This is a genomic window from Streptococcus sp. CF8_Ac1-9 (assembly GCF_024295565.1).
Classification (GTDB): domain Bacteria; phylum Bacillota; class Bacilli; order Lactobacillales; family Streptococcaceae; genus Streptococcus; species Streptococcus parasanguinis_X.
The window spans coordinates 461,374-507,525 of the sequence record NZ_JANCOY010000002.1 but is presented as its reverse complement, the minus strand read 5'-3'; the positions used below and the strand labels follow the sequence as shown (position 1 = coordinate 507,525).

At 41.8% G+C, this 46,152-nt stretch carries 43 protein-coding genes and 3 pseudogenes (1 of these 46 only partly in view); 15 read left to right on the top strand and 31 right to left on the bottom strand.

All coding sequences use genetic code 11. From position 1 onward, the window contains the following. On the top strand, positions 1–478 hold a 478-nt coding region (locus NML76_RS05860; protein WP_254732970.1), incomplete at its 5' end, for an LPXTG cell wall anchor domain-containing protein. Between the two features lie 493 nt (positions 479–971). Here NML76_RS05860 and NML76_RS05855 read toward each other — a convergent pair. From NML76_RS05855 to NML76_RS05845, 3 genes are all read right to left on the bottom strand, one after another. Further along, complete coding sequence (locus NML76_RS05855; RefSeq protein ID WP_254732968.1) at positions 972–1,703, bottom strand: cyclase family protein; 732 nt, start codon at positions 1,701–1,703, stop codon at positions 972–974. Positions 1,704–1,715: 12 nt separating this feature from the next. Then, on the bottom strand, positions 1,716–2,858 hold the full coding sequence (locus NML76_RS05850) for a 5-methyltetrahydropteroyltriglutamate--homocysteine S-methyltransferase (RefSeq protein ID WP_254732966.1): 1,143 nt from the start codon (positions 2,856–2,858) through the stop codon (positions 1,716–1,718). Positions 2,859–3,019: 161 nt separating this feature from the next. Further along, the gene (locus NML76_RS05845) at positions 3,020–3,232 is read right to left on the bottom strand and encodes a YdbC family protein (RefSeq protein WP_003002541.1); all 213 of its coding nucleotides are present in this window, start codon (positions 3,230–3,232) and stop codon (positions 3,020–3,022) included. 90 nt (positions 3,233–3,322) lie between these two features. Here NML76_RS05845 and NML76_RS05840 point away from each other — a divergent pair, with 90 nt between their 5' ends. After that, positions 3,323–3,655 carry a hypothetical protein gene (locus NML76_RS05840; RefSeq protein ID WP_003008097.1) on the top strand — a complete coding sequence of 111 codons (333 nt, stop codon included), beginning with the start codon at positions 3,323–3,325 and terminating at the stop codon, positions 3,653–3,655. A 15-nt stretch (positions 3,656–3,670) separates the two neighbouring features. On the opposite strand, the gene NML76_RS05835 is transcribed toward NML76_RS05840, so the two are convergent. Both NML76_RS05835 and NML76_RS05830 read right to left on the bottom strand, forming a co-directional pair. Then, positions 3,671–4,957 (bottom strand): U32 family peptidase, encoded by a 1,287-nt coding sequence (locus NML76_RS05835; RefSeq protein WP_003002878.1) that lies wholly within the window; start codon positions 4,955–4,957, stop codon positions 3,671–3,673. Between the two features lie 96 nt (positions 4,958–5,053). Next, positions 5,054–5,983 (bottom strand): peptidase U32 family protein, encoded by a 930-nt coding sequence (locus NML76_RS05830; RefSeq protein WP_045759685.1) that lies wholly within the window; start codon positions 5,981–5,983, stop codon positions 5,054–5,056. Positions 5,984–6,112: 129 nt separating this feature from the next. Between NML76_RS05830 and NML76_RS05825 the strand changes: the two genes are divergently transcribed. Beyond that, positions 6,113–6,406 (top strand): DUF3270 family protein, encoded by a 294-nt coding sequence (locus NML76_RS05825; RefSeq protein ID WP_201088058.1) that lies wholly within the window; start codon positions 6,113–6,115, stop codon positions 6,404–6,406. 507 nt (positions 6,407–6,913) lie between these two features. On the opposite strand, the gene NML76_RS05820 is transcribed toward NML76_RS05825, so the two are convergent. The 8 genes from NML76_RS05820 to NML76_RS05785 form a co-directional block, all read right to left on the bottom strand. Next, a complete protein-coding gene (locus tag NML76_RS05820; protein WP_254732964.1) occupies positions 6,914–7,372 on the bottom strand; it encodes a YtxH domain-containing protein in 459 nt (152 codons plus the stop codon). A 14-nt stretch (positions 7,373–7,386) separates the two neighbouring features. Further along, positions 7,387–7,770 (bottom strand): DUF948 domain-containing protein, encoded by a 384-nt coding sequence (locus tag NML76_RS05815; RefSeq protein ID WP_031573975.1) that lies wholly within the window; start codon positions 7,768–7,770, stop codon positions 7,387–7,389. Between the two features lie 3 nt (positions 7,771–7,773). After that, positions 7,774–8,556: a prolipoprotein diacylglyceryl transferase gene (gene lgt, locus NML76_RS05810; RefSeq protein ID WP_254727076.1), complete on the bottom strand. Its 783-nt coding sequence runs from the start codon at positions 8,554–8,556 to the stop codon at positions 7,774–7,776. After that, the gene (hprK, locus tag NML76_RS05805) at positions 8,553–9,485 is read right to left on the bottom strand and encodes an HPr(Ser) kinase/phosphatase (protein ID WP_003008114.1); all 933 of its coding nucleotides are present in this window, start codon (positions 9,483–9,485) and stop codon (positions 8,553–8,555) included. The genes lgt and hprK overlap by 4 nt, the downstream gene beginning before the upstream one ends. 172 nt (positions 9,486–9,657) lie before the next feature. Further along, the gene (locus tag NML76_RS05800; protein ID WP_229042337.1) at positions 9,658–9,924 is read right to left on the bottom strand and encodes a hypothetical protein; all 267 of its coding nucleotides are present in this window, start codon (positions 9,922–9,924) and stop codon (positions 9,658–9,660) included. 120 nt (positions 9,925–10,044) lie between these two features. Further along, positions 10,045–10,326 carry a PspC domain-containing protein gene (locus NML76_RS05795; RefSeq protein ID WP_031573964.1) on the bottom strand — a complete coding sequence of 94 codons (282 nt, stop codon included), beginning with the start codon at positions 10,324–10,326 and terminating at the stop codon, positions 10,045–10,047. A gap of 74 nt (positions 10,327–10,400) precedes the next feature. Then, entirely contained in the window at positions 10,401–10,856 is a 456-nt protein-coding gene (locus NML76_RS05790; protein WP_031573961.1) for a SprT family protein, read from the bottom strand. Further along, entirely contained in the window at positions 10,843–12,969 is a 2,127-nt protein-coding gene (locus NML76_RS05785; protein ID WP_254732962.1) for a Tex family protein, read from the bottom strand. Before NML76_RS05785 ends, NML76_RS05790 begins: the two co-directional genes overlap by 14 nt. Positions 12,970–13,148: 179 nt before the next feature. Here NML76_RS05785 and NML76_RS05780 point away from each other — a divergent pair, with 179 nt between their 5' ends. The 4 genes from NML76_RS05780 (at position 13,149) to zwf (ending at position 16,674) form a co-directional block, all read left to right on the top strand. Then, a complete protein-coding gene (locus NML76_RS05780; protein ID WP_173018773.1) occupies positions 13,149–13,298 on the top strand; it encodes an SPJ_0845 family protein in 150 nt (49 codons plus the stop codon). Then, positions 13,298–14,203 carry a permease gene (locus NML76_RS05775; protein ID WP_014713646.1) on the top strand — a complete coding sequence of 302 codons (906 nt, stop codon included), beginning with the start codon at positions 13,298–13,300 and terminating at the stop codon, positions 14,201–14,203. Before NML76_RS05780 ends, NML76_RS05775 begins: the two co-directional genes overlap by 1 nt. Further along, complete coding sequence (locus NML76_RS05770) at positions 14,200–15,015, top strand: TIGR03943 family protein (protein WP_254732960.1); 816 nt, start codon at positions 14,200–14,202, stop codon at positions 15,013–15,015. The genes NML76_RS05775 and NML76_RS05770 overlap by 4 nt, the downstream gene beginning before the upstream one ends. A 192-nt stretch (positions 15,016–15,207) precedes the next feature. Then, positions 15,208–16,674, top strand: a complete 1,467-nt coding sequence (gene zwf / locus NML76_RS05765; RefSeq protein WP_201088060.1) for a glucose-6-phosphate dehydrogenase — start codon at positions 15,208–15,210, stop codon at positions 16,672–16,674. Between the two features lie 89 nt (positions 16,675–16,763). Here the strand turns inward: zwf and ftsY are convergent, their stop codons facing one another. The 5 genes from ftsY to rnc are packed head-to-tail and all read right to left on the bottom strand — an operon-like array spanning position 16,764 to position 24,265. Continuing rightward, positions 16,764–18,422, bottom strand: coding sequence for a signal recognition particle-docking protein FtsY (gene ftsY / locus NML76_RS05760; RefSeq protein ID WP_254732958.1), 1,659 nt, complete (start codon positions 18,420–18,422; stop codon positions 16,764–16,766). Beyond that, on the bottom strand, positions 18,423–19,244 hold the full coding sequence (locus NML76_RS05755) for a Cof-type HAD-IIB family hydrolase (RefSeq protein WP_254732956.1): 822 nt from the start codon (positions 19,242–19,244) through the stop codon (positions 18,423–18,425). Further along, entirely contained in the window at positions 19,241–20,047 is an 807-nt protein-coding gene (locus tag NML76_RS05750; protein WP_024054730.1) for a Cof-type HAD-IIB family hydrolase, read from the bottom strand. The genes NML76_RS05755 and NML76_RS05750 overlap by 4 nt, the downstream gene beginning before the upstream one ends. Further along, a complete protein-coding gene (gene smc, locus NML76_RS05745; protein ID WP_254732955.1) occupies positions 20,037–23,573 on the bottom strand; it encodes a chromosome segregation protein SMC in 3,537 nt (1,178 codons plus the stop codon). The genes NML76_RS05750 and smc overlap by 11 nt, the downstream gene beginning before the upstream one ends. Continuing rightward, positions 23,564–24,265, bottom strand: a complete 702-nt coding sequence (rnc, locus tag NML76_RS05740) for a ribonuclease III (protein WP_254732953.1) — start codon at positions 24,263–24,265, stop codon at positions 23,564–23,566. Before rnc ends, smc begins: the two co-directional genes overlap by 10 nt. A gap of 299 nt (positions 24,266–24,564) precedes the next feature. Here rnc and NML76_RS05735 point away from each other — a divergent pair, with 299 nt between their 5' ends. From NML76_RS05735 to NML76_RS05710, 6 genes and pseudogenes are all read left to right on the top strand, one after another. Further along, positions 24,565–25,032, top strand: a complete 468-nt coding sequence (locus tag NML76_RS05735) for a hypothetical protein (protein WP_254732951.1) — start codon at positions 24,565–24,567, stop codon at positions 25,030–25,032. Between the two features lie 70 nt (positions 25,033–25,102). Next, complete coding sequence (locus NML76_RS05730; RefSeq protein WP_254732949.1) at positions 25,103–26,059, top strand: SAP domain-containing protein; 957 nt, start codon at positions 25,103–25,105, stop codon at positions 26,057–26,059. Between the two features lie 99 nt (positions 26,060–26,158). After that, a pseudogene (locus NML76_RS05725) lies at positions 26,159–26,377 on the top strand (S24 family peptidase); the annotation flags it as partial. A gap of 54 nt (positions 26,378–26,431) precedes the next feature. Further along, entirely contained in the window at positions 26,432–27,547 is a 1,116-nt protein-coding gene (locus NML76_RS05720) for a hypothetical protein (protein ID WP_254732947.1), read from the top strand. A gap of 454 nt (positions 27,548–28,001) precedes the next feature. Continuing rightward, positions 28,002–28,454, top strand: coding sequence for an Arm DNA-binding domain-containing protein (locus NML76_RS05715; RefSeq protein ID WP_254732946.1), 453 nt, complete (start codon positions 28,002–28,004; stop codon positions 28,452–28,454). 18 nt (positions 28,455–28,472) lie between these two features. Then, positions 28,473–29,126 (top strand): site-specific integrase, encoded by a 654-nt coding sequence (locus tag NML76_RS05710; RefSeq protein WP_368077139.1) that lies wholly within the window; start codon positions 28,473–28,475, stop codon positions 29,124–29,126. A 116-nt stretch (positions 29,127–29,242) separates the two neighbouring features. Here the strand turns inward: NML76_RS05710 and NML76_RS05705 are convergent. From NML76_RS05705 to yycF, 5 genes and pseudogenes are all read right to left on the bottom strand, one after another. Then, positions 29,243–29,628 (bottom strand): annotated as a pseudogene (locus NML76_RS05705) (YbaN family protein). Between the two features lie 33 nt (positions 29,629–29,661). Continuing rightward, positions 29,662–30,207, bottom strand: coding sequence for a hypothetical protein (locus NML76_RS05700; RefSeq protein ID WP_254732944.1), 546 nt, complete (start codon positions 30,205–30,207; stop codon positions 29,662–29,664). A 148-nt stretch (positions 30,208–30,355) separates the two neighbouring features. After that, the gene (locus NML76_RS05695; protein ID WP_023918725.1) at positions 30,356–31,165 is read right to left on the bottom strand and encodes an MBL fold metallo-hydrolase; all 810 of its coding nucleotides are present in this window, start codon (positions 31,163–31,165) and stop codon (positions 30,356–30,358) included. 7 nt (positions 31,166–31,172) lie between these two features. Next, positions 31,173–32,525, bottom strand: coding sequence for a cell wall metabolism sensor histidine kinase VicK (gene vicK / locus NML76_RS05690; RefSeq protein ID WP_254732942.1), 1,353 nt, complete (start codon positions 32,523–32,525; stop codon positions 31,173–31,175). Beyond that, on the bottom strand, positions 32,518–33,219 hold the full coding sequence (gene yycF, locus NML76_RS05685) for a response regulator YycF (RefSeq protein ID WP_003008151.1): 702 nt from the start codon (positions 33,217–33,219) through the stop codon (positions 32,518–32,520). Before yycF ends, vicK begins: the two co-directional genes overlap by 8 nt. Positions 33,220–33,720: 501 nt before the next feature. Between yycF and NML76_RS05680 the strand changes: the two genes are divergently transcribed. After that, complete coding sequence (locus NML76_RS05680) at positions 33,721–34,770, top strand: DUF389 domain-containing protein (RefSeq protein WP_254732940.1); 1,050 nt, start codon at positions 33,721–33,723, stop codon at positions 34,768–34,770. A gap of 210 nt (positions 34,771–34,980) precedes the next feature. Here NML76_RS05680 and thrS read toward each other — a convergent pair whose 3' ends face one another. From thrS to ccpA, 5 genes and pseudogenes are all read right to left on the bottom strand, one after another. Further along, positions 34,981–36,924, bottom strand: a complete 1,944-nt coding sequence (gene thrS / locus NML76_RS05675; protein WP_049514695.1) for a threonine--tRNA ligase — start codon at positions 36,922–36,924, stop codon at positions 34,981–34,983. Between the two features lie 10 nt (positions 36,925–36,934). Next, a pseudogene (locus tag NML76_RS05670) lies at positions 36,935–37,137 on the bottom strand (hypothetical protein). A 112-nt stretch (positions 37,138–37,249) separates the two neighbouring features. Continuing rightward, a complete protein-coding gene (locus NML76_RS05665; protein ID WP_254732938.1) occupies positions 37,250–38,572 on the bottom strand; it encodes a glycosyltransferase family 4 protein in 1,323 nt (440 codons plus the stop codon). Position 38,573: 1 nt separating this feature from the next. Then, positions 38,574–39,572: a glycosyltransferase family 4 protein gene (locus NML76_RS05660; RefSeq protein ID WP_041826399.1), complete on the bottom strand. Its 999-nt coding sequence runs from the start codon at positions 39,570–39,572 to the stop codon at positions 38,574–38,576. A gap of 141 nt (positions 39,573–39,713) precedes the next feature. Then, positions 39,714–40,718: a catabolite control protein A gene (ccpA, locus tag NML76_RS05655; RefSeq protein WP_021153619.1), complete on the bottom strand. Its 1,005-nt coding sequence runs from the start codon at positions 40,716–40,718 to the stop codon at positions 39,714–39,716. Between the two features lie 160 nt (positions 40,719–40,878). Between ccpA and NML76_RS05650 the strand changes: the two genes are divergently transcribed. Further along, a complete protein-coding gene (locus tag NML76_RS05650) occupies positions 40,879–41,961 on the top strand; it encodes a Xaa-Pro peptidase family protein (RefSeq protein ID WP_024055142.1) in 1,083 nt (360 codons plus the stop codon). 240 nt (positions 41,962–42,201) lie between these two features. On the opposite strand, the gene NML76_RS05645 is transcribed toward NML76_RS05650, so the two are convergent. From NML76_RS05645 to NML76_RS05635, 3 genes are all read right to left on the bottom strand, one after another. Then, positions 42,202–42,651, bottom strand: coding sequence for an Rrf2 family transcriptional regulator (locus NML76_RS05645; RefSeq protein ID WP_024055257.1), 450 nt, complete (start codon positions 42,649–42,651; stop codon positions 42,202–42,204). A gap of 111 nt (positions 42,652–42,762) precedes the next feature. After that, complete coding sequence (locus tag NML76_RS05640; protein WP_024055256.1) at positions 42,763–43,605, bottom strand: metallophosphoesterase; 843 nt, start codon at positions 43,603–43,605, stop codon at positions 42,763–42,765. A 143-nt stretch (positions 43,606–43,748) separates the two neighbouring features. Then, positions 43,749–46,152, bottom strand: partial view of an FtsX-like permease family protein gene (locus NML76_RS05635; protein WP_254732936.1) — the 3' portion only. Its footprint extends 320 nt past the window's final position; the window shows 2,404 of its 2,724 coding nt (coding positions 321–2,724); the start codon falls outside the window, past its right edge; the stop codon is at positions 43,749–43,751.

Below are 46,152 nucleotides of genomic sequence, written 5' to 3'. Positions count from 1 at the left end.
AGAGCCGACTACCACAACTACTACGACTCAAGAGCCGACTACTACAACCACTACGGTAACAACTACTGATGAACCTAAGACTACTTCAACTACAACTGAGGAGCCTAAGACCACAGTAACGACTACCGATGAGCCTAAGATTACGGTAACAACTACCGATGAACCTAAGAATACTCCAACTACAACACCAGAAGAACCAGAAAACCATAATGGTAGTGAGGAAGACACAACAACCACTACGACTACAACTGTAGAACCTAAGACTTCTTCATCTACAACAGAAAATCCAAATAAACCTGACCATTCTGGTACCACAACGACACCAAGTGCGCCAGGTTCAAATGGTGGAAACAATGGAGGAGGTCGCAAAACACTTCTTCCAAATACAGGTGAAGTTGTGGCATCTGGACTCGTCTTCTCTGGAATTCTTGTCTTAGCAGGTGCTGTTGGAACCAAACGGAAATTGACTCGTCAATAATTTATTCATTAAAAATAGTCAATTTTCTAACGAAATAGATTTTCAATGCATCTTAACAAATAGTTCAACTAACAAAGAGAGAAACTTTTAGCTCTCTCTGATTGATAAAAAGAGGCTGGGACAAAAGTCCTAGCCTCTCAATTATTTTTGGATTGTCGAGCAAGACGCAGTGGTTGAGTGGGCTCTACTACGCTGATTTCATCAGCTTTTACAGCCCTACTCAACTGTGCGGAGGTGGGACGACGAAATCGAATTCTAACGAATTACCGATTTCTGTCCCACTCTCTTTTCTTTGTGTAAGCCCTATAAAGATTTGGCTTACATCGGTTCGTCTACATCTCAAAACATTGGCAAAATAATTAACGAAAATTCCTTTTTATTTTTTCTAGATCAGTTTTTTAGATGGAATATCAGATGATAACGAAAATAGTTTCGAAAATACAAAAAGACAAACGTCCAAATGTGACGTCTGTCTTCAAGCTTATTTCTTTGTTTATGGTAAGATGGCAATGGCACGGACAGGTGAACCAGTTGCCTTGTCCCAGTGAGGGAAAGCAATCGAAATCAAGGCACCTACAGCTGGAACTTGATCCAATTGATTCAAAACCTCAACTTGGTAGATATTTTGTTCCAAGAGGTAGTATTCATTGACCAAGCCATGCTCTGCTGCTGGAATACCTGCATCGGTATCAAAGGTTTCATGACCCACAGCCTTGACATGGCGTTCATGAATCAAGAATTCCAAGGCTTCACGGCTCCATCCTGGACTTTGTTGAACCCCATTTTCATCCAGGTTGCGCATAGCATCTTGATCAGGCCAACGTTTTGACCAATCACTACGGAAGGCAACAAAAGCACCCTCGGCAATTTGTCCATGCTCTGCCTCAAAGTCTAAGATATCTTGTTTGCTCAAGATAAAGTTTGGATTAGCTGCAACTTCTTTAGACTTGTCGATAACATAGAGTGGCAAGAGGAGATCTTTGAGGTCAATCTCATCCAACCAACGGCCACCTTCAACAAAGTGAATCGGTGCATCAATATGCGTTCCGTATTGACCAACCACTGTAAATTTTTGTACATGGAAGCCATCTTTTAATGTGAAAATGTCTTCTTGTTGCAAGGCAGGAAGAGCTGGAAAGTGTGGACTTTCCGCATTGATTTGGTGACTCAAGTCCACCCATTTTTTAGCTTGCAATTCTTTATAAATACTTAGTAAATCTGACATGTTTCTTCCTCCTTATTCGCCCCAAACTTCAGCGACAATTTCCTTAATCAAACCGATTTTTTTCCATTGGTCTTCTTCTGTCAAAATGTTTCCTTCTTCTGTCGAAGCAAAGCCACACTGAGTAGACAGGTAAAGATTTTCCAACGGTACATACTGACTTGCTTCTTTAATACGAGCAATCACTTCGTCCTTATTCTCCAATTGACCACTCTTAGATGTCAAGAGGCCTAATACCACACCTTTTCCAGGAGTTACTTCTGCAAGTGGTTCAAAACCACCAGCCCGATCAGTATCAAACTCTAGGAAGTAAGCATTGACGGCTTCTTCTCCAAGAAGTTCTTTGGCAATCGGCGCATAGCCACCTGATGAAGCCCAAGTAGAATGGAAGTTCCCACGACAAACGTGCGTATTGACGGTCAAACCAGCTGGAACATTTTGGTAGACATCGTTGTTAAAGGTCAAGAAGAGATCAGCGAGTTCTCGGCGAACCTCATCTTTTGACTTGCCTTGAGCTGCTCCCCAAGCCGTCAAGAAATTATCATCTACCAAGACACCCCAAGTACAATCATCTACTTGAAGAGTCCGAAGACCTGCATCATACAAATCTTGAATCACTTGAAGATAGGCTTGCTTGATGTCTTCACGAACAGCCGCAAAATCAGGATAGATGGTATTTAATTGTTCTACATGCTCTGCATCACGGATCAATTCAAAATAGAATTGCGCAGGTGCTGGAATGGTATATTTAGCCTCTACACCATCTACATCTGCTACAAGATCCCGCAAGAACTTGTAATGCTCTACAAATGGATGATTGGCTCCTGTGATTTTTCCAACGACAAGTGCTGAGTCCGCCTTGGTTGTTTCATCATGGAATTGATAGCCTTGAGCAGCTTGGACATGATCAATGCCCCCAAAGCCCCAGAAGAAATCCAAATGCCAATAAGCACGGCGAAATTCTCCATCTGTTACTGACTTCAGACCAGCAGCAATTTCTTTTTCAACGAGGTCACGAATCGCCTGATCTTCTACTTTTGTTAAGTCAGCCTGACTGATTTGTCCAGCTGCGAAATCTTCACGAGCCTGAACCAAAGTAGCTGGACGAAGAAATGAACCAACATGGTCAACGCGATAAGGTGCATGTGCATGTGTCAATATGAATCCCTCTTTCCTATAAGTTTTACATTAATTCATCAATGCAACCATTATAGCAGTCCAATACTTGATAAACAAGGGTTTGGGATAATCTAATATCTTTGATATCTATATAGCCTTAGACTATAACAAAAAAAGAAGTCCTTGAAGGACCCCTTTTCTTAATTTTTAAATGCATCGAGCATGACTTGGAACTCTTCGTTCGTGAGTGTAATGCCTTTTCCCATCTTTGTATGGTCGGGACTCCAGGTCCGGATATCATACTTAGCAGGAGCACCATTAAAACTCACACGGTTCAATTCTTTGGTCCAACCCTTGTCATTTTCTGACAAGACCAGCAAATGTTCTTCGATTTGGAATGAAAATTCTGCCATTTCACGACTCCTTTCTCGCCTTCTCATCTCTAATATTCGTAAATCATTTACAAAATCGTTGAAATTATCTATAATATATTGTATCAAGTTATGGAGAATTTAGCTATGAAAAAATTTCTCGAGATCGTTAAAGACCGAGCAAATGAATTTTTCAATGGAAAAGTCAGTACCCCTGCCCCATTAGAAGATGAGAGAATTATTGACATCATTCAACAAGCATTGCGAAAAAAACAAGGGGTACATGTTATTTTTTCAAACAAGAGTTTTACAGGCGATATTGTCAAGTATGACCAAGAACGCCGACAACTGATCGTGAAAAATTTTAAAAAGAGTATGTCCACGATTATTCGGATTTCTGAGATCCAGAAAATCAGTTTGGTCCCCAATAATATTCGCATCGCCCAACAAAAAGGAGAGGTTTAACCCTCTCTTTTTTTGTTATACTCGAACAGTTTTACTTGCCCCATCTTTTGAGTAGAGATTGATTAAACCTTCCTGGCAAGAACGAATCATATCTCCTGGCTTGACTTCTTGTGGAACGGTGATCGTGAGAAGCTCCATCGGATTTGGTGCGCGATCAATCTTCACTCCATCCTTATCATGCAAGTCTTGGATCTGGCATTCAAAATGACGGAAGCCTGGTCCGTAGAATTCCACTTGGTCGCCTTCATTGATGACATTCCGTTGGCGAATCGTCGCAGTCATGGTAGATGGATCAAAGTCCACCACTTCTCCTACAAATTTGTATTGAGGAATCTTACGACGTGCCCCAAACAATTGTTCATTTTCAGTCGGTGTTTGGTAGTAGAATCCAGTCGCCAATTCACGTTGAGCGACTTTCCACAATTCATTGATCAAATCATCCTTAATGGCATAAAAGGCTTCTGGACTTTCCATATAGGCATCACAAGCTGCCTTGTAACAGTTGGCAACTGTTGATACGTAATGGACAGATTTCATCCGGCCTTCGATCTTCAAACTATCAACCCCATTATCAATCATATCTGGAATATTTTCGATCATACACATGTCCACGGCTGACATAGAGTATTCTTCTGGGACTTGGCCCTTGATACTCTTGCGTTCTTGACCAAATGGCATATCGTAGAGATCGTATTTCCAACGACAAGATTGAGAACAACCACCACGGTTGGCATCCCGGTCAGACATGTGGTTAGAAAGGGTACAACGTCCGGAATAGGAAATACACATGGCTCCATGAACGAAGGCTTCGATCTCAAGATCGGTACGCTTACGGATCTCTGCCAACTCTTCCATGGATACCTCACGGGCCAAGACGACACGGGTCAAACCATATTCTTTCCAGAAATGGAAGGTCTCCACATTGGTTGCAGAAGCTTGCGTAGACAAGTGAATATTGAGTCCAGGTGCATAAGTTGCACAGATTTCAATCAAGGCAGGGTCTGAGACGATCACGGCATCAAGGCCCATATCCCGTAATTCACGGAACCATTCACCAGCCCCTTGTTCATTTCCCTCATGGGTCACCATGTTTGAAGCAACGTGCACATCCACTCCACGGGCATGAGCATACTCAATTCCTTCACGAAGCTCATCCATGGTGAAGTTTCCGGCACGGCTACGCAAACCATAGGCTTGTCCACCAACGAACACAGCGTCTGCCCCATAATTAACGGCAACTTTTAATTTTTCTAATGTTCCAGCAGGTACCAAAACCTCTGGACGTTTTTTTGTATTTGTCATGTTTTCTCCAATTTACAAGATTGTCGATATGATGAATAGCCTCTTCGTTCCCTGAAAAAGGAAAACTCACAAACGAAGAAGCCCTAGTATTATTTGTTATTTTACACGATCTGGTTCGTAATCATAGAAACCAGTATCCAAACCACGATTAGCTGGATGTAATTTGCGGATTTCTTCATCAAACAGATAGGCTTGATCCTGTGTAAATGTTCCTTTTTGAATCAAATCACGGGCCTTGACAAAGTACTCTGTAATCTTGACAAAGTTTTCACCCGGACAGTAGACACCATCGAGTTTCCAATGATCAAAGCCATGTTCTACCAACTCAGACAATTTGGTCATCATATTCAAGTCATTATTCGAGAAGATATGAGTTCCATGTTTGTCTTCATAGACCGAATAATGAGAATTTGGATCTCCTGGCTCGGCCAAGAACAGATCCCGATCTTTAGTCACAGACTCTTCTGTCTTGATAAAGTTGTAATAGTTCTGAAGTAGCGGTCGTTTCGAATGGTGAATAATGCTAGCACCATAGACCAAGACTTCTGCTGGAATCTGAAGATTCTCAGCCATTACGAATAATTCGGCAGATGGAATCTCACGAGCCAAAACAGCCTCAGAAGCTCCTGCTTGTTTTCCCCAGAAGTTGATCTGGCGGCTAGAAGTGACCATGGTTGAGGCATCGTAAATCGTTTTGAATGGATAGCCATCTCGTTTCAAGACATAAAAAACGCCCGCATCTCCGACAGTAATATAATCAGCCTGAATTTCCTTTAGAAAATCTAAGAAAGGCTTGATTGAATCCATCATCGATTGGTGCATGAGTGCATTTACAGCTACTGTCAATTCTTTGCCAGCAGCATGGACCAGTTGGGCAATTCGATTTATTTCGTCATAGCTTAAAGTTTGAGGCAATCGTAATCCGTAGTCTTTTTCACCGACATAGATTCGGTCAACCCCTGCATCAATCAGGGCTTGCGCTTGCTCAACACTCTCTGCTGTTGCTGTAATAATAATATTTTTCATAGAACCATTATAACAAAAATTCCGATATTCTAGAAAAATTTATTCATTTTGTAAAATTTGTAACATTTTTGTAACATTTATATACCTGAATTCATGATAGAATAATAGAGTACTGTTAGGAGAGAGAAAATGCCCGTAAGAAATTTAAGACACTATGAAGAAGAATTCGATTATATCGAATTAACCAAACAAACCCAAGAAACCCCTATTCAGGACTATGCTCCTGAAGTTGAACCCGCACCCCAATTAAGTGAATTGCTATATTTTTTAAATATCGCTGTTTTCTGTGTGTTGACGGTTGTATTTAGTTTTATCTTTTTAGCAACAAAAATGAATACCTTCTTTGCGTTTGCTTTAGCGATTGGTTCTAGCTTTGCTAGTATTCAAGGATTCCGAATTTACTACAATAAACGAAAAAAATAAAAATCAGGTTCGCCTGATTTTTATTTACTCGAATTTTTTTAATTCCTAAGTTGTCAAATTAAGTTAGACTTTTCATGTAACTCAGAAAAACTTGGTATAGTATTTAATAATTCAAAGACTTCCTAGAAATTCTATAAGAATAAAAACTTTTTATGAGTTAAAGTTATTCAATCATCTGCTGAAACTTTCCGCCGTGAGAAAAGTGCCTGAAACATAATTGTTTCAGGCACTCGGGAGTTTTGAAACTTTAGGTTCAAAACTAATTGAACACGGGCTGCGGATTGTGTCAAAAAGATAAGTTTTCCTAGAATCAAAAGTTTCTGCGTCAAACTTCCTATTTTGACTTTATCCGCGGACGCCCTTTGTATCTTTGATAAGTCATGGAACTTCCTGGATTGCTGAAATCATCCACTGGATAATTTCACCTAACGTCCGTACTCACTTAAGGAAAGTTTCTAAGATGAATTTATCTTCAATCTGAAAAGAGGCTCACTGAGCCTCATTTTTTTATGCTTCTTTTGTATCTTCTTCAGCTGCTTCTTCAGAATCTTTTTCATCCAAGTCTAACACGATGTCTTCTGATTCTGTTTGTTTGCGAATGGATTGAACCAAGTCATTACCACTTAGATTTTCTTTTTGAAGTTTATCCTTAAATGAGTGATAGACTTCTTGAGATTTTTCAACCACATCTTGCGTCTTTTCTTTGACAGATTCCAAAACAGTTCCTGTCGTAATTTCTCCAGAACCAACTTTTTCTTTGGTTTGTTGGATCACTTCTGCTGCTTGTTTTGAAACATTCTTAGCAGTTTGTTTCACCGATTCATGTACTTCTTGAGGATCTTCTTGATAATCTTTTACGAAGCGCACCACCTTTTTAGTGACTTTCTTTCCTTGCTCTGTTGATAAATAGTAGGCTGCTGAAGCACCTGAAATCACACCAATTAATAAACTAGATAAACGTCCCATATTCTTCCTCGATTCTATTTAAATAATTTTGAAGCCATCTTAATCGCTTTTAATCCGATAGAGGCTTTCACTGTTTTTCCACCAGCTGATACAGCTTTGGAACCTAATTGACGGGCTTGATCATTCAAATCTGAAACAGACTCTGAAAGATCCGCCACGGCTGTAAAGAGTGGGTCAATCGTTGCAACTTTTTGATTCAAATCATCTGTTAAAACATTGACTTTTGCCAATAAATCATTGGTCTGGTGCAAGGTAACATTGACATCTGATGTCAAAACTTGGATCGTTTTTTGCGTCTCATCTACAACTTTTCCAATCTTTGAGAGGAAAAAAATCATATAAATGACAAGCGCTACTAAGGCAAGGCCTAAGAGGCCGTATGCAATTTCAATAAACATATGTTACTCCTTTGCTTCTACATAATAAGGGGCTTTTTTGCGACGTTGGTAAAGGATAATGGCGAGTCCAACCAGAATCAGGATCATCGACAACCACTGGGAAACACGTAAGCCCGCAAACATCAAGCTATCCGTCCGCATTCCTTCGATGATCATCCGACCAAAACCATACCAGATAAGGTAAAAGGCTGTGATCTCACCTTGCCGCAAAAATTGGGGCTTCCTTCGAAGAATCAAGATCAAAAGAAATCCTAACAGATTCCAACTGGATTCATATAAGAAGGTTGGCTGACGATAACTGCCATCTATATACATTTGGTCTCGAATAAAAGAGGGCAGGTAGTTAAGACTTTTAACAGCAGCTCCATAAGCTTCCTGGTTAAAGAAGTTTCCCCAGCGACCAATACTCTGTGCAATCATGACGCTTGGGGCCGCAATATCTAAGAAATCAATTGGCTCAATCAAGCGTCTACGAGAGAATAGATAGAGGACAAGGGCACCTGTCAAGAGGCCACCATAAATCGCGATTCCTCCGTTCCAGATAGCAAAAATCTCACCAAGGTGCTGGCTATAGTAACCCCATTCGAAAATAACGTAATAGAGTCTAGCCCCCACAATCGCAAGCGGAAAAGCGATCAAAATGAAGTCAATGATATCATCTGGATCAATTTTTTTACGGGGCGCTTCTTTCATGGAAAGATAAACGGCTAGAATCAAACCAGAGACAATACAAATCGCATACCAACGAATACTGATCGGACCTAATTGAAGGGCTACTGGATTCATTCCTTCACCTCATTTTGACTAATCAACTGGGACAAACGTTCTTCAAAGGTTTTGGTAGCATCATAGCCCATTTCTTTGGCCCGAACATTCATAGCTGCTGCTTCAATCACGACCGAAATGTTCCGACCAGTCTTCACAGGAATGCGAATCCGAGGAATGGTCACACCACCGATTTCTAACTCTTCTGCATTATTACCCAAACGATCATAAACCTGATCCTTAGCATAATTTTCCAAGTAAACAGCGATTTGGACTTGTGAAGAATCCTTGACAGCACTTGCGCCGTAGAGACTCATGACATCGATAATCCCAACACCACGGATCTCTAATAAGTGGCGTAGGATTTCAGCTGGCTCTCCCCAAAGGGTCATCTCATCTCTGGCATAGATATCAACTCGGTCATCTGCTACGAGGCGGTGACCCCGCTTGACAAGTTCCAAACCTGTCTCGCTTTTTCCGATTCCGCTATCTCCTTGGATCAAGACACCCATCCCATAAATATCCATCAAGACACCGTGTACACTCGTACGTTCTGCTAGCCGACTATCCAAATAGCTAGAAAGCTCTCCAGATAAACGACTGGTTGCAACATTGCTCTTCAAAATGGCTAGTTGCTTCTCTTCAGCAGCTCGCAACATTTCTTCTGGAATTTCTAAATTCCTCGCAACAATGATGACAGGTGTCTCTGGCTGGAACATCTTGCGCAGGACCTGATGTCGGTTGTGAGAGCTCATCTTCACCAGGTAGGACCATTCTTTCATTCCTACAAGCTGAATCCGCTCAGGTGTGTAATAGTCGAAATAGCCCGTCATTTCAAGACCTGGACGTGAAATGTCCGCAGTCGTAATTTCCTTGCTTAAGAGACTATCATCCCCATAAACAACCGATAGACGAAGCTTTTCCTGTATATCGCGAACAGTAACTGCCATATCATTCTCCCTTTTCAAATTCTCTCTCTATTATAGCAGATTTTCTCTTCAGACGAGAGCCTGAAGTGTCATTTGAAAGATCCATTTTCAACTCCTTTTTAAGGCAAGCAAAAAGAGGCCAAGACAAAGGTCTCCAACCTCTAGGAAATGATGGGAACATATGAAGAATGCTCTAGCCTTGGCCTTGCAAGAAATCTTTGATCATAGATTTGATTCCGGTAGAGACTGCATAGACCACCGCATTTGAAGGAAATGCGATCAAGCCTAGCATAAAGGTGGTAGGTCCTCCCCCCAGCAAGGACAAAACCAGATACAAAATCGGAAGAAATAAAATCGAAAACCGATAAATTTGTGGTTTTCTAGCCATTTCTGTTGGCAGAAACAAGAGGTAGAAGAGGCTATTCCAAATGCCCAGTGGAAAAAGGAGCATTCCGATCAAAACTGTTCCAACTCCTTCACCAAAAAAACGATTTAAAATGAAAAACTGTCCTATAAAACTGAAGAAGAGGTATAGAATAAAAGCAAGGTAATAGAACTTCTGCTTCACTCGGATCTCCCTTTAGAAAAATGGACTATCATTCTGATCATGAATGGGTTCAGCCTCTTTTCTTCGACGTGGTCGAGGGCCATAGTCAAACATTTCCTGCTCCTCCTCGTCCTTATATGGTAAGGTCGTATCTAACAGTAAATAGATAATCACACCGATAAAGGCATGAGAAACCGTGAAAAGAATAAACAAGAAGCGTAGGAGAGTTACGCTAAGCCCAAATTTATCAGCTAAGCCAGCTAGCACACCTGAAACCAGGCGATGTCGTTTTAATTTGTAAAATGATGTTGTCATTTGATTTTCCTCTTTCTAGTTAGACCTATTTTAGCAGAGTCGAACTGGAAAGAGATCCGCCTAAAGACCGATTCTTACTCTTGTCTCATTTCAAGAAATTGCAGGCGGCTGCGACAGCGACCGCAGGCATATTTCTTCAGATCGATTTTTCGCTTTCGTCTATACTCTTGGCCACAATGGGGACATTGATAGAGATAGATCCGCTTGACTCGCCCATTTCTACCTGGTAGAGGAGGTGTGAAACGAAGACCGTCCACTTGCTGGAGGAGTTGCTTAAAGTCTAGATCTTTATGGCGATATCCTTTACCTTGATCGTAAAGATGGTAATGGCAGAGCTCGTGGCGGACGATTTTGCGAAAGACCTCTAACCCTAAAGCTTGGTATATTTTCGGGTTGAAATCAAGGTGTCGATCCTTGGGAAAGAAACGACCTCCAGTGGTTTGAAGACGTGAATTCCACTCTGCTCGATGACGGAATTCTCTCCCAAAATCTTCCAGGGATACTTGGCGTACATACTCAGTTAGATTCATTCGGAGCTACCAAACTGAGATTGACTTTTTCGCGTTCCACATCAATCTTCTTCACCCAGACGGTTACCAAATCACCCACTGAGACGACCTGGCTTGGATGCTTGATAAACTGCTTACTCATATGGGAGATATGAATCAAGCCATCTTCGTGAATGCCAATATCGACAAAGGCTCCAAAGTCAACCACATTACGCACAACCCCTTCTAATTTTTGGCCAATATGCAGGTCTTTAATATCCAAGACATCCTGGCGGAGCACGGGTGCATCAAAGGAATCCCGCAAATCGCGACCTGGTTTTAGGAGATCGGCAATGATATCTTTCAGGGTTTCTGGGCCCAGATCCAGCTGAGTAGACATCTCCTTTATGTTCACAGTTTTTAATTTTTCATGAGCTGATGCATCGAGTTCGGTAATTTCAAGAAGCTGAAAAAGTTTTTCAACTTCCTTGTAACTTTCAGGGTGAACGCCGGTATTGTCCAAGATGTTTTTACTTTCAGGAATGCGTAAGAATCCAGCAGCCTGCTCGAAAGCCTTGGCGCCGAGGCGAGGCACTTTTTTAATCTGTGCTCGTGAAAGAATCATTCCTTCTTCTTCCCGATATTTCACAATATTTTCAGAGATGGTTTTATTGAGTCCTGCTACATGCGCTAAGAGAGAGGGACTAGCCGTATTGATATTGACCCCAACTTGGTTGACGACAGTATCTACCACAAAATCTAAACTTTCTGTCAGTTTTTTCTGATTGACATCGTGCTGGTATTGACCCACACCGATAGATTTGGCATCGATTTTCACCAATTCTGCTAGCGGATCTTGCAGGCGGCGGGCAATGGAGATGGCCGAGCGTTTTTCAACGGTTAGCTCTGGGAACTCATGACGGGCCAATTCACTAGCTGAATAGACAGATGCTCCGCTTTCATTGACAATAACATAGCGAACTCCTGGATGGTCGTGGAGGACCTCTGCGACAAAGGCCTCACTTTCACGGCTAGCTGTTCCATTTCCAATTGCAATAATCTCTACGCCAAACTCCTTGATCAAGGAGGACAGATCCTTTTTAGCCTGCTCAATCTGAGCTGGTTTTGCAGGTGCAACTGGATAGATGACCTGGGTAGCGAGCATCTTTCCTGTCTCATCGACAACAGCTAGTTTAGCACCGGTTCGAAAGGCTGGGTCAAATCCAAGGACCACGCGCCCTTTTAATGGAGGAATGAGCAATAGATTCCGTAGATTTTCAGAGAACAATTGAATGGCCCCGTCTTCTGCCACCTCCGTCAACTCTGTCCGAATCCGACGTTCAATCGCAGGAACGATTTTTTTCTTAACCGCTTGTTGAATAACCTCATCGACATAGGCATTTTTCGTTTTAAAACGAGCCTCAAAAATACGAATGATCCGATCCAGTTGGTGCTCGAATCCGACTTTGAGAACGCCCAATTTTTCCCCACGATTGAGAGCTAGAGTCCGGTAGCCTTGCATATTCTTGATCTTCTCAGAAAAATCATAATAGATTTCAAAGGTTCTCTTAGGATCTAAGCTTTCATCCTTCAAGGTTGACGTCATGAGGGAATGCCCATGAATTTCTTGATAGGTGAGGGCCCGTAATTGGGTATCCTCTGAAATAGCCTCTACCAGAATATTCACTGCACCAGCTAATGCTGCGGTTTCAGTTGGGAAGGCCTCACAGGTAAATTTCTGAGCCTCTGCTTCCAAGTCTGGACTATTTTGCAAAATGAGACGTGCCAAGGGGAAAAGTCCTGCTTCTCGGGCAATCGTCGCCTTGGTCCGCCGTTTTTCCTTATAAGGGAGATAAAGCTCTTCGACATCCGCTAATTTTTCAGCAGCCTCAATAGCCTGCTTGAGCGCCTCTGTCAGTTTGCCTTGTTCCTCAATCTTAGCAAGGACGGTTTCCTTTCGTTCAGCTAGAGCCGTTAAGGATTTGTCCCGGTCAATAATGGCCTTGATCGCTACTTCATCTAAATTTCCCGTCATATCTTTTCGATAGCGGGCAATGAAGGGAATGGTTGAGCCTTCTGCGGTCAGACTCAATACGGTATCGATTTGTTTTAAGCTAACACCCAATTCTTGGGCTATTTTTTCATATTTATCCATAGCTTCTATTATAGCATATTTTGCTGCCATCAAGGGGGGGAGATCGCCTGTTCTGGTCTCTGTTTCAGGGATTTTTCATAGAATAATTTTGACCCTATTGATCTTTCCTTTTATGCTCCATTTCCCCCTTGCTCTTTCCTTTTTGTTATAATGAAAGAAAATAAAAAGGAGGCCCAACAATGGCTATTAAATTCTCAAAAACAGATGATCTTGATAAAATGTTTGAAAACTTTGCAAGTTTTCCGGATGTAGAAAAGAAAGTAGAATTTCCTGAAGAAAAAAAGAAGGCAGAAACTGCTACAGCTAAAGAAGCAAAGAAGGTTAAGTAATGACATTCTTTCAACACCTTCCCTCTAGCGTCTTGCAGGCTGGGGCTATTTTTCTCTCGATTATTATCGAAGCCCTACCGTTTGTCCTAATCGGAAGTATCATTTCAGGGATTATTGAGGTCTATATCACCCCCGAGAGGGTCTACCGCTTTCTTCCCAAGAATAAATTTGGGCGGATCTTCTTTGGGACCTTTATCGGCTTTATCTTTCCTTCCTGTGAATGTGGAATTGTTCCCATTATCAATCGCTTTCTAGAAAAGAAAGTCCCAAGTTATACTGCTGTTCCCTTTCTGGTGACAGCACCGGTCATCAATCCCATCGTTCTCTTTGCTACCTACTCAGCCTTTGGGAATTCTGTCAAGATGGCCCTCTACCGAGCCCTTGGTTCCCTTTTGGTCGCAACGGTGCTAGGGATCTTTCTTGGTTTTATTCAGACAGATTCGATCCAAAAAGAACATCGTAAGGCTGTACATGAACATGATTTTAGGGACTTGAGCAAAGGCCAAAAGCTCTTTCAAGTCTTGGTGCAGGCGATTGATGAATTCTTTGATACGGGACGTTACCTGGTATTTGGTTGCCTCTTTGCCAGCCTCGTCCAAGTCTATGTCCCAACACGGATCCTCACTTCGATCAGTGCGACACCGGTTATTGCTATTCTCCTTCTCATGGTCTTGTCCTTTCTCCTCTCACTTTGTAGCGAGGCGGACGCCTTTGTTGGATCCTCTCTTCTCACGAGTTTTGGAGTAGCGCCTGTTCTTGCCTTTCTGGTGATTGGGCCTATGCTTGATGTCAAAAATCTCCTCATGATGAAAAATTATCTCAAAACCCGTTTTATCTGGCAATTTATCGGGATTGTGAGTGGAGTTGTGCTCCTTTATGCTTGGTTTGTGGGGGTAGTGCTATGATTCGTTTCTTGATATTAGCTGGCTATTTTGAGCTCACTATGTACCTGCAATTATCTGGTAAGCTCAATCAATACATCAACTTACACTATTCTTACTTGGCTTATATTTCCATGTTCTTGTCCTTTGTTTTAGCTCTTGTGCAGCTGATCATCTGGGTCAAGCAGATGAAGATCCACAGTCATCTCTCTAGCTTCTGGGCAAAAGTGGCGAGTATTTTCTTGCTCTGTATTCCTTTATTTGTCGGGCTATTTTTCCCTACAGTGACACTGGATTCCCAAACAGTCTCTGCCAAAGGCTACCACTTCCCGGTTGCTGCTGGTTCTTCCAAGGAAATCCAGCAGGACGAAGGAACAACTACCCAGTATCTCAAACCAGATACTAGTAGCTATTTTACCAAATCTGCCTATGAGTCAGAAATGAAGCAGGCGGCAAAGAAATATGTTGATAAAAAAGTGATCCAGGTGACCACTGAGAATTACATGGAAGTCATGGAAGTGATTTATGATTATCCTGACCAATTTGCAGGAAAGACGATCGAGCTGACCGGCTTTGTTTACAATGACCCCAATAACAAGAACAGCCAATTTCTCTTTCGCTTTGGGATCATCCACTGTATCGCAGATTCCGGAGTCTACGGTCTCTTAACGACGGGGGCTCCGCAGCATTTCGAAAACAATACCTGGATCCACGCTAAAGGAACCTTGTCCATTGAATACCACAAGCAGCTCAAGCAAAGCTTGCCTGTCCTTCACATTAGCGATTGCCAGACTATTACAAAACCGGATAATCCTTATGTCTACCGCGTATTCTGATGGAGCTTCCGTTGTAGATCCAAACATCTTATAACTGTTCAAGCTAGAATCCACATTGATTCTAGCTTTTTCTATGCCTTCCTCTCAAATCCTCTCATCCAGCGGAAAATATTCGGAACAACGATTCCATCAAAGAAATCTTGTAGATTTTATGGTAAAATATGGTTAATAAAATAGGAAATAGGTACTTAAATGTCTTCAAAAGTTATTGTAACCATTTTCGGGGCCAGTGGAGATTTAGCCAAGCGCAAACTCTACCCATCCCTTTTTAGACTCTATAAATCAGGAAATCTATCTGAAAACTTTGCGGTTATCGGAACAGCCCGCAGACCATGGAGCAAAGAATACTTTGAATCAGTCGTGGTAGAATCTATCACAGATCTGGCAGATAGCCCTCAACAAGCCCAAGAATTCGCTAGTCATTTCTACTACCAAAGCCACGATGTCAATGATACCGAACATTACATCGCCCTGCGCGAATTGCAAAATAGCTTGGATGAAAAATACCAAACAGAACACAACAAGGTCTTCTTCTTGTCCATGGCTCCTCAATTTTTTGGAACTATTGCCAAACACCTCAAATCAGAAGGGATTGTGGATGGGCAAGGCTTTGAGCGCTTGATCGTTGAAAAACCTTTCGGTACAGACCTAGAAACGGCTAGTCAGCTCAATAAGGAATTGGAAGAAACCTTTGATGAGGAACAAATTTTCCGAATTGACCACTACCTTGGAAAAGAAATGATCCAAAATATCTTTGCCATCCGTTTCGGTAATCTCATTTTTGACAACCTCTGGAACCGAGATTTTATTGACAATATCCAAATTACCTTTGCTGAACGCTTAGGAGTTGAAGAACGTGGTGGCTACTATGATCACTCGGGGGCCCTTCGGGACATGGTGCAAAACCATACCCTTCAGCTTTTGTCATTGCTTGCCATGGATAAACCAGCTACCTTTACTAAGGATGCGATTCGGGCAGAGAAGATTAAAGTTTTTGAGCAATTGCACAACCCAACAGAGGACGAACTAAAGAAATTCTTTATCCGTGGTCAATACCATTCAGGTACGATCGAAGGGAAAAAAGATATCTCTTATCGCAGCGAGCCCAATGTTGATCCTGAATCGACAACAGAGACCTACGCTTCTGGTGCGTTCTTTGTCGATAGCGATCGCTTCCGTGGGGTGCCTTTCTTCTTCCGCACTGGAAAACGCTTGACGCAAAAAGGAACCATGGTCAATGTGGTCTTCAAGCAAACCGACTCCATCTTTGGACATGGCTTGCAACCAAATGTCTTGACCATTTATATCCAACCAAACGAAGGTTTCTCATTGAGCATCAACGGAAAAGAGGTCGGAGAAAAATTCAGTATCGCACCGATTTCCTTTGACTATGAAACAGATGCGACTGCAACTGGAGCTTCCCCAGAGCCTTATGAAAAATTAATTTTTGACGTTTTGAACAATGACTCAACCAATTACAGCCACTGGCACGAAGTTCGTGCTTCATGGCAATTGATTGACCGAATCGAAAAACTATGGGCCGAAAATGGAGCACCACTCTATGAATACAAGTCTGGATCCATGGGACCAACTGCATCCGATGATCTCCTTGCAGAATACGGAGCCGAATGGGTTTGGAAACCTGAACCTAAGAATTAAGGAAAGCCACCTTCGGGTGGTTTTTTTGATAGCGCAAGGAAACAAAAAGACAAATTGTTCTTCCAACAATTTGTCTTTTTTATTCGACTTTAAATCAAGCCTTCCAAGAGACCTCTCATGAAGTTTTCTGAATGGAATGGTCCGATGTCATCAATCTTTTCTCCAAATCCAATCAACTTCACCGGGATGTCCAATTCTTCACGGATCGCAAGAACAACCCCACCTCGAGCCGTTCCATCGATCTTGGTTAATACAATCCCTGTCACAGGCGTTATTTTTGAAAATTCTTTAGCTTGCACCAAGGCATTTTGACCGGTTGAAGCATCCAGGGCCAGCAAGGTTTCATGCGGAGCATCAGGTACCACACGCTTGATAATCCGTCCGATTTTTTCAAGCTCCGCCATGAGGTTGTCCTTGTTTTGCAGACGACCCGCTGTATCAATCATCAGAACATCGATATTTTCAGCGATCGCACGCTCCATTCCATCGAAGACGACGCTAGCAGGATCTGATTTTTCAGGACCTGTTACAACTGGAACATCTACACGGCGTCCCCATTCTGCCAGTTGAGCCACTGCTCCTGCACGGAAAGTATCTGCTGCAACCAACATGACTTTCTTGCCTTCTTGTTTGTAGCGGTGGGCTAACTTCCCGATAGAGGTTGTTTTACCAACTCCGTTGACCCCAACAAAGAGCATGACCGTGAGACCATCTTGAAAACGAATGGCTTCATTAAATTGGCCATCCTTTTCATACAAGTCCACCAATTTTTCGATGATCACACGCTTGAGAGCATCTGGTTTTTTGGCATTTTCCAAACGGGCTTCATAGCGCAACTCTTCGGTTAAATTAGAGGCTACTTGAACCCCAACGTCACTCATGATCAAGAGTTCTTCCAATTCTTCAAAGAATTCTTCATCGACTGAACGGAAATTGGCAAAGAAGGCATTGAGACGTGCTCCAAATCCAGTTCGTGTCTTTTTCAAGCTACGATCATATTTTTCCTGAATGGTTTCTTGCTGAGGCTCAATCTCATCTGGAATTGGCTCTTCTGCCTCTTCAACAGTTCTTTCCTCAACGGTTGATGCGGCTTCTCCTTCAGGAAGTCTAGACTCGGCTTCTGCCACTTCTGAAGTTTCCTCCACTTGAGCAATCGCTTCTGATACTTCAAGTTCTGAAACCTCATCCTGAGCTTCTACTAGTTCTGGAGCCTTCTCTTCTGTCGTGCTCCCTTCCACTAGCTCAGCGTCAGATGATGGAGAGGCAATTGGTGACTCTTCTTCCATTTCTGAACCGTTAGCCCCATCTGCTTCCTCACCATCTTCAGTAACTTCCGCTTCAATTTTCACTTCTTCAAGAGGCTCAGTCTCCGTGTCATCAGCTAGTGGTGAAACTTCTTGAGGAATTGCTTCTGTTTGAGCAGGTTCAAAGGCAACTGGAGACTCCTCTACCGGTTCTTGAACTTCAGGAGTCTCTGAAGTTCCTATTTCTTCAACAAGAGGTTCCTCTGCCGGCTCTTCTTGAGCAACGGTTGAAACAGGTTGATGAGTGGCTGCAATTCGCGCTTTGAGCTCTTGGTAGTAAGCCTCCATATCAGCGATTTTTTGCTCTTCCTTGTCATTTTGGGTAGCCGTAGGCTCCTCTTTGACAGTTTCTTCAACCTCAGTACTTTCCGTCACTTCTTCCGAAGACGGAAGCACTTTTTCAGTTTCTTCTTTTTTTCCAAATAAACGATCAAATAATCCCATTTATTCACTCTCCTTTAGCACATAATTTTCAATCGCCCATGCGACAGCATCTTGGTCATTGGTAACAGGGGCCACCAGCGCTGCAACTTCCTTCACTGCTGGAATCGCATTGCCCATAGCAACCCCCAGTCCAGCCCACTGGATCATAGACAGGTCATTGGCTTCATCTCCACAGGCCATGACTTGATCAGCCTTAAGGCCCAAAATAGAAGCAAGTGCCTCTAAACCTGTCGCCTTGTGAACATTTTTAGGACACCATTCCAGCAACATTTCCCGAGATTTAAAAATTTCATAGTCTTGAAATAACTCCGGCTTGATCTGCTTGATCGCTGCATCTAAAAAGTCTTGATCGACGGCTGTCACACACTTGTTGTAGGAAATCGTGGATGGCAAGTCTTTAAAATCTGTTTCAATAAAGTTCAGGTAGGGATTGTAAAGGGAATAGAGAGACTTTCGATCTGCATGAATCTCATAAACCGTTCCCTCACTGATAGCATCCAGCGGAAGGCCGAGACGGGCTGTTTCATCATGAATGGTTGCGACATCTTCTGGTGCCAAGACAACTTTTGAGAGGATTTCTCCATTATTTCGCTGCACTAGACCACCGTTGAAGGTAATCGTATACTCTTCTTTGAGGCCTGCTGTTCCCAATTCTTCTAAAAGAAAATCCATGGCTTTCAAGGGGCGACCAGTGGTTAGAACCACCTTGACACCTTGAGCCTGCGCAGCAGCGAGGGCTGCTCTATTGCGAGGGGAGATCTTTTTTTCAGAATTGAGAAGGGTCCCATCTAAATCCAGCGCAATCAAGGAAATCTTACTCATACAATCTCCTCCATGTAGCGTAGGACAGAACCCGTCGCATGGTGGCCGATGACTTTTTCAGCAATGGCCAAAATTTCAGGACGTGCATTTTCTGGCGCTACAGGATGGCCCACGACTTGCATCATATGGAGGTCATTTAAGTTATCCCCGAAAGCCATCACCTGATCCATCGAGATCCCTAGTTTATCCGCTAAGGCGGTAATGGCCACTCCCTTATCGACATAATCGAGGACAATATCAATCGATTCAAAACCTGTCGTCATCGCTTTGACACCGGGGATGTTCTCAGTGACCCATTGCTCACCTTCAAGTACAAGAGCCGCATCAAAGTTGGTGGTTAATTTGAAAATTTCATCCTGAATATCTGCTAGGCTTTTCACTTTTTGAATGTTTTCATTGTAGTGCTGACTCAAGGCCAGATAGTCGGGATCTACTGTTTCTAAGACATAGCTTCCTTTTTTCCCAGTCAAAAGCAGTTTATTGGGGTCTGCATAAGGTGAGGATTTCAAAGCCTCAAAAACACCCAAATAAAAGTCTTTGGACATGGTCGCTTCGTAAAGATCTTCTCCATGAAATTCTACCACGCTACCATTTTCAGCAATGAAAATCATTTGATCTTCAAATCCTTTAAAGAGGGATTTGAGAGAAAGGAGGGCACGGCCACTTGCAGCAGCAAAATAGATGCCTTTTTCTTTGCAGCTTGCTAACACCTTGCGTAAAAGGTCTTGATCGTACTGATGTTGGTCATTTAGAAAGGTTCCATCCATATCCGTAGCGATCAATTTAATATCATTATTCTTCATTTTCTAAGTCTTTCAATTTTACTGAGACGATTTTAGAAACCCCAGATTCCTGCATGGTCACACCATAGATGGAATCTGCAGCTGACATGGTTCCCTTCCGGTGCGTCACGACAATAAATTGGCTTTCCTTATCAAAGCGGTTCAGATAATCTCCAAAGCGCTTGACATTGGCCTCATCTAGGGCAGCCTCTACCTCATCTAGAATGACAAATGGAATGGTCTTGACACGAATAATCGAGAACAGGAGAGCCAAGGCAGACAAGGCCTTTTCTCCACCACTCATGAGGTTTAAGGATTGGATTTTTTTACCAGGTGGCTGCACAGAAATCTCAACACCAGCTGTCAGAAGATCTGGCTCTGTCAGAATCAAATCAGCAGAACCCCCACCAAACATTTGACGGAAAGTGACTTTAAAGGATTCACGAATGGCTTCAAAAGTTGATTTAAAGCGTTCCTTGACCTCGTCATTCATGTCGTTGATGGTAGACAGAAGCATATTTTTCGCAGCCAAGACATCCTCACGCTGGCTGGAAAGGAAATCAAAGCGCCCCTTCACCTCGTCGTACTGCTCGATCGCATCCACATTGACTGGACCAAGTGCCTTAATATCTTTTTCGATGCTCTTGAGCTGGTTTTCAGCTGCTGCAAGATTTTCAACAGGTTTGGCCTGTTCTTTGGCTTGGTCAAAGCTTTGCATGAATTCATCGGTAATTTGCGTTAAGAGTTTGTTCAAACGATCCGCATGCTTTTCACGTGTCGCTTCAGCCTTGGCTTGTTGACGAATCCACTCTTCGTTTTTCTTGCGAGCTTGTTCCATCTGTTCTGCCACATCTTCGGCCTGGCCTTCCAAATCATCTAGCTCAAAGCGTTTCCGAATGACCCCTTGTTCCAAGTCCGTTTTCTTGGCTTGGGCCTGTGCCAATTGATTGGCTAGCTGCTCCACATCTACTGTTTGAACTTGGGCATCGCCTTGTTCAATCAGCAATTGCAACTGATGCTCTTCTACTTCCAACTGGGAGATCGTTTCTTCCAAGCGACGAGCATCTGTTTGCTCGTAGCTTTGTTGGCTCAACCATTCCGTCTGTTGAAGTCGCAATTCTGCCAATTGCTCTTGCAGGTTTTGTACCTTTTGTTGCAGAACATCTTTATCCGACTTCATGGTTTCAATATCGCGGTTCAAGTTTTCTTTTTGAAGCTCAATTTCTGCCAATTGCTCGGTAAGGGACTCCAGCTCTTCTTGAAGAGACTGGGTCGCATCTGTTGCCAATTCTGACTTCAAAGCTTCTAAGAGTTCCTGAATTTCTTTCAGTTGCTCTTGGCTTTGTTGGTAGGCCAATTGGGCCCGCTGTTGCTCCAGACGCGCTTGCTCACCTTGGCTTTGAATAGAGGCCAGGTATTCTTGCGCCTGCTTGAGCAGATTGTCCTTGGTCTCGACCTCCTGCTCTGCTTCTCTCAAACGAGCATCCAGAGCTTGCATTTCCTGCTTCAAACTATCCAATTCTGGTTTGACAAAGACCGTATTTTGGGAACGATTGGCACCACCGGCATATGATCCTCCGGTCCGCAATTCAGTCCCATCCAAGGTCACCATCCGAACTTGATAGTTGACTTTACGGGCCGCCTCACGCGCATGCTCCGTCGTATCAAAGATGGCCGTTACGCCAAGCAGGTTTTGGAAAATCTGTTCAAAACGATGCTCATAGGTCACTAAGTCACTCGCAATTCCTAGAAATCCTGCACTGGCTTGAATCAATTCTAGATTCCGAGGGGATAGTTGACGAGCTTTGATCGTCGTGAGCGGAAGGAAAGTTGCCCGTCCCAAGCGATTGCGTTTCAAGAAATCGATCGCTCGCGTTGCAGCCTTTTCATCTTCGACAATGATCTGTTGGCTGCTAGCTCCCAGAGCAATTTCAAGCGCCGTCTGGTAGTCTTTTGAGAAACTCAAATTCTCACTAACAGCCCCACAGATGCCTCCTAACCGTTCTGCTTCTTGCAAAACGCTCTTGACGCCTGCATAGAAGTTACTATGGTTCTTCTGAATAGCTTCCAAGCTATTGATCCGCGCCCGCTTATTCTTGCTCTCATCCATCAAGTCAAACATGGCCGCTTGAGCCTCTTGGTAGGCAGCTTTGGCCTGCTCCACTTTTACCAATTGCTCTTGGTATTCTGCTAATAGGCCTTTGACCGTCGCTTGTGCCTGATCCAACTCCTCTAATTGTCGGACTTCTTTTTCCTTGGCAGTTTCAAAGTTTGTTTGTGCTTTGGTCAAATCCTCTTGACGATGGCTTGATTCTTGCAGGAGTGCTTGGATCCGGCTCTCAATGGCTGTCCGCTCATTCGATTTTTCAGCCTCCGTCTGCAAGAGCGCGACATACTGCTCGCGTAGATGCTCAATGACTTGTTCCGGATCTTCTTCGTAGTTGGCTAATTCTTTTTCCAACTCTTCTTGTTGCTGACGGTTCTCTGTCAGCCTTTGTTGAAGCACAGCTAACGTCTCTTGTTTTTGAGCCAGCTCTTGTTTCGCTTCTTCCAGACGGGCCAAAACAGCATCCAGCCGCTCAAGATTTTCCCTGCGACTATGGGCTGCTTGACTCGATTGCAACTTAGCTACTTCGATTTGCTTTTCTAAATCACTGATCAAACGAGTGACCTCAAGCAAGCTGGCCTGGTCCTCAGCTAAGCTCTCATCCAACTGATGACGGGCTTTCTTGATACGTACATTGTCTTCTTCTAAGACCTGACGACGTTGGTAATAAGAGGCCAACTTTTCTTGAATGGCCTTTTCTTCTTGATCAGCCTTTTCGTAGAGCTCTTTTGTCAAATCAACTTGAGCGACCAAAACATCCAGCAAGAGAACCTGCCGTTCTTGATCTAATTTCAAGAAACGGCGAGCGACAGTCGCTTGCTTTTCAAGAGGTTGGATCTGTCCTTCTAATTCATAGAGGATGTCCTCCAGACGGTCCAAATTCTCCTGGGTTTGGTTGAGTTTGGTCTCGGTTTCCTTACGCCGCGTCTTAAATTTCAAGACACCAGCAGCTTCTTCAAAGATAGCCCGGCGTTCTTCCGGTTTGGAGTTAAAGATCTCCTCTACCCGTCCTTGGGAGATAATAGAGAAGGAATCACGTCCCAATCCCGTATCCATGAACAGATCATGCACATCTCTGAGACGTACTTTCTTGCCGTCGATCTTGTACTCGCTGTCTCCTGAACGATAAATATGCCGTTCGACACGAATTTCTTTCCCCGCTTGTTGGATAAAACCATCCTGGTTATCTAAGACAACCGTGACACAAGCATAATTCAGCGGTTTACGCGATTCTGTCCCTGCAAAGATGACATCGGGCATCTTGCCCCCACGTAGACTCTTGACACTGGATTCCCCCAAGGCCCACCGTAGGCTCTCTGTGATATTTGATTTTCCAGATCCATTAGGCCCTACAACGGCAGTAACCCCTTTGTCAAATACGACCTTAGTCTTATCTGCAAAGGATTTGAAGCCTTGGATTTCAATCTCTTTTAGATACATGAGCCATCATTCCTCGTTTCAACTGCATTGCGGGCTGCTTCCTGTTCCGCTAATTTCTTGGAGCGACCATGACCGTGTCCTAGGGTTTTGCCGTTCACGAACACTTCCACTTCAAACTCTTTTGCATGAGCAGGACCGGACTCGCTGACCACTTGGTACTGGATCTCCACATCCCCATGAACCTGCAACAGTTCTTGCAGGCGGGTCTTGTAGTCAATGACTTGAGAAAATTGACCCGTCTCAACCTTAGGAATCATGACCTGATAGATGAAGCGTTTGACCGCTTCCACACCTTGATCTAAGAGCAAGGCACCTAAAAAGGCTTCAAACAAATCGCCAAGAATCGTATCACGGTCCCGACCACCTGATTTTTCCTCGCCTTTGCCTAGTTTGATATAACGGTCAAATTGGCAATCCCGAGAAAAACCAGCCAAACTTTCTTCACGGACAATCATGGAACGGAATTTAGACAAATCTCCCTCCGGTCTGTTGGGGTGTTCCTTATACAAATATTCGGAAATAACTAATTGAAGAACAGCGTCTCCTAAAAATTCCAAACGTTCGTTATGTGAAATTTTTAAGAGGCGGTGCTCATTGGCATAAGACGTGTGTGTAAAAGCTGTATCTAATAAACTGCTATCTGAAAAAACGATCTGAAACCGTTCCGATAACAGGGCTTGTAATTTCTCCATAGGAAGCCTACTTTCTAATAAATTCATACCTTTAAGTATACCAAAAATTTATAATGAATGCTATCAGATATCAGTTTGGTACAGTTAGATATTGATTAAAATAATTGAATACCGCGTTTGTAAATTTACTTCATGAACTATAATTATCTTCAACATACGCAATTCTAAATCTTATTAAACTAACACCCATTTCTCTTGGTAGATTTTATTTCTTCACTTCCTTATTATTTCATTCCCTATTGTTATTTGTTATAATTAAAACAGAAACGTTTAGGATTGAAACAATAAGGAGAATTACTATGAAAATAGGAGTTAGAAAACCTAGTCTTTCAAAAAGTCTAAAAGCTCGTACAACATCTAAATTAAAGAGACAGGTCAAACGAGCAGTTATACCAACTTACGGCCAAAAAGGGACAGGCCTTATTAAAAATCCTAAGCGTGCTATCTACAACAAAATTTACAATCAAACTACTGTCGATGCTTTAGGAAGCATAAAAAAAGGAAAATCACAGAAACAAAATCAAGCGATTAACACACTGGTTGATAAAAAAATCCACCCTGCATCTTCGTGGTACTTTCCAGTGGGGTTGCTTGCGTTTTGCACCTTGTTGTATTTCGTCATAAACCCAACAATTGGATTTATTCTTTTGTGTTTGACTATTATTTTATATATTGTAAACATCAAAAATAATCCTTTTAAAACCAAAAAAGATATCCAAGAAGCCTTGGACGAAATTCAGAAATCTGAAGAATTAACCTCGAAATAGAGAGGTTATGAACAATGATGGTTGGATCCTTGAACATGAATAAGTGATATTGTTAATGAAAGGATAATAAATGGGTTTTATAAAGAAGATGTTTGATCATTTCAAACAAACTGCTACTGCTACTGAAATTAATAAGATAAAACGTGAAGATGATACGCTACAAATTGGTGATATAGTTCTTTTGTATTGGATCGATACAAACAATGGGGATTTTTTCCCATCATATTTTGAACAGGAATATAAAATCAACCCTCAACTTCATAGAAATAAATTAATCCGACTAGGATTGCTGACATTTCAAAAATCAGAAAAAAGTTTATCGAAACTTAAAGTTGCAGAGCTAAAAGAGATTTTAAAAGTTAAGTCTTTGTCAGTTAGTGGTAAAAAATATGACCTCATACAAAGAATTATGAATAATTTTGATCTGCTAGAAGATAGTATCCCATCATCGATTTGTACCACGAATACAGGGCAACAGATTTTAATTAATTACGAAGGTCTTATTAGAGCACACAAAGATCCATATATATCAGCATTTGAATATATGGAATACTCTGAAAATGACTCTTACCTTTCATATGACATTATTAAAATTAAAATTTTGAACGACCGGATCAATAACAATATCAACTCTAAATTATTTGGCCTTGTTAGAAATGACTGCCATGCTTTTGGTTGCTTCTTTCTAGATAAGAAAGATTATAAGTTAGCATTAAAATATTTTATCGAAACAATGTTATTTGATTGTTCTGGGCTTAGTAATAGTTATGAGTATATACAAGGTCCTGTTTATATACCACCTATGACTAATAGTTATGTTGTTACAACTATCCGCAATATCGCAGAAGAGTGCGACTTAGATGATTATAATTCCGCATTTGAACTTGCAAAAAAAGAAATCAAAAGCTTGAAGAAAAAAATGTTTCTTACAAAAGGAGACTTTAGTTTTATTAAAAGTAACCTTCTGACAGAAGACCTTTTCGTAATAGAAGAATATCTTAAAAAATACAGTGAATTCGCCCTTTAATTCTTAATAGACAGCTGGCATTCATCAATAAACATTGATTTCGGCGGTCCTTAAAATGTAAATAGGAATTAAAAGAGGAGGTTCATTGTGCTCATTTTTGGTGATTATGTATTTGTAAAATTGACAGTAGAATTTCCAAGTGAAACAGTTGGAGTGTTTGACTACGAGGGAGAAGCCTATATCAAACAACTGTTAATAGAAAAAGATAAGGCATATCTAAGAAGCTTTAACAATAAATACAAAGATACACCGATTGATTCAAACAGTGATTTTAGGATCATTGGTAAAGTTGTGGATGTGTACAGGGAAGAAAAATAAAAACCATCGCAGACGAAACGATGGTAATTATATAAACAGCAAAGAGGATTAATAATGTCTCATAAAAATCAATTTGAAATCTATCAATTTAACAATCGTGCAAAATATTGGCTTGTCCGAGCTGATGGTGGAAAGTACTATGACGACTTTAAGTACAATCATTTTATCTCTATTCATCACAATCAAGTCACATTAGCAGATCTTCAAACAACAAATTTGCTTTTAACAGCAGAAAAAACAATAGAACACTATAAGCAGCAAATTACGAACGTGTATCATGATGAAGAACTTTCAAAACACCAAATCACGTTTACTGCTAAACGGCTCTACAGTTTTGTGGAAGATATGAGTATCGGGGATTATGTTATCGTTCCATCATTTAAGTCGAATTATTTCTTAATTGGACAGATTACAAGTGACGTTTATGAAAAAGATATAGCAGATGAAAAACTAACTTTAAACCACGGTTATGAGAAATCTACAGATATCAAACGTAGAAATGTAAACTGGATTAACGAGGTTCCTCGTAGTAAAGTAAACTCCAAATTTTTATATAGTACACTGACCGTCCATCACACTATCTTTAATATTACTGATCTATCTAAATATATTGATGGTCTAATATCGCCACTCTACTTTAAAGATGGGAAATTACACCTTTGGTTGAGGGTTAACACCAAGGATCCTATCACATCAAGTATGTGGAAAAATCTATATTCTATCATCGATAAGTATAAAAACTCTGAAATTGATGAAGAAATTATTGCTACATCAAACGTAGAGAGCCCCGGAATAATAACTTTGCAATCGATCGGCCAATTCATATCAGACAATCATTGGATGCTGAACTCAGGTTTAATTGGACTAGGTCTCTTGTTTGGAGATATTGATATCATGGGTATTAAAGTAAAGGGACTCCTTCCTTACTTACACCAAAGAAAAACAGCCAGTTTGGAAGAACGCAAATTGGCTGTAGAAGTTGAGACAATGGAAAAAGATTCCGAATTGAAAGATATACAACGAGAAATAGAAAAAGAGAAAGCCCGTCAAGAATTGGAATCTTTAAGAGAGGTAAGGGCTTTTGATATCAGCGTCGACTCACCTAGTGTTTCTTACGAAAACGAATTCCAAATGCAAACAGATTCCAATGGGAATCAGGATGAGGGATAATTTTTATCACTAAAATAAAAATCAAAAAAGTAATTAAAATTATACGCTTGTCTAAAAAGAAAAAAATGAGAGAAAAAAAGGAAAACAACAATAGATATCCCAAAAGGATTTGAATGATTTTCATATTGATTCCTCCCCTTTATTTTAATTCGATTTTAACAAAATCAAGTTGATTAGTAAAGGAATATGACAAAATAAAAGATAGGCTTTTTTCTTGACCTTCCCTTTATTTAGGGTTAGAATTATATCATAAGGTCGCTTGACGACAAAATATATGATGCTATCCTGAGAGGACAATTCTAGCCTTACTCTTATGAGTAGGGCTCTTATTTTTTAAAAATCTCCACACCGCCGACAAAAGCAAGTTGAATATAAAACAAAAAAACCGCCCCGAAAAATGGGACGCTAGATAGGAAAGATATTATATATTATAGTATAATATCGAGTTAATATTATGACTAAAAAATATTTAACCAAAGACGGAGAAACTCGCTATATGCTCCAAGCATATTTTGGAGTAGACCCGTTTACTGGCAAGCAAAAACGCACGACCCGTAGAGGTTTTAAAACGCAAAAGGACGCAAAGAAAGCAGAACGTGAGCTACTGCTATCAATCGAAGAAAATGGATTTACAGATCACTCCAGCAAACCGATATTTAAAGAGATGGCTGATCTCTGGTTGGAAAGCTATGAAACAACTGTAAAGCCTACGACATACCAAAATACAAAGAATTATCTCAACGCTATCATAGAGCATCATTTTAAGGATATTCGAATAGAGAGCGTGTCCGTGGCTATGATGCAAAAGATCGTAATTGAATTAAGCAAGAAATACGTGACTTACTTAAACTATCTGTCGATCATTAACAGGATATTTAAGTACGCTGTGCATCTCGATATTATCTAGACCAATCCAGTTGATAGGATCATACGACCAAAGCAGCAGAAACCAAGGAAAGAAAAAGTAGCATTAACCAAAAAAGAATTAAACAAATTTCTCACGCTATCAAAGAAAGATGCACGGCCTATATTATATACTGCATGGCATACACTGGCCTATACTGGATTAAGACGAGGGGAATTGCTGGGCCTTGAATGGTCTGATATTGATTTTAAAAACAAGACGATATCAGTCAGCAAGACACTTTTCACAATCAATGGGAAGTTGTCTACTCAGTCGCCAAAAACCAAACGTAGCGCACGTACGATCTCACTAGATGATAGTACGGTACAGATACTCAAAGAATGGAAATTAGAACAGAAGAAACTATTTTTTAAACATGGTATCAAGTCTAAAAATATCATCATCACGAATACCAAGGGCAACTACTTCGACTTTGCCCACTTTCGGGACGAACTGCGATGTTTCCTTGGTAAGCACAAACTGAAACAATTCAGCGTGCATAGTCTGAGACACACGCACGCAAGTCTACTCTTTGAAGCTGGCATAGAACCTAAAACAATATCAGATAGATTAGGTCACTCAAATATCCAAACAACACTAGATATGTACACACACTTAAATGATAAACAGCGGTCAGATGTTGCAGATCTCTTATTAAAATTCCTTGAAGCGTAGTCAAAAACGTAGTCAATGCACGAAAATCCTTGATACACAAGGGTTTTTCCTTTTATAGCAAAAAAGAAGCACGAACGCACTTCTTTTCCTAGTTCTAGGGCCTGATTTCTCCAATTTTAATCAGGATTTTCTTCTGTTGGATTTTCAGGCTTATTAGGGATCACTTTTAAGAGATAATAGGTGATAAAAATCGTCAAAGCCCCTAGAGCAAGCTTCACCCAAATAATCGGTGCCAGATAGATCGAAATCCCCATCAGAATGTAGATCTGAAGAGGATCCATTTCTTCCGTTCTTTGACAATCGATTTGGTCTCTCGGTAATCCGCTACATAGGTTTGATAAAGCTTGGTTTGGTAGAGCCAAGTTTCAAAGCGTTTGGAACTTTTAGCAAAGCAGGCCATCGATAGCAATAAAAAGGGAGTCGTCGGTAAAATCGGCAAAGGAATCCCAATAATTCCTAATCCCAAAGACACAAAACCAATCGTAAGATAAACAAGGCGCATTTACTTCTCCTTTGTATGTTTCTTTTTTCGTAATCACTCTACAGCGTTCACATCTGACATTTGAAGCTTCATCTTAGATGGGTCTGACATTCCATCGACAATCTTCATTTGCTCCTCGTTCAATGGCAACAATATCATAGTTGCTGTATGAGAGGGTAATTCACCACTATCTTTGATGAAATAGCTAACCTTTTGATTCTCAAAAATAGTCTTGCTATCATAAGACCACGTAATTGAAAAATTTAAATCTTTCTTGATATCTACATCTGTCTTATTGACCAGCATGAGTGCAGCTCTTCCTTCAGAAATAGCTCCCGTGAAGTAGAGCGCCATATTACCTTCACTTCCGAGTTCAGGATGGTCCTTGACCAATTTTTTTCCTAACTCAATTAGCTCAGATGTTTTACCTTCATACTGAGGTGCTACTACAAATTTCAAACCTTTTTCTTCTTTAGAAGACTCTGATACTTTTGTTTCCTTCATCGTTTGATTGGAAGTTGACTCTTTCGTATCTTGCTTAGACTGACTACAAGCAGTTAAAGCAACCAAACTAGCCAGTAATAACATCATTTTTTTCATTTATTATCTCTCCTCTACTCTCGTGACTCTCACTCAGAATTCATTCTTTCCTATCATACACGAATTTTGGGTAAAGAGCAAATTCATTACTAGATATAGATTTCCTCAAATAGACATATAAAAAACCACCCGAAGGTGGTTTTCTATCTTATATCTTCGTCAAAGGGGTCGCGGTATCTGGCGAGGTATCTAGCACCTCAAAATCATGGCCGACAGCTAGATCTGCTCGAGCCAGTTGATTCTCCATGGTCATATGAGCCAATTCTTTGATATTGTTCTCTTTTGACAAATGTCCCAGATAAATCTTCTTGGTACGATTTCCCAAGGTTCGGATCATGGCATCTGCACCGTCTTCGTTAGAAAGGTGGCCTAGGTCTGACAAGATCCGCTGCTTCAAGCGCCAAGCATACGAACCTGCTCGAAGGATCTCTACATCATGGTTGGACTCAATCAGATAGCCATCAGCATCTGCGACGATTCCTGCCAAGCGATCACTCACATAGCCCGTATCCGTCAGCATGACGAAGCTCTTGCCATCCTTCATAAAGCGATAGAATTGAGGGGCTGCAGCATCGTGACTGACCCCAAAACTTTCGATATCGATATCGCCAAATGTCTTGGTCTTCCCCATTTCAAAGATGTGCTTTTGAGCATCATCAACCTTGCCTAGATACTTGGTGCCTTCCATAGCCTTCCAAGTTGCTTCATTAGCATATAGATCCATGCCATATTTCCGCGCTAAAACACCCACACCATGGATATGGTCTGAGTGTTCGTGCGTAATCAAAATGGCATCTAAGTCTTCTGGTTTGCGATCAATTTCAGCCAATAGTCCCGTAATCTTTTTCCCTGATAGGCCTGCATCAATAAGCAGTTTTTTCTTTGGCGTCTCAAGGTAGAAAGAATTCCCACTAGAACCTGAAGCTAAAATACTATACTTAAATCCCTCTTCTGTCATTGACTCCTTATTCTTCCTCTTCTGTATCCCAGTCGTCTTTAATAGCATCTTTGTCGTACGGCAAGACAATGGTAAAAGTAGATCCCTTGCCATATTCACTCTTGGCCCAAATAAAGCCCTTGTGTTGCTTAACGATCTCCTTAGCAATGGCTAAGCCTAGACCAGTCCCACCTTGGGCCCGGCTACGCGCCTTATCCACTCGGTAAAAGCGATCAAAAATGCGTGGCAAGTCTTTCTTGGGAATTCCCAAGCCCTCATCTGAAATGGAAATAATCAACTGGGCATCCGTCGTTTTCATCCCTACCTTGATTTTTCCACCATCAGGTGAGTACTTGATGGCATTGTTCAAGATATTGTCGATCACCTGGGTCATTTTATCCGTATCAATTTCAACCCAGATCGGGGTGATCGGGTATTCCCGGATCAGTTCATACTTCTTGGTATCTTCTTGCGATTGACTCTTGATCTTATCAAACCGGTTCAAAATAAAGGTGATAAAGGCCGTAAAGTTGGTCAACTCGATGTCCAACTGACTGGTTTCATTATCGATTCGTGACAAGCTTAATAGATCTGTGACCATGCGCATCATGCGGTTGGTTTCATTGAGTGAAACTTTGACAAAATCTGGTGCTACTGGCTCTGACAAAGCGCCATCGTCCAGGGCTTCCAGATAGGATTTCACACTGGTCAAAGGTGTCCGTAATTCATGACTCACATTGGAGACAAAGAGGCGACGTTCCCGCTCTTCCTTGTCCTGCTCCGTCGTATCATGCAAGACAGCTACTAGACCAGAGATAAAACCTGACTCGCGACGAATCAAGGCAAAGCGCACACGAAGACTTAAGTATTCCCCATTTTCATCCTGGGAATCGATGGTCAACTCTGGTACTTCTGTAATCAAGCTGCGCAGATCATACTCGTCTCCAAGCGAAAGCAAATCCAGAATACTGGTATTGAGCACCTCATCTGGATTGACATTCAATTGCTTGGCGGCCATTTCATTGACCATGATGATCTGACCACGTCTATTGGTCGCAAGCACCCCATCTGTCATGTAAGAAAGGATACTGGTCAAACGCTTGGTTTCTTGTTCCAAGTTTTCATGCGTCAGGCGAATAACCTCAGACAGATCATTGATACTATTGGTCATATCTGTCAGTTCTGGACTCCCTTGCATGTCGACCACTTCAGAATAGTCCCCTGCAATCAGATCCTTAATTTTGGCGTTTAATTGTCTGAGCTTAATATTGTCCCTACGGTTTTCTAACAAAAGCAAGGCTACCACAATGATAAACCCAACCGTAATCAGAACAAAGACAAAGTTCGACGACATTACAAATTGTTTTAGTTGATCAATCATTGTTTCTCATATAATATCCAACACCACGACGGGTCAAGATATATTCTGGACGTCCCGGTGTGTCCTCGATTTTTTCACGCAAACGACGAACCGTCACGTCTACTGTCCGAACATCACCAAAGTAATCATAGCCCCACACCGTCTCAAGAAGGTGCTCACGGGTCATCACTTGACCGACATGGGTCGCAAGGTGATAGAGCAATTCAAATTCGCGATGGGTCAAGTCCAATTCTTTGTTGCCTTTTTGAACCAAGAAAGCATCTGGAAGAATGTGAAGATCACCAATGACAATTTCCGTATCGGCCTCATTTTCAAGCTGAGGATCAGCCGCAAACTCAGAACGACGCAACAAGGCTTTCACACGCGCTTGCAATTCCCGATTCGAGAAGGGTTTGGTGACATAGTCATCCGCCCCGATTTCAAGCCCAATGACCTTATCAAATTCCGTATCCTTAGCAGATAGGACAATGATCGGCACATTGCTAGTCTTACGAATCGTCCGCGCCACTTCCAAGCCATCAATCTCTGGCAACATCAAATCTAGAATAATGATATCCGGATTTTCAGCCGCAAAGACCTCTAAAGCTTCCCGACCATCAAAGGCTGTCAATACCTCATAGCCTTCTTTTGCCATGTTAAATTTGATAATATCTGAAATTGGTTTTTCATCATCAACTACTAATATTTTTTTCATCTTACATACCCGTTTCTAATGCTACTTTTCCTTATCAATCTCTATCTTCTTATTATATCAAACTTATGAAGAAATGTGGAGTCTCAATTGCTGGACTTTCCAATAAGACAAAGCAAAAAGACTGAGATCGTTACATCTCAATCTTTTTATTTTTTCATTATTTCTCAACACGTGATTTGTTGGCGATATCAGCTAGGATTCCTGCTACATACTCATCATGTTTAAACATTAAAACGGTATCTACTTTCAGAGGAGATATCGTTTTTCTTCTTCGGATAAGGATACAAAAATTTCTGCCTTCACTATCTTTTAAATTAATTGATTTCTTCAGAGAAAGACTGTAAAATTTTTGATATAATGTCAAGGATGGACTGATGGATAGTTAAAAGATAATGTTCAAAAAAATCATAGGTAAGAATTAAAAACATGTCAGTTTGGACAGAAGGCTCTCTACCATCATCCATGCAGAAACAAGATTATATGAAATAAAAGGAGTAACCAATGTCCGGAAACTATTCAACACGTGAATTCCGCGAGAAACTATATGATGACCTTCATGTTCGATTAAGAGATACACTGATTTTGATGTGTTCGATTTTTATTGCCTCTATAGGTCTAAATATGAATTCAACAGCTGTCATTATTGGAGCCATGCTGATTTCCCCTCTTATGACACCGATTATTGGACTGGGGTTTGGTTTAGCTATTTTTGATACGCGTTTAATCAAGCAATCTCTACAGGTTTTATTTACTCAAGTATTGGTCAGTTTGCTTGTCTCGACTCTATATTTCTGGATTTCTCCCTTATCTTATGCAAGTAGCGAATTGATTGCACGAACCTCTCCAACCATTTGGGATGTTCTCATTGCTATTGCGGGTGGGATAGCAGGTGTCATTGGTTCAAGAAAAAAAGAAGCAAACAATATCGTGCCAGGAGTAGCCATTGCAACAGCTCTGATGCCACCTATCTGCACTGCAGGCTATGGTTTAGCTAATGGAAATGTACGATTTTTATTTGGGGCTCTCTATCTTTTCTTGATCAACTGTGTTTTTATCATGCTAATCAATATTGTTGGAACAAGAATTATGATGAGACAATCTCCCTTAAGTTCATTTAAAGAGCTAAACATGAAAATGAGAATTGGGTTGATCTCCTTGATTGTATTATTGGTTCTTCCAGCCAGCTATTCAGCAGTCACTCTGACGATGGATCAAGCACGAAAAGAAGGGATCAAACAGTTTGTAGGAAAAGAGTTCGCCAATCATACAATCATTAATCAAGTCTACAAGTCAAGTAGCAATGAATTGGTCTTGACGATTGTTGGAGATCCGATTTCAGAAGAAGAATTAGAAACCATTCGCCAAAAACAAGACTCTTACGGTATTCAATCTGTTCAATTGAAGGTCAATCAAGTCCATAATTCGACAAAATTAGATAGTGAGACGACCAAGGAATTTTACGAAAACATTGACAAGTATATCGATCAAAAACTCTCTGAAAAAGATTCACAAAACGATCTCGTAAAAGAAAATGAAGCAGACAAGGACTGAGGATAGTCAACTTATCTAACTCATGGAAGCAAATCTTGGGAGGATATCCTATATCCAAAAGTTAATGGATAGAAAGGATTGTTGATGAGGATACTATTTGTAGTGGTTTGACCAATCACTACTAGCTCAGGTTAAACAAAATAGAAAAGCAACAACTGAAATAGTTGTTGCTTTTTCTTACTGAAAAATGTTTCTCAGACTGTGATCGTTTTATTTCTCAACACGAGATTTATTTGCAATATCTGCAAGAATCAATTCTACAAATGCATCTACCGGCATGGTTTCTGTTTCTTTTTGACCATAACGGCGAACGTTTACAGCCTGCTCTTCCATTTCCTTGTCACCAACGATTAATTGGTAAGGAATTTTTTGAGTTTGAGAAGCACGAATCTTGAACTGCATTTTCTCATTGCGTTCATCCACATCGGCACGAACACCGCGATCACGAAGTTTCTTAGCCACTTCCCAAGCGTAGTCCACGTGTTTTTCGTTCGATACTGGGATAAGGGTTACTTGGTGTGGCGCAAGCCAGGTTGGGAAAGCTCCCTTGTAGTTTTCAATCAAGATCGCAGTAAAGCGTTCCATGGTTGAGATAACCCCACGGTGGATCATAACAGGACGGTGTTCTTCCCCGTCTGCTCCAATGTAATGAAGATCAAAGCGTTCTGGAAGCAAGAAGTCCAATTGGATAGTTGAAAGAGTTTCTTCTTTACCAAGAGCTGTTTTCACTTGGATATCCAATTTTGGTCCGTAGAAGGCTGCTTCCCCTTCAGCTTCATAGTACTCAACACCCATATCATCAACGGCTGCTTTCAACATACGTTGAGCATTTTCCCACATTTCATCGTTGTCAAAGTATTTGTGTTTGTCTTCAGGATCACGGTAAGACAAGCGGAAACGATAATCTGTCAAGTTAAAATCTTCATACACATCGATGATCAATTGAAGGATCTTCTTGAATTCTTCCTCGATTTGTTCTGGAGCCACAAAGGTATGACCATCATTCAGAGACATTTCACGCACACGTTGAAGTCCTGTAAGGGCACCAGATTTTTCATAACGGTGCATCATACCGATTTCAGCGATACGGATTGGCAATTCGCGGTAAGAGTGCACATGGTGTTTGTAAACTTCGATGTGGTGAGGACAGTTCATTGGACGAAGAACAAACTCTTCTCCATCCCCCATATCCATTGGTGGGAACATGTCTTCACGGTAGTGATCCCAGTGACCTGAAGTCTTATAAAGTTCTACAGAAGCAATTGGTGGAGTGTAGACGTGTTGGTAGCCTGCTGCGACTTCTTTATCAACGATATAGCGTTCCAACTCACGACGGATCGTCGCACCATTTGGCAACCAGAATGGAAGACCTTGACCAACTTCTTGAGAAATCATGAACAAATCAAGCTCTTTCCCAAGTTTACGGTGGTCACGCTCTTTAGCTTCTTCACGCATTTGAAGGTAGTTCTTCAAGTCTTTCTTGTCGAACCAAGCAGTACCGTAAATCCGTTGCATCATAGCGTTATCGCTATTTCCACGCCAGTAAGCACCTGCCACATTCAAAAGGTGGAAGATTTGGATGCGGCCTGTTGATGGAACGTGTGGGCCACGGCAAAGGTCCACGTATTCACCTTGACGGTAGATCGTCAAACCACCTTCGTCTTCAGAGTGTTCTTCGATCAATTCCAATTTGTATGGATCATTTTTGAAGATTTCGCGCGCTTCATCTTTGGTCACTTCTTCACGAATAGATGGGAAGTTTTCTTTAACAATTTTCTTCATTTCTTCTTCGATACGAGGAAGGTCTTCGTTAGAAATTTGACCAGCTTGGTTGTCTGTATCGTAGTAGAAACCATCTTCGATCGCTGGACCGACACCCAAGTGGATATCTGGGAAGAGGCGACGAGCTGCTTGAGCGAACAAGTGAGCCGCTGAGTGACGCAAGATTGGAAGAGCATCTTCGTGATCAGGTGTCACGATTTCAATGCTTCCGTCTTCGGTAATCGCACGAGTTGTGTCAATCAATTTGCCGTTGAATTTACCAGCAAGAGCTTTTTTAGCTAGGGAATTGCTGATGGATTGTGCAATTTCAAAAGTTGTAACGCCAGATTCGAATTCACGAACAGCGCCATCTGGGAAAGTAATTTGAATCATGATTTTCTCCTTAAATTAATTTCGTAAGTAATGTTTGGGAAGAGGTGTCTTCAAGCAGAAGATGAACACAAAAAAGCGACATCCAAAAAGGACGTCGCAACGTGGTTCCACCTTCATTTATGTTCCTCAAAAAAGAGGGACACCTCTGATTGGCTCTAACGTAGCCACCGTTTTATGTTTGCATAAAAAGAATACGAGTAGTCCCAAACCTATCCTCTACGCGATTTCCAGCTCCACGCGCTCTCTATTAGATTTCCTAGATTTGATATGTCTCTTTCAGTTATTATAGCACGATTGAAAAATTTTGCAAGAAAAAGTTTTATTTTCAATCAAAGAAATGCGTAATTTTACGGATTTTCTTCACCTGTTTGACAGACGCCTTCATTATCTTCACAGATCCATTAACCGGAAGAGCAATCACCTTGGTCGGGATTTTCACAATGGTCTTGGACATCCGTTTAACCCGACTTTGCTCTGGGTTCAAGTCATTTGAGAAGTCTTTAGAGATGATTTTATCCAAATAAAATTCATAGACTCGACGGCCGAAGGTTGCTGCAGAAATATCATCGATCTTTTCTGCCCACTTGGTCTCGTCGATTGCAGGCATCTCGTCAAGCGCTTCAAGAATCGCTTGGGCCAGATCGCTCTCCTCATAAAAGAGTTTCCCAAACATAGGGTCATCAATCACATGATCGAGATAAGGATTGCCATGAGCGATGATCGGGGTACCACTCGCAATACTCTCTAGATAGGTCAGACCTTGCGTCTCACTCGTTGAAGCTGAAATAAAGAAGTCAGCCGCCTTATAATAGAGAGCTGTTTCATTGGGTGGGATCATTCCTGTAAAGACAACCGCATCTGAAACGCCAAGTTTCGCCGCTTGTTTTTTCAGATCATCCAAATAAGGTCCATCCCCAGCCACGATCAACTTAACTTTTTGATTGACCTTGAGGACATCAGGAAGGGCCGCAATAACAGCCTGAATATTCTTTTCATAAGAAACCCGCGACAGGCTCAATAAAAGCGTTTCATCTTCTGCGACTTCATATTTTTCACGAAGGGCAGCTGTCTCTATCGGAGTGATTTCCGGCCGGTCAAACTTAGCCAAATCAATCCCAGTCGGAATAATACGTTTTTCTGCCTTGACCTTGTATTTTTGGAGCAAGTCATAGACGATCTCACTTGGACAGATCACTCCATCCAGATCATTCATATAACTTCTCACAATGTATTTGACCATACTTGGGCGAATGACCATGCCTCTTGCAATATAGCGGACATAGTCCTCATACTGGGTATGGTAGGTATGAATGACTGGAATCCGCAACTCACGTCCAATCCACACTCCCAAAAGGCCCAGTGAAAACTCAGTCTGGGTATGGATAATATCCAGCTGGTATTGCTTGGCAATGGCAAGCGCCTTTGAGAAGCCACGATAAGCGACACGGCGGTCCTTAAAGGCGAAGAAAGGGACACTTGGAATCCGAATGATCTGCCAATCTTCATAGCGGTTGACATCTTTATCCGTTGTCGTAAAGATAAAGACCGTGTGACCCAATTTTTCCAATTCTGTTTTGAGCGTCCGAATGCTGGTCGCCACTCCCGAAACTTGCGGGAAATAGGTATCTGTAAATAATCCTACACGCATCTTACATCTCCAAAACTGTTTGATAGGCTTCGACCAGTTGATGAGCCACTAAGTCGATCGAACGACTTTCAGCGACCTTGTAACCGGCCTCCCGCTTGTCTACTTGTCCGTTCAAGACCTTGTTCAAGGAATCCACAAATTCGTCTACATTATGGCACAATTCAGAAGACGTCTCGTCGATCCAGCCATTGTATACTGGAATATCCCGCAAGACCGTGTGCTGATGACTGGCCAAGGCTTCCAAAACAACGATTCCTTCTGTTTCTTCATAAGATGGGAAGAAGAAAGCATCTGAACCCGTCATGGCCCCTTGGAAGACCGCTCCCTTGAAGTAGCCAGGGAATTCCACATTACTTGGATGATCCTTTTCCACGATACGACGAATCTTACGCGGAATGATCCATTTGTTGATAGAACCTAGCCAGATAAAGCGAACATCCGGCATGCGACGAGCCACTTCTACGAAATCTTCAATCCCTTTGCGTTTAAAATAAAGCCCTGCACAGATGACAACCTTTTGACCTTCTTGGATTTTAAAATGCTTGCGAAAGACCTCTTCTTTTTTCGGATCCTTCTTGTATTTTTCCAAATCAATCCCATTGGAGACCGCGATAATCGGTGTAGTCACCCCATAAGACTGAATCAGGTGTTTGGAATACTCAGATGGCGTGATCACATAGTCTGCCTTTTGGTACATGTGAGCCAAATACTTCCCAAACAAGGGCGCAAAAAAGTTAGACCCGATAAATGAATTTTCAAAATCCTCACGGGTTGAATGGCCATGCATGATGACTTTCTTTCCACGACGCTTTGCTGCATGGAGCAAAAGGAAACTCCGTGGGCCATAGGTATTGATATGCACCACATCATAGTCCCCTAAAATATCTGTCGTATACGGAATCCCAGCCAAATCAAGCGCATGCATTTGATGCTGCAAGGCTCGACCAATTCCTGATTTTTGTAAGACGGATTTTCCTTCTAAATACAGTAAAACTTTCATACCCTCTATTATACCGAAATAAAGAGTGCCCAGCAAGTCTCTACCTGTTTGCAGTATAAAAAAGAGGCTAGAACAGTTCTGTTCTAGCCTCTTAGACTAGTAGACACGTCTTCCCAAGTCGAGACTCTAGTCTACTAATCCTTATTTTTTGGTCGTTCCACGTTGGTTGATCGTATGAGACAACAGTACTTCGCGTTCTTCCAACTCTTCTTTGTGCATGATCTTGGTCAACATACGCATACTAATCGCACCAAGGTCATACAAGGGTTGGCCAATCGTTGATAGATTTGGACGCGTGTAACGAGTTACTTGTGAATCATCACTAGTAATGATTTCAAAGTCTTCTGGTACTTTGATACCGTGATCAGACAAGCCGTTCAAGAGACCTGCAGCCAATTCATCCCCTGTTACAAAGGCAGCTGTTGCTTTTGACGCAATGATGCGTTCTGCCAAGTTATAACCTTCATCGTAACGGTACTTGGATTCAAACACAAGTCCTTCGCTGTAGCTCAATTTTTTCGCTTTCAAAGCTTCTTTGTAGCCTGTCAAACGAATTTTTCCATTGATATCATCCACCAATGGGCCACTTACAAAAGCAATTTTCTTGTTGTGTTTTGCCAACTGTGTAACAGCATCCACAGTCGCTTGCTTGTAGTCGATATTGACACTTGGTAATTGGTGTTCAACATCCACTGTACCAGCAAGAACAACTGGCGTACGAGAGCGTGAAAATTCTGAGCGAATCTTTTCTGTCAAATGATAGCCCATGAAAATGATCCCATCCACTTGTTTTGAAAAAAGGTTATTTACCACTGAAACTTCTTTGTCATCGTCTTCATCGCTATTTGCAAGAACAATATTGTACTTGTACATTTCAGCAATGTCATCGATCCCCTTAGCCAATGTAGAGAAATAGCTATTCGTGATGTTTGGAATCACAACACCGACTGTTGTGGTTTTCTTGCTAGCAAGACCACGCGCAACAGCATTTGGACGGTAATCCAAGCGTTCGATCACTTCTAAAACTTTTTTACGTGTATTTTCTTTAACGTTTTTATTTCCATTTACTACACGACTAACGGTTGCCATTGAAACCCCTGCTTCACGGGCGACATCATAAATTGTAACTGTATCGTCTGTATTCATAAGATTTCCTTTCATTGTTGAAAATTTCGTTTTCACTCTCTAATTAATCCTATTTTATCACTTATTGTAAACACTTTCAAGCATTTTGGTAAAATTTTGTAAACTCTTGCTTTTTTGGGGAAAATTTGACAAAATAGATCCATAGAAAGAAGGTAGCATTATGTCTAAATTAGATCAAATCGTCGATTTTCTTGAAACTGAAAAAACAGATGTCGCTGTTGTATCCGATCCTGTCACCATCAATTACCTGACTGGATTTTACAGTGATCCCCACGAACGCCAACTCTTCTTGTTCGTCTATACAGACCACGAACCCCTTCTCTTCGTTCCTGCACTTGAAGTGGAACGGGCGACTGCAGTTGTTGATTTCCAAGTGGTTGGCTATGTAGATTCTGAAAACCCTTGGGAAAAGATTAAAGGGGCTATCGCAAAACCAGATGCCAAAACTGTTGCACTTGAATATGATAACTTGATTCTGACCAAGTACAATGGATTGCGCACTGTCTTTGAAAAAGCGGAATTTACTAACTTAACACCACGGATTAACCGCATGCGCTTGATCAAATCTGCTGATGAGATCCAAAAGATGTTGGTGGCCGGTCAATACGCAGATAAGGCTGTCAATATGGGTTTTGACGCCATCTCACTGGATAAAACGGAAACTGATATCGTGGCAGAAATCGACTTTGGCATCAAACGCTTGGGCTATGAAATGAGCTTTGAAACTATGGTCTTGACGGGGAATAATGCAGCTAACCCACACGGAATTCCTGGAAGCAATAAAGTCGAAAACAATGCTCTCTTGCTCTTTGACCTTGGCTGTATGGTCAATGGTTATGCATCAGATATGACCCGTACCGTCGCGGTTGGAAAACCGGATGATTTCAAAAAAGAAATCTACCACTTGACGTTAGAAGCTCAACAAGCAGCCATCGATATGATCAAACCTGGTGTAACCGCACATGACGTTGACCGTGCTGCACGGAGCGTCATCGAAAAAGCTGGTTATGGTGAATACTTCAACCACCGCCTTGGACACGGTATCGGTATGGATGTGCATGAATTCCCTTCTATTATGGAAGGAAATGACCTGGTGCTTGAAGAAGGCATGTGCTTCTCAGTCGAACCAGGGATCTATATCCCAGGTAAAGTCGGAGTCCGTATCGAAGACTGCGGCTATGTCACAAAAGACGGCTTTGGACTCTTTACAGAAACCAGCAAAGACTTGCTTTACTTTGACTAATCCTTTTGTAGATCCAAGTCGCAGTAAACAGAATGTTTCGTCAATAAATATAAAAAATGAGGCTGGGACAAAAGTCCTAGCCTCTTAATTGTCTTTGGATTGTAGAGCAAGACGCAGTGGTTGAGTGGGCTCTACTACGCTGATTTCATCAGCTTTTACAGCCCTACTCAACTGTGCGGAGGTGGGACGACGAAATCGAATTCTAACGAATGACCGATTTCTGTCCCACTCTCATTTTTCTTATGAAACCGATTCGAGGTCCATTCTTTTCTGCGCGTCTTCTACGACTTCTTTTAGGCTGGTTTGAGCCATCTCTTTTTCCATAGCAGTCTGAATGTCTTCGAGCTTCCCATCTAAGACATGGTGGATATTGTGACCTATTGGGCAATTTGGATTGGGTTTTTCATGGAAACCAAATAATTGGCCTGTCGAACCTAAGCATTCGACCGCTTGATAGATATCCAGCAGACTGATCTCATCGGCTGCTTTAGCGAGTTCAGCTCCTCCTGTCCCACGCGCTACATGGATCAATCCAGCTTTTTTCAACTGAGACAAGGTCTTTCGAATAATAACAGGATTCACGCCGACACTTCCTGCCAAAAAATCACTGGTTACTTTGGTTTTTTCCCCTTGTAGAGCGATCATGATCAAGACATGAGTCCCGATTGTAAACCGACTCGAAATTTGCATGTCTTTACTCCTTTCTGCCTGTTCTGAAAGTGGCATCTATTGGACGATTGTCAACAGATGACTCTTACTACCCTTATTATACTAGTTTTTGTTGTAATGTCAATAGTTACACTATTGAAAAAAGTCCTCTAACCAAGCATCGATTTCTCGATCATGACCTTCTCTCTGCTCAATCTCATGAAGTAGCTCATGATTGTGGGTATGATGAATGCCATTGACCAAACTTTCATAATACACTTGATAATAAGGAAGATGGAGGTCTTTAGCAAGTTGGAGTTCTTTTTGCACATCATAATCCACCCGTCTAAAATCGATATCTTTTAGCCCCATTTGATCAAATTCAAGAATAGCATACATGGCCCGAAGATCCTTGCGAAGATTCTTTTCCAAAAAGAAAGGTTGACCGATCGAGCCAGGATTGATAATCAGTTCTCCTCCTGTCCCGTAGCGGAAAAACTGCTGATGGATGTGGCCATAGACTGCGATATCACAAGACGGGTTTGTCACCAAGCGATCAAAATCCTTCTGCTCACCAATGTGGATCAATTCGCGACCCCAATTCTTGTCAGGTAAGTGGTGGGTAATGCCGATCTTTAAACCTGCGATTTCTCTATGGACCTGCATGGGCATTTCCTGCATGGCTTCAATTTCCTGAGGCGTGATTTCTTCAAGAATATATTGACACTGGCGCATGAGGTAGCGATGACTGGGTCTGGTCTCATCCAGCATCCCCCTCATGGCCCGCCAAAGACTATCTTCCCAGTTCCCAAGGACTTTGACCGTAATCGGTAACTCCTCTAACATCTCCAAGAGGGCCCGTCTCCCTGTTCCTGGCATCAAACTATCTCCTAAGAGCCAATATTCATCCACCTTGGCTTTTCGACTATCCTCTAGGACAGCTTCCAAAGCTGTCGTATTTCCATGAATATCTGAAAGTAAAGCAATTTTAGTCATGATCTTCTCCTACTATCCATTATAACAAAGAGTAGAAAAACTTCCACCCTGGGGTGAAAGTTTTATGAGAATTCTATGCTGCTCGAAATGAAAAATAAGGTTAGAGGACTCATTTTGTCGCTATCAGCTACGGGCTTTGTATCTTAGTCTACTGATTTGAGGGCTTCGAGCATGTCTACTTTTCGGAGATAATGGTCAACATAAATTCCTAACAGGACCAAAAGAAGGATCAGTCCCCCTACAGGGAAGAGGAAAACACCAAGTCCTACTTTGGGGTAAAAGAGAATGGCATCTGGTGCAATCATAGCAATAAGAAATTGATGAAGATAATAGCCCCCCACTAACCCCATGAGGATCCCTATGATAGACAATAAGATGGTTTCGCGGTAAATATAGAGTGTCACTTCCTTATTATGGAATCCCAAGACCTTGATGGTCGATAATTCACGGATCCGTTCTGCCACATTGATATTGGTTAAATTATACAAGATCACGATAGCTAACAAAACCGATACAACTACTAGAATCATCATGGTGGTGTCCAACGATTTGGCAACTGAGTTAAAGAGGGAAATCATCGAAGCATTTTGACTGACTGCCTTCACAGCTGCAAGAGCCATCATGTCCCGACTAACTGCTTGCACTTGTTGTGTGGATGAATTTCGCAGCTGTACCAAATAGCTGTTTTCTGAAGTCCGCTCTCCGTAGATTTTTTGGTAACTTGCCTGATCCATATAGATAAAATGGCCGACATAATTTTCAGTGATTCCTGCCACCTTAAAAGAGTGGCCATCTAGGGTCAGTCGATCCCCAACTGTAATCTGGGCTAGTTGTGCCAGTTTGCTACTGATGATAACCCCTTTCTTTAGAGACAAGGACTCCCCTTGCTTGAAAGAACGCAGGCTGACAAAGGGAGAAAAATCTGCACGATCCGTAACCAACATCGTAACGGTCTGTTTGTCGTGTCCATTTTTTAAAGAAGCTTCAATGACCTTACTATAGATGGCTCGATAATCCTTGATGTCTGATTTTGCCAGACGATTGGTTAGTTCTTTGCTTTCTTGGTAGGAGGCATTCGTTTTTTTGGCTACAATCAACTCATAAGATAGGATCTCTTGAAATTGGCGTTTGGAAACACTTCCTACAGAAGATTGAATCCCTAGCCCTGCAAAGAGAAGAGCAACAGAACCCGCCACTCCAAAAATGGTCATCAGCATCCGTAGTTTGTAACGAAAGAGATTGCGAGCAGTAACCTTGTGCGTGAAATTCAGACGTTTCCAAATAAAATGGAGACGCTCCAGAAAAATTTTCGAACCGGATACCGGTGGCTTGGGCAGTAATAAAAGATTGGCTTCTTCTTTTAATTCCTTACGAGCAACCCAGTAAGCTGGAAGCACACTCGCGACGAAAGACAGTCCAAGAGCAATCAGAGTCATATCCCCATAAAAATACTCTCTGCTCTCTCCAATCACCATCCCTTGCGTGATAATGTTGGAAATGATCCCCGATAGGAAATAATGGCCCAGCAAGGTTCCTAGAAGGGTACCGATCGTCCCTGCAAAGAATCCATAGAGGACAAATTTGAGAATGATGTCCCTGGTACGATAGCCCAGCGCCTTAAATATCCCTGCATTGGTTCGCTCTTCATCGACAAAGCGGGTCATCGTGGTAAAGGTCACCATGGCGGCTACTAGATAAAGAACAACCGGAAAAATATTTCCGACAGCGGAAATACTACTACTAGCATTGCTATACATCAAGTAACCTTGTCCACCTGGCATGGTCTTGCGGTCATAGACATGATAAGTTGGAATTTCCAGCTGATCTCGCTCCCTTTGCGCTTTTTTCAGCTCCTCCTCTTTTTTTGCGAGCTCCGTTTCACCTGCAGTCCAGTCCTTCTTTTTCTGATCAATTTGTTCTTGGGCTTGATGGAGCTTTTCTTGACTGGCTACTTGCTCTTTAGCTGGCAGAAATGGAGCTAATTTCTTGAACTGGGCCTCCTGCAAGTCTAATTGTTTTTGAGCCTGATCGATCTGATTTTTAGCTGACTGGAGTGTTTCCTCGGCACGACGGAGTTCTTTCTGGCCTTTTTGAATCTGCCCATCCGCCTCCTGCTTGAGTCTTTGATAGCGGGCCTTTCCATTGTCTTTCAGAAGTTTTTCTAACTCTTCTTGATGAGCTTTGAGCCCTTTTTGGTAGACTTGCGAAAAAGAATCTAAAGACTTCAGATCATCAAACTGGATCCGCGCCATCGCGGGAAGTTTAGTCGTAAAGACCTCTTTTGAAACTAGTGCATAGGCATCTAGATTTCCACTACCACTCATGGCAGTGCCTAAATTCTTTTGAGACCACATCTCAGAGGATTGAACAAAACCAACAATGGTGAATTGCTTTCGCTTTAAACTAGAGCGCGTTCCAGCCTTTTCTTCAAGTGTGAGGGTATCCCCTATCTGATAGCGATCCTCCCAAAAACTTGCTAGGGCCAGTTCCCCTTCTTTTTGGGGCAGGCGCCCCTTGGTCACACGAAAAGAAGAAAGACTTTTTGGG

Bases quoted from the DNA above. Each gene is read 5' to 3' on its own strand.
- NML76_RS05855 (WP_254732968.1), bottom strand. From the start codon at position 1,703: ATGTCAGATTTACTAAGTATTTATAAAGAATTGCAAGCTAAAAAATGG.
- NML76_RS05845 (WP_003002541.1), bottom strand. From the start codon at position 3,232: ATGGCAGAATTTTCATTCCAAATCGAAGAACATTTGCTGGTCTTGTCA.
- NML76_RS05840 (WP_003008097.1), top strand. From the start codon at position 3,323: ATGGAGAATTTAGCTATGAAAAAATTTCTCGAGATCGTTAAAGACCGA.
- NML76_RS05835 (WP_003002878.1), bottom strand. From the start codon at position 4,957: ATGACAAATACAAAAAAACGTCCAGAGGTTTTGGTACCTGCTGGAACA.
- NML76_RS05830 (WP_045759685.1), bottom strand. From the start codon at position 5,983: ATGAAAAATATTATTATTACAGCAACAGCAGAGAGTGTTGAGCAAGCG.
- NML76_RS05825 (WP_201088058.1), top strand. From the start codon at position 6,113: ATGCCCGTAAGAAATTTAAGACACTATGAAGAAGAATTCGATTATATC.
- NML76_RS05820 (WP_254732964.1), bottom strand. From the start codon at position 7,372: ATGGGACGTTTATCTAGTTTATTAATTGGTGTGATTTCAGGTGCTTCA.
- NML76_RS05815 (WP_031573975.1), bottom strand. From the start codon at position 7,770: ATGTTTATTGAAATTGCATACGGCCTCTTAGGCCTTGCCTTAGTAGCG.
- lgt (WP_254727076.1), bottom strand. From the start codon at position 8,556: ATGAATCCAGTAGCCCTTCAATTAGGTCCGATCAGTATTCGTTGGTAT.
- hprK (WP_003008114.1), bottom strand. From the start codon at position 9,485: ATGGCAGTTACTGTTCGCGATATACAGGAAAAGCTTCGTCTATCGGTT.
- NML76_RS05795 (WP_031573964.1), bottom strand. From the start codon at position 10,326: ATGACAACATCATTTTACAAATTAAAACGACATCGCCTGGTTTCAGGT.
- NML76_RS05790 (WP_031573961.1), bottom strand. From the start codon at position 10,856: ATGAATCTAACTGAGTATGTACGCCAAGTATCCCTGGAAGATTTTGGG.
- NML76_RS05785 (WP_254732962.1), bottom strand. From the start codon at position 12,969: ATGGATAAATATGAAAAAATAGCCCAAGAATTGGGTGTTAGCTTAAAA.
- NML76_RS05780 (WP_173018773.1), top strand. From the start codon at position 13,149: ATGGCTATTAAATTCTCAAAAACAGATGATCTTGATAAAATGTTTGAA.
- NML76_RS05775 (WP_014713646.1), top strand. From the start codon at position 13,298: ATGACATTCTTTCAACACCTTCCCTCTAGCGTCTTGCAGGCTGGGGCT.
- NML76_RS05770 (WP_254732960.1), top strand. From the start codon at position 14,200: ATGATTCGTTTCTTGATATTAGCTGGCTATTTTGAGCTCACTATGTAC.
- zwf (WP_201088060.1), top strand. From the start codon at position 15,208: ATGTCTTCAAAAGTTATTGTAACCATTTTCGGGGCCAGTGGAGATTTA.
- ftsY (WP_254732958.1), bottom strand. From the start codon at position 18,422: ATGGGATTATTTGATCGTTTATTTGGAAAAAAAGAAGAAACTGAAAAA.
- NML76_RS05755 (WP_254732956.1), bottom strand. From the start codon at position 19,244: ATGAGTAAGATTTCCTTGATTGCGCTGGATTTAGATGGGACCCTTCTC.
- NML76_RS05750 (WP_024054730.1), bottom strand. From the start codon at position 20,047: ATGAAGAATAATGATATTAAATTGATCGCTACGGATATGGATGGAACC.
- smc (WP_254732955.1), bottom strand. From the start codon at position 23,573: ATGTATCTAAAAGAGATTGAAATCCAAGGCTTCAAATCCTTTGCAGAT.
- rnc (WP_254732953.1), bottom strand. From the start codon at position 24,265: ATGGAGAAATTACAAGCCCTGTTATCGGAACGGTTTCAGATCGTTTTT.
- NML76_RS05735 (WP_254732951.1), top strand. From the start codon at position 24,565: ATGAAAATAGGAGTTAGAAAACCTAGTCTTTCAAAAAGTCTAAAAGCT.
- NML76_RS05730 (WP_254732949.1), top strand. From the start codon at position 25,103: ATGGGTTTTATAAAGAAGATGTTTGATCATTTCAAACAAACTGCTACT.
- NML76_RS05720 (WP_254732947.1), top strand. From the start codon at position 26,432: ATGTCTCATAAAAATCAATTTGAAATCTATCAATTTAACAATCGTGCA.
- NML76_RS05715 (WP_254732946.1), top strand. From the start codon at position 28,002: ATGACTAAAAAATATTTAACCAAAGACGGAGAAACTCGCTATATGCTC.
- NML76_RS05700 (WP_254732944.1), bottom strand. From the start codon at position 30,207: ATGAAAAAAATGATGTTATTACTGGCTAGTTTGGTTGCTTTAACTGCT.
- NML76_RS05695 (WP_023918725.1), bottom strand. From the start codon at position 31,165: ATGACAGAAGAGGGATTTAAGTATAGTATTTTAGCTTCAGGTTCTAGT.
- vicK (WP_254732942.1), bottom strand. From the start codon at position 32,525: ATGATTGATCAACTAAAACAATTTGTAATGTCGTCGAACTTTGTCTTT.
- yycF (WP_003008151.1), bottom strand. From the start codon at position 33,219: ATGAAAAAAATATTAGTAGTTGATGATGAAAAACCAATTTCAGATATT.
- NML76_RS05680 (WP_254732940.1), top strand. From the start codon at position 33,721: ATGTCCGGAAACTATTCAACACGTGAATTCCGCGAGAAACTATATGAT.
- thrS (WP_049514695.1), bottom strand. From the start codon at position 36,924: ATGATTCAAATTACTTTCCCAGATGGCGCTGTTCGTGAATTCGAATCT.
- NML76_RS05665 (WP_254732938.1), bottom strand. From the start codon at position 38,572: ATGCGTGTAGGATTATTTACAGATACCTATTTCCCGCAAGTTTCGGGA.
- NML76_RS05660 (WP_041826399.1), bottom strand. From the start codon at position 39,572: ATGAAAGTTTTACTGTATTTAGAAGGAAAATCCGTCTTACAAAAATCA.
- ccpA (WP_021153619.1), bottom strand. From the start codon at position 40,718: ATGAATACAGACGATACAGTTACAATTTATGATGTCGCCCGTGAAGCA.
- NML76_RS05650 (WP_024055142.1), top strand. From the start codon at position 40,879: ATGTCTAAATTAGATCAAATCGTCGATTTTCTTGAAACTGAAAAAACA.
- NML76_RS05645 (WP_024055257.1), bottom strand. From the start codon at position 42,651: ATGCAAATTTCGAGTCGGTTTACAATCGGGACTCATGTCTTGATCATG.
- NML76_RS05640 (WP_024055256.1), bottom strand. From the start codon at position 43,605: ATGACTAAAATTGCTTTACTTTCAGATATTCATGGAAATACGACAGCT.